The organism is Rothia terrae, from assembly GCF_012396615.1.
Classification (GTDB): domain Bacteria; phylum Actinomycetota; class Actinomycetes; order Actinomycetales; family Micrococcaceae; genus Rothia; species Rothia terrae.
Window position 1 is genome coordinate 115,343 of sequence record NZ_JAAXPV010000002.1, and the last position, 57,671, is coordinate 173,013.

Here is a 57,671-nt window from a genome sequence, read left to right on the forward strand (position 1 = left end):
GATGACGTTCACCCCAACACTTATACCGGTCCGACGGGCATTACAGGGGTGCTTGCGGTGATGGGTACCCAATACAGTATTCCCGCAACCAGCCTGTGGGTTTCTATCCCCCACTATGTTGGTCAGCCGCCGCATCCTAAAGCAACTTTAGCTCTCTTGAAAAAACTTGAGACTCTAGTGGGTATCGCTATCCCCCTCAAACCGCTAGAAGAAGAGGTGGATGCGTGGGATCGTGGCGCTGCCGAGTTGCTAGAGGATGAGCGAGAGCTCGCCCAGTATGTCGCACAGTTAGAAAGCACCTACGACATGGAGAATGATCCGCAAACCTCGGGTGATGATATTGCCGCCGAGTTTGAGCAGTTCCTCAAGCGTCGCGAGCAATAACCTTGGCTACTGATAAAGGCCCCCGCGAAAACTCACCGGAGTTTTCGCGGGGGCCTTTATTTCTGCACACGTATTGTGTGCAGTTTTTGTGTTTTAGAGCTTCACGCCAAATCGAGCATCCAGTAGATCAGCTACCAGGGAGCCACCACCGGCATGGCCCTGTTGCGCCCACTGTTCAATGCGGTCAAGAGCAACCGGAGTATTCAAATCATCTGCCAGTAACTGACGAACGTCCTCAATGAGCTCGCGTGCAGCACCGTCATCTTCGCCGGCTGCGGCTGTGACAGCCTGGGAAATAGCGCCAAAACGTGACTGAGCCTGAGCAAGCAACTCATTGGTCCAGAACCAGTCGGTACGGTAGTGATTGCTCATAATCGCCAAGCGAATAACGCCCGGGTGAACCCCCGCAGCGCGAAGCTTGGATACCAAAACGAGATTGCCCAAAGACTTCGATATCTTCTCACCGTCAAGACCTACCATGCCGGTATGAGCAAAGTGCTGCGCCATGGGCACCCGATTGACGGCGTAGGCATGAGCTGCACCCATCTCATGGTGCGGGAACTGCAGGTCAGAGCCGCCGCCCTGAACGGTGAAAGGTGCGGGCAAGAACTGCTGTGAAATCATGGTGCACTCAATATGCCATCCTGGACGACCGCGTCCCAAAGACTTTCCATCCCATGCAGGCTCGCCCTCGCGTTCAACACGCCACAGGAGCGGGTCCAAGGCATCCTTCTTACCGGGACGCTGCGGGTCTCCACCGCGCTCGGCAAACACGGGAAGCATCTGCTCACGGTCAAGATTCGAGACATCACCCAGGTGCCAGCCTCGCTCGTCGCCTTCGCCCAAACGCTGAGCAGCTTCCACATCAAAATAGACATCGCCATCGGGGGCAACTACACCGTTCTCATCGGTAAAGCCCGGTACACGGTAAGCAATCCCCTGCTCAATCCAACGCTCAACCGTAGGAACGATCCATTCGATGGATTCGACAGCACCCACATAATGATCGGGAGCGATAACGTTCAACGCCTCCATGTCACCAAAGAACAACTCAGTCTGGTCCTTTGCCAGCTCGCGCCAGTCAACGCCAGTAGCGTTCGCGCGTTCCAACAAAGGATCGTCAACATCGGTGACATTCTGAACATAGGCAACATCCATACCGGCATCACGCCACGCACGGTTCAACACGTCAAAAGCCACATACGTGGATGCGTGCCCCATATGAGTCGCATCGTAAGGAGTAATACCGCACACGTACAAGCTCGCCTGATCCTCAAAGGGCAACTCGACCTTCAGCTGTGCAGCTGTATCAAAAATATGCGGAACCGGTGCTTTGCCCGGCAACTTAGCAATCTCAGGGCTCTTCCAGGATTCCATTACTACCTCTTCCAAAATTTCTTTTCTGCATAAAACAATACCCGTTCACCGGTTGCGGTGAACGGGTATGAAAGCAGTTGGCTTAATTACGCTACAAGAATTCCTAGACCGAGCAAGATGTATACAAGAACACCTACCGCGATGCGATACCAGACGAAAATGCCGTAGCTGTTCGAAGAAACATACTTCAAGAACCAGCCAATCATCAGGTAACCGGAGACAAACGCTACAAGCGTTGCCACAACAGTTGAGCCTAAACCGTAGTATCCGGTAAAACCCTCAGCCAAACTATCGGAAAGCTTAAACAGGCCGGATGCGAACACTGCAGGAATTGCCAGCAAGAACGAATAACGCGCGGCAGCTTCACGGGTGTACCCCATCAGCAAACCGGCAGTAATAGTGCCACCCGAGCGAGAAACGCCGGGAATCAATGCCAACGCCTGAGCAAAACCAAAAATCAGACCGTGCTTCACGTTCAAATCTTTAAGCTCACGCTGTTCTTTACCCATACGATCGGCAATACCCAAGAAAATCGCGAACACAATCAACATGGTCGCAACAATCCACAGGCTGCGGAAGGTCGTATCAATGTAGTCCTGCAAGAGCAAACCCAAAATACCAATGGGCAAAGAACCTACGATGATGAACCAGCCCATACGAGCATCCGGGTCCTTCTTATCGACCTTGCCAGTCAATGAGCCGAACCACTTACCGATAATGCGCACAATATCGCGCCAGAAAAACAACAAAACAGCCGTCTCAGTACCCAGCTGAGTAATCGCAGTAAAAGCCGCGCCGGGATCTTCAGAAACCGGCAAGAACTGCCCCACAATTCGCAGGTGACCGGATGAAGAAACCGGCAAAAACTCAGTCAGACCCTGAACAAGGCCCAAAATAATAGCTTGAATCCATTCCACGCATCAAACTGTACCGGTTAAAAAACGAACACAGCAGTACTTTCATACTGCTGTGTCTGTTCTAACAGCTAAACCACACTAGCTTGTGGGCTTAAGCGCGGGGATCCTCATCGTCATCCTCATCAAAGAATTCGATGTCATCTTCGTCGTATTCTTCGCTGTCATCGAAATCGTCGTAGTCTTCGTCATTATCATCTTCAATGAAGACCTCCAAAGGAGTAACCTCTTCATAGGATTCAAAGAGGGAGTCCTCATAACGTTCAAAAGCATTAGCGATGGCAACATACGCGTTATCAATCGCGGTATCGTGCTCGCCACGACGGTTAGCAATAGCTGTAAGGTGTTCTTCTAACGCTGAAGTCAATACTGATAGCGCTGCGCGAGGATCATTACTCATGTATAAGACGTTATCACTAAACGCTTGAACGCGAACTATATCGGAGGGAATTTTGAGAGAAACACAGATTAGTGCACCGATTGTTCACTCGACGTTCAACACGGACCGCTATGAATACCTGATTATCACCGTTGAACCCGGCGATTCCATCAAGGCTGCCCGCCAGCGTCTGGGAGAACATGCCGAGTACGGCAAGTGGGAACTTTCTCGAACCGTTATTCTGTATGGCGGACGCCGACGCTACTGGTTGCGCCGACGCATCATGAAGGTCGTTAAGACCACGCAATTTATCTAAAAGATTTTCTTGTCTTCGCTAGCTCAATGCAAGCTGCGAAGAAAAACTAAGCGGTGGCGTCCTGATAGAGGACGCCACCGCTTACTTATTTGAATCGATGGCTACTTGTCGCCGTAACCAGCTGATTCCAAAGTCTTCTGAATTTCGCCAGCTGACTTGCGCAGACGCTCGATTTCTTCGTCGCTCATGGGAACATCGAGCACGCGCACAACACCCTCGCGGTTGACGACTGAAGGGAGCGATACTGCAGCTTCACCTTCGATACCGTACTTACCGCGAATCTGGGTGGCAACGTTGAGTACAGCATCCTGACCTTTCAAGATTGCCTCAGCGATGCGTGCACCCGAAATACCGATTGCGTAGTTAGTGGAACCCTTGCCCTCGATGATCTTGTAAGCTGCGCGCATAGCCTGAGTTGCAAGCTCATTCTTGACCTCATCGGTGAAGACGCGCTCACCGTCTTCGCTGGTCCACTCATCCAGCGGAACCATACCGATGTTAGCTGCTGACCATACGGGGAATTCTGAGTCGCCGTGCTCGCCGATAACGTTGGCGTGAACGTTCTTGATAGAAACGCCTGCCTTGTTTGCGATCAGCCAGCGCAGTCGTGATGAGTCCAAAACGGTGCCGGATGCGAAGCAACGTTCGGTGGGCAGACCGGTAATCTTCTGAGCTACAACAGCCAGAACGTCGCAGGGGTTGGTGACAATCATCAAGATTGCGTTCGGTGCAACTTCCATAACCTGGGGAAGCATTGCTTCAAAGATTTTGACGTTAGCGCCAACGAGCTCAAGGCGGGGCTGCCCGGGCTTCTGGCGAGCACCTGCGGTAACAATAACCAAATCGCAGTCACGCAGGATTTCGATATCCCCACCGCCTGAAACCTTAGCTTCTGAGGCAAACATCGAACCGTGTGCGATATCGAGGCCTTCTGCTTCTGCACGTTCTGCAGCGATATCGTAAATCACGATTTCATCGGCAACGCCGCGCAGCATGGATGCGTATGCGGTTGCTGAGCCGACGCCGCCTGCACCGATGACGCCGAGTTTGGTGGATTTTGCAGTAGCCATGAGGAAAGTTCCTTTCGAGCTTGTGAGCTTGATGTGGTTTGTGATTACCAGTATGACACACTAAATGTGGTTTTATGTTGGGTTTATATGACTTTAAGTGTCTGAAATTCGCCCTTTTTACACCTTGCCGCCGAAAAACCCTCATAAACACAAATAATTCAGAAATGACCTTTTGTTGAAGGTCACATGAAAGCTCGCTCACCCACTCCCCTGCAACCCCGCACCAATCATTGAAGTCAACCGAAGAATCCCAGGCTCAATGTAAACAATAATCCCCGGATGCCGAAGCATCCGGGGATTATTCTGTGCGCGGAGGGGGACTTGAACCCCCACCCTCTAATACGAGGACTAGCACCTCAAGCTAGCGCGTCTGCCTATTCCGCCACCCGCGCAGGTGATAAATCAGAGCTGGGAAGCTCTGTAAGCAACAGATAATAATCTACACGCATCACAAGATGAGACGCAAATCCAGAGGTTGCATTTTCTTATTATCTACCTCACATTTTGAGTTTTCGACCAAAATTTAGGTTCCTAAATTCCAGAAAATAACGAAATTTTTCCACATTATAGGATTTTTAAGCTTCTGGAATCTATCGGGCCGCCCACCCATAAAAAATTTTATCAATGCGCCAACCGAAGGTAATCAGTTTAACTTGTCAGTTATATAGGCTAAATACCCTATTTCATTACGTGAGTACGCACTAACAGCAGGTAGACTCACCCTAAACCTCGCTATACGATGATGACGTGAATAACGAAAACTTGAGCCGCGACGAAGCGGCACACCGCTCAGAACTACTATCCGTTGACACCTACGACGTACACGTTGACCTCACCAACGCGGCAGATACATCGTTTGCGTCCTACCCCACCGCAACCACCGTGCGTTTCACCGCCCGTGCGGCTGAAGAAACCTTCATTGACTACATTCACCAGTCAATCGACTCCATCAAACTCAATGGCGGCCATATCAATACCGCAGAAGCCATTGACGGCTCACGCATCCGCTTTACCCCGGTAGAAGGCGAAAACATACTGACCATTCATGGCCGCTCCTACTTCTCCCGATCTGGAGAAGGTCTGCACCGTTACACCGACCCAACCGATGACAAAACTTACCTGTACACACAGTACGAACCCGCAGATTGCCGACGGGTCTTCCCCAACTTTGAACAGCCAGACCTTAAAGCTGTCTTTAATTTCCGCATTACCGCGCCTGCCCACTGGGTAGTCAGCTCAAACGCTGAACTAGATCGAACACTTGAAGACCCAGCAGATTCCAGCATTTCAAAGCGAGTTTTCAAGCCCACAGCACGCATCTCTACTTACATCACCACCATCCTTGCTGGTGAGTACTTTGTAGCATCAGATACCTACGTACCGACCTCAACCGTGAACTCCGGTAAGATTCCGCTGGTTGCCTACTGCCGAGCCTCATTGGCAGAGTACTTCGATGCGGAGAACATTTTCACTGTCACCAAGCAGGGACTTGATTTCTTCCAAGATCTTTTCGACTATGCCTACCCCTTCAAGAAGTACGAGCAAGCTTTTGTTCCCGAGTACAATCTGGGCGCGATGGAAAACCCCGGCATGGTGACTTTCACCGAAAGCTATATCTACATTTCCGGAGCAACCCAAGCTGATCTTGAATCTCGTGCCAACGTTATTTGCCACGAGATGTCGCATATGTGGTTTGGCGACTTAGTCACCATGAAATGGTGGGACGATTTGTGGCTCAAAGAATCATTTGCAGATTTCATGGGTACTTTGGGTTCTATTCAAGCCAACGGGTTTGAGGATGCGTGGACTACGTTTGCTAACCGTCGCAACTCGTGGGCCTACTACCAGGATCAGCTACCCACGACTCACCCGATTGTGGCAGATATCCCCCACCTCGAAGCAGCTAAGCAGAACTTTGACGGTATTACTTATGCCAAGGGCGCCTCAGCCCTCAAACAGCTCGTCGCGTACGTTGGTTTTGAAACCTTCATCGACGCTGCTCGCGCTTACTTCAAGAAACACGAATACGGGAACACTACCCTCGATGACTTCTTGAGCGTTCTCGATGAAAAATCTGATCGCGATGTCAAAACGTGGGCTCAGGCATGGTTGCAGACAAGCGGGCTATCATCATTGAGTACTGAACGTATTTTTGCCGAAGATGGCACGCTACAAGAACTTCGCATCCATCAGGAACTACCAGCTGGTGTTCCTACTGGACTTGGACGTCCACATCAGCTGATGCTTGAAACCTTTATTGCATCTGACGACGAAGAACCTCAGCTGACCTCCACAGGAAAGTTTTCTCTAGAAATTCCCGCTGGTGATTCGCAAAGCGTCGCTATTGACTTAGACGCAGAGGCTCGAGAGCAGGTCGCGGCGGCAGATCTTCTTCTTCTCAATTCTGGCGACCAAACCTACGCGAAGGTTTACCTTAGCGATGAAGACGGTCTGCAGACAGCCCTAAAGTCAGTATCAACCATCGATGATGCGCTTGCTCGCGGTTTGTTGTGGGGTAGCCTGTGGAATCAAGTTCGGGATGGAAAATTAGCGGCAGCAACGTTCATACGTGCTGTCGAGTTCAACCTGACTCGTGAACCGTCAGCAACTCTACTGGCAGCGTTGACCTCACAAGCACAGTCGGCTATTTCGCTCTATACCGCTCCTGCGGAGCAAGCATCGCTCTGGGATTCTTTGTATTCTGCGCTCTCAGATGCGCTTGAATCAGCGGAGTCTTCCAGTGACGCTCAGCTGATTTTGATGCGGTCTACCCTGGCTGTCGCTGCGCACTCCCCACTGGGCATTGAATTTGCTCGCGAGGTTTCACGCGGCGCCATCGAAGACCTCAAGGACGCTGATATCGAAGGTTTGCAGGGGCTGAAATACACCCAGACACTGGGCTGGTCAGCTCTCATCGCTCTCGCAGCTCATTCGGAAGTTGACGACCTCGCTCTTGAGACCGCTCGCGCTTATCAGTCATCAGCAACGTCTGAGCGCGGGTTTGCCTATGCATCGGCGGCTTTCCCCAATGCTCAAGCGAAGCAGGCAGCATTTACTGCTGTAACAACTGACCAAGAACTGTCGAACGAGATCTTGACTGCAACCGCTAACGGTTTCAAACTCGGTGAAGAAAAACTTCATGTCGAGTTCTACCCGCAGTACTTCGAGCAGCTACTTGACACCTGGAACGACCGCTCAATTGGTATGGCAACACGCGTCGTCACCGGCCTTTACCCTGCGGCAGTTCTTCGTGAAAACAAAGCTATCGAAGAGCACCCGGCCGTAGCAATGGGCGAAAAATGGTTAGAAGAAAATCCGGATGCTCCCAGCGCACTGCGCCGAGAAATCATTGAAAATGTTGCTGATGCTCGTCGTGCGCTCACAGCGCAGCAGGCATCATCACGCTAAATAGGTGAGTAGGCACAGATTAAGACAACCTGTGCAAGTGATTTAAGTAATCTGATGAATGCCGGTTTTAGGGGCAAAAATTACCTCTAAAGTCGGCATTTCATGAGAAGCTATACAAGTAGATTTTGTACGTTGCAAGGAGTTGAACATTGGCCGAATTTGCACTGGGCGATCGTGGATCAGTCACTATCATCACCAATGATTTTTACGATGCTGAGATTTTGCAGGTCTTTGAAGAACTCCAAATTGACCGGGAGCGTATTTGGAACGGTCCGGCGCGTCTAGTGCCTGAGCCCGATAACGCGTACGCCCCGAATACTATTGCGGTTTACATCGACGATTTAAAGGTCGGACGCCTGAGCGCTGAACACTCAGCACAGTACTGGAAGCCGATCACGCGCGTCGTCTCTAGCGGTTACGATGCTATGGCGCATCTGCAGCTCTCGGCGGTTTTGCGCAAGTTGCAGGGCGAACATACTATCGAGAGCACCGGCATCCTTTCCTTGAGCGCTCCGGGTTCTTTGTTCCCGCTCAATCAGGCACCTGTTCATGCTACTTTGTTGCCGCAGGGTGCTTCAATGAAAGTACTGGATGAAAACGACCATTCAGCGTACTTGCATACTATTTTGCCGCCCAGTGGCGAAGGACGCGTGATTCTTACTCTCGAAGCCAACCAGATTAAGCTGGCGGATGGCTCCGTGGTTGATTCCATTGATGTTCTTCACGATCGCAAAGTGGTTGGACGCTTGAGTACTCAGATCTCAGAGCAGCTAGCACCCGTTATCAAGTACGCCTTTGAACATGAAAAACTCACCAGTGCGTGGGGCACAATCCGAGGCAACGCTTTCGAGGTATCGCTGACTGTTCAGGCTGCTCGCCCTTCAGAGCTCAGCGATGAGTGGTATCGCACCCTGCCCAATAACGTTCCTGAGCTCATTGAAGAAGCAGACTCTTACGTAGTGCCTGATGCCTATGTTCCCACCGAGGGCGAATCTCAGCAGAACGCGAGCACGAAATCGCGTCGTCGTGGATTCGGAGCGACTGTTGCCCCTGCTGCGGCCGTTGCCTCTATTCCTTCTCGTTCCAAGAAACAGAGTGAAAAAGCGCCTCAGGAGGGCACCGGTTCATCTTCAAAGCTTGCGGCATTGTTGGGTGTCTTAGGTGGTCTGATTTTGACCTTCGGCATTGTTCTCGTGTTCGTTAAGCCCCCGCTGCTGGGCATTTTGGCCATTGTTCTTGGTGCTTCGCTCGCTTTTATGGGTCTATACTTCGGCCGGTACAACGAGGAACCCGAATACGACATCGTTGACAGCTAATTCTGCTGACAACTCTTTGAACTCAAAAATTAAAACGGGTGCCCGGGAGATGATCTCCCGGGCACCCGTTTATTTACCTTAGATGCGGATGGCTTTAGTCCGCGCCGTGAGTGGCCACGTAGTTGTCCATGGTCTCGTTCTTCAAAGCATTTGAAAGCTCCTGGTTAGCGTTCAAATCAACGACCACAATGGACTGTCCGTCTGAGGACCAACCGGTGCCTGCGTTCGGCAAGGTCATCATCTTCAGCCCAAAGTTCGGGTTAGAAATCATGGGCGATGCGATAGATACGATTGAACCGGCATCCAACCCCTCGTCCACAGTCAGGTACGGAGCCATGGTGGTCACCATATTTTTGAATTCTGTTGCGTTGTTTAGTACCCCGCGTGATTTCAAGGTGTCAAAGACGCCGCGGATAAAAGCGCGCTGGTTGCGCACACGCTGGTAGTCGCCGTCTGAGAACTGGTAGCGCTGACGTACAAAGGTAAGAGCTTCCTCACCATCCATCTTCTGCGGACCTGCAGTATAGGTGTAACCGTCGCCTTCGAAGGAAAGCGGCACGTTTACGGTCACGCCATCCATGGAATCTACCAGACCCTTGAAGCCCTCAAAATCAACCTCTGCAATGTGGTCGATGCGGGTATCCAGCAACTGTTCAATGGCGCTAACCTGCAGGGCCACTCCCCCGTGATCAAGAGCAGCGTTAATCTTCGCGGGACCGTAACCCGGGATGTTGACCCAGGTATCACGCATAATCGAAATCAGGTAGGCGTTCGATCCGTCTTCAGGAACATGCAGGAGCATCAAAGAGTCAGCACGCTGGCCTTTTACCGTTGCAGATTCAGCAGTACCTGCACGTGAGTCTGAGCCCATGAGCAAGATGTTGGTAGCTCCAGTTTCGGCAGGACGCTCGTGGTTCTTAGGCTGGCTTCCATCTGAGCTTTCCTCATCAGCATCCAAAATACCGTTACCGTTTTTATCGATATCAGACGAAAGATCTTTGCCACTGTCGTTAGTGATTGTGACGTCTTTATTCGCCTGACCGTCTTCGGCCATATTTTTCTTGAAAGTATCGAGCTGGTCAGTTGGAATCGAGCCATCTTCATTAGGGAAAGCTGATTCTGAATTCTCAATCTTTTGAGTGTTGTTGTTCCATGCGCTACCGATGCTATAGACATACGCGCCAACACCTACAGCTGCTACCAGTAAAAGCGCAAGAATCACTAGCAGGATATTGCGTCCTGTTTTCTTCTTGCGCGGGGCTGGAGTCTGAACCGACATACTTTATCCCGTCATCTTGCGTACTGTCACCGGAATAGGTGACAATAAATTTATTTTGATTCTACTCAAGGTTAATAAAAAACACCCCGAAACTTTTCTAAAAAGTTCCGGGGTGTTCGAAATAACAGGGCTAAAAAGATTAAGCCTTGCCGAAGTTCTTGAAGCGAGCGTTGAAGCGCTCTACACGGCCAGCGGAGTCCATGATGCGCTGCTTACCGGTGTAGAACGGGTGTGAAGCTGATGAGATTTCAACTTCTACCAGCGGGTACTCGTTGCCGTCTTCCCACTTTTCAGTCTTTTCTGAAGTGCGAGTTGACTGGGTGAGGAAAGCCTCGCCTGATGCGAGGTCGCGGAAAATTACGGGATGGTAATCCGGGTGGATTTCAGCCTTCATAGTGTTACCTTCTTTACTTGCCTGGATTTTGCCAGACACGGTACTTACGTAATGGGATCCGATGCTGTTGGGTAACAGATCTTATCGCTGTTTGCACAGCCAATTCACTAGCTTAGCATTCATCTAGTTTTTCGGGCGCTGTTGGGTGATGAATCTGCAGGCCTGTCGTGTCTGCTTAATCACTGGGCACTGCACCGGCGATTTTACTGCTGCTGTTGCGGACGAGTCTCCCAGAACGCGACAGCACTGGCGGCTGCCACATTAAGAGAATCAACCCCGTGTGACATGGGAATCATGACGGTGTGCTGCGTTGTTGCCAAAGTTTTAGGAGATAGCCCGTGCCCTTCAGTCCCCAGAATCAACGCTAGTTTTTCATCCTTGCGAGCGCTCAGTTCCGAGAGGGTGAGTGAGTCGTCTTTGAGTGCGAGTGCAGCTGTTGTGAATCCTTGTTCGTGGAGTTCCTCGAGGGCGTCTGGCCAGGAGTCCACGCGTGCCCAGGGTACTTGAAAGACTGTGCCCATGGAGACGCGGATTGATCGTCGGTAGAGGGGGTCTGCGCATCGTGGTGTTACGAGGACGACGTCTACGTCTAGTGCTGCAGCTGACCTGAAGATTGCTCCGACGTTGGTGTGGTCCACGATGTCTTCGAGGATGGCTATACGCTGTGCGTTTCGGGTGAGGTCGTCTAATGGTGTGGGGGTTGGGCGGTGCATTGCGGCGAGCGCGCCGCGGTGTAGGTGGAAGCCGGTGATTGCTTCTAGGTCTTCTTCGGTGCCTACGTAGGCGGGGGTGTCTGGGTGTTGTTGGAGGACGTCGAGTAAGTCCTCTGCCCATTTTTCGCTCATCATGAAGGAGTGTGGTAGGTGTCCGGCGGTGAGTGCCCGTCGGATGACTTTTGAGGATTCTGCGATGTAGATGCCCCATTCGCTTTCTTTGGTGATGCGTAGTTTGACGTCGGTGAGTGATGTGAAGAATCGGGTGTCTGTTGGTGTGGCGTTTTTGAGTGGGTGAACGTTGGGTAGGGCGTGGACGCGTTCGGAGCGTTGACGTAGGTCTTCTTGGGTGAGTTGTTTTTTAGCCAAGGAATCCTCTGGTGTGGTATGTGGTGGGTGTGGTGAGGGGTTGTGGGGTTTTCTCACCGTTATTGCAATTGTGCCCGCTTCGCGGTGGAGGCGGGCACGTTGTGTTTGAGTGGTGGTGTAGAGCTGGTGGCGTGGGCTGGCTCAGCCTCGTGCGCTCTCGTTTTTTAGCGGGCGAATGCGCTGTATCGGCCGTTGTCGGTGATGGTGAGGGCTAGGTCCATCCCGTAGGTTTTTTGTAGGTTTTCCTCGGTGATGGTTTTGTCGATTTCGCCTGCTGCTACGATTTTTCCGTCGCGTAGCATGAGTGCGTGAGTGAAGCCTGCGGGGACTTCTTCGAGGTGGTGGGTGACGAGGATGGTTGCCGGGGCGAAGGAGTCTTGTGCTAGTTCGGTGAGGCGGGCTACGAGGTCTTCGCGTCCTGCGATGTCCATGCCAGCGCCGGGTTCGTCGAGGAGGAGGAGTTCGGGGTCGGTCATGAGGGCGCGTGCGATAAGGGTGCGTTTGCGTTCGCCGTCTGAGAGGGTTCCGAAGGGGCGGTCGGCAAGGTCTGCTACGCCCCAGTCTGCGAGTAGCTGGGTTGCTTGGTCTTCGTCCATGGTGTCGTATTCTTCGTTCCAGCGTCCTTGGATGCCGTAGGCGGCAGTGACAACGACATCGCGTACGGTTTCGTCAGCGGGAATCTGGTTAGCGAGGGTTGCTGATGAGACGCCGATGCGGGGGCGTAGTTCGAAGACGTCAACGGCTCCGAGGATTTCATCTAGAATATCGACTTCGCCGCGGGTGGGGTGTAGGCGAGCGCCGGCGATGGACAGAAGGGTTGATTTGCCTGCGCCGTTGGGGCCGAGAATGACCCAGCGTTCGCCTTCTTGAACTGACCAGTTAATGCTGTCAAGTAGATTTTTGGTTCCGCGGGTTACGGTAACGTTTGCAAGTTCTAGTACTGAGCTCATAGGTGCAAGTGTAGTGCTTTTTGTGGGGGCCTTCCTCTTTGTGCGGTGTTTGTTGCGCGTTGTGATTGTCATAGAGTGAACATTTGTGGGCGTGGTGAGGTAGCGCACCGTAAGATGGGGTCATGACGAGTGTAAAAATTGTTGCTGTAAGTATTGATAATGCTCTTTCGCGGGCTTCTGAGGAGGAGCTGTACGCTGGGTTGACCTCTATTGAGGGTCTTGAGATTGAGTCGGCGATTATGTTGGCTTCGGCTGAGTCTCATGCGCCGGGTGAGGTTGATGGTCCTGAGTATTTTGCCTATGTTGCCGAGGGTAAGTACAAGAAGGGTTCGATTGCTGATTTGCGTTCTGCTGTAGCGGTTCGTGAGGATGTTCTGCTTGCGGGTTATGAGGTGAACGTTGTTGATCCTAAGCTCAGTGAGGACGATAAGAAGCTTTTGGTGTTGGATGTTGATTCGACGCTGATTCAGCAAGAGGTTATTGATGAGTTGGCGGCGCGTGCGGGGCGCGGTGAGCAGGTTGCTTCGGTGACGGAGCAGGCGATGCTCGGTGAGATTGAGTTTGAGCATTCGTTGCGTACACGTGTTGGTGTTTTGGAGGGCTTGTCTGAGTCGACCCTTGATGAGGTCGCCGCTGGTATCACTCTTAATCCCGGCGCTACCCTCTTAGTGAAAACTTTCTTGGATGCTGGGCACGCAGTTGCCGCGGTGTCGGGAGGCTTTGTGCAGTTGCTTCGTCCTGTAGCGCAGAAGCTTGAATTATCTCATGCTCGCGCGAACGTCCTTGAAGTTATTGACGGTGTAGTTACCGGTGAATTGTTGGGCGATATTATCGACGGCGATGCTAAGTGTCACGCTTTGCATGAGTGGGCGAAGGAAGAAGGCGTGAAGAATGCCCATGTTATCGCTGTGGGTGATGGTGCTAATGACATCCTCATGGTCGAAGCAGCGGGACTGGGTATCGGTTATAACTCTAAGAGCGCTCTGGCTGAGGTAGCGGATGCTCGCATCGAAACCGCTCGCCTGGACGCGATCCGCCACTTTGTGGGGCTGTAACAAAATACTTGAGTAGCAAAAGAGCGGGGTAGGGCCATTGATAGGCTCTGCTCCGTTCTTAATGCCATAAAAGCGCACGAGTAGCTGCGCTTCTGCTAGCAGATGCTATCTGCGAAAAGTATCCCACCTGCACCGTTGAATTCTGGCCGGTAGAACTTGAAATCTGGCCGGTACAACTTGATGAGGATTTGTTGCTCTCCCCTGCCGGCGCCCAACAATACAAACTGGTTGACTAGGATCTCAGGATGCAAAAATCTCCGCCTCTAAATATTAGAGGCGGAGATTTTTATAGAGTCTCAAACTCGGTTGAGAACGTTTAGTCGATGAAGCCCTTAGCACCACCGATCAGCTCAATGTGGCCGGTTTCAACATCGGCAGTGACCATCTTGGCAACTTCGTGCGCGAACTCGTTGACGGTGTACAGCTTGCCTGCTGCCTCGCGTCGTTCGTCCAAAGCACCAGGGCGTAGACGGTTGAGCAGGGTTGCGGTAACGGTGCCTTCAATCATATCGGCTGAAACAACAACGAGTGAGATGCCCTTTTCTTTCAGTGCAGGAATCTCAGCCAGCAAAGCTTCTTCGCCAGCTTTCTTTGACTCTGCAACCGGCTTGTATTCGGGCATGGTTTCAACGTCGTGGATGAAGTGAGCCTGGTGGCTGGTGACGAAGACGATGCGTCCGCCCTCGCTCATGCGCTCAGCTGCAGCACGCGCAAAGTTCAGCTGCGCGTCGCGGTTCAAACGCATCGCATAATCTTCACCCATATTGGTCTCCATGCCGCCCGATGCGTTAAGAATCAGGTAGTCCAGCGAACCGTAAGTATCGATAGCGGTGCTGATGAGGTTCTGAACATCCTCGGGGTTGGTTACATCGCCCCCCACAGCAGTTGCCTTGCCACCTGCCTCTTCAATAGCAGCAACAACCTTGTTAGCGCGAGGCGCCTTTGAACGGTAGTTCACGATGATGTTCGCGCCTGATTCAGCCAGAATCTGTGCGGTATCAGCGCCTACACCGCGCGATGAACCGGTAATGATGATGGTTTTGCCTGAAAGCTCAGTCATTAGTCTCTATCTCTTCTTTCGTAAAAAATGTGGTGCTAGCGGGGCTCAGCTTAGTGGCCCATACCGAGGCCGCCGTCAACCGGAATAACAGCACCTGAAATGTAGGACGCTTCATCGGAGGCAATCCAGCGGACAACCTGCGCCACTTCTTCGGGCTGCGCAAAACGCTTAGCAGGGATCGAATTTACGTACTGCTTCTTGGTTTCCTGAGGCAGAACATCGGTCATCTCGGTTTGAATAAAACCGGGAGCGATCACGTTTGCGGTGATGTTACGTGAGCCCAACTCACGGGTAATGGAACGAGCCATACCAACCAGAGCAGCCTTAGAGGATGAGTAGTTAACCTGACCCATGCCGCCATACAAACCAACAACCGATGAAATCAGGATGACGCGTCCGCGCTTGAGCTTGAGCATACCCTTAGTAGCTCGTTTAACCACGCGGAAAGCGCCGGTCAAGTTGGTGTCGATAACGGAGGTGAAATCTTCTTCACTCATGCGCATGAGCAAGGTGTCTTTGGTGATACCCGCATTAGCAACCAAAACCTCTACAGGACCAAATTCAGCTTCAATCTCTTTGAACGCAGCATCGATGGACGCGGTATCGGTAACGTCAGCTTTAACCGAGAAGAACTCTGCCGGTGGCTCACCCGAACGGTAGGTAATGCAAACATTGTGACCAGCATTCTTGAATTCAGTTGCAATAGCGTAACCAATGCCGCGGTTGCCACCGGTGACCAAAACAGTCTTGGGAGAAGTCATTAAACAGGTTCCTGACGTTGTCGTGTCTCTTATTTCATTAGCAATCTTACGCTGTGGGCGCGTATGCTAGCGGGCTAAAATTTAGAATTTTTCCTGAAAATTTTCAAATAATCGCGTCAGACTTAGACCCGCCGGTCAGGCTAATTCTGACAACTCGTCTCACTGAACCTCATACGCTAATGTTGAAGGCGGTGAGGAGTGAGAAACCATGTCATCTCGTAAAGTGTGGACAGCCGAAGATTTAGCCGAAGCCGGCTACGGCCCCACTGACGCTCGCGACGTATATTCAATTACAGACGCCAGCGAAAAACACTCGAATTCAGTGGATAAACGCGCTCGCGAATACGCTTTTCGCATGTTCTTGCGCATCGTCTGCATTATTGCAGCAGTCTTTGTCGACGGTTGGCTACGGTGGGTCTTCGTAGCCCTAGCCGGCATCCTACCGTGGGTAGCTGTCGTTGTTGCTAACGGTAACGACAGGCAGCAGTCCAATGATTTCATGGCCTACCTCACCGAAGAGCAGCAACTAGCGCTCACCTCCAATGCTCACGAAAAGCAAGCTCAAGACAGCTCGGGCGAATCAGCTACTCAAGATACACACCCTGATGCTCACCGCAATAGCAACCCGGACGAGCCGGTCATCATCGACGGTGAAGTAGTCACAGACTCCCCCACAACACTCAAGGACGCCTCATGAATATCTTCGACGCGCTCAATACATCTCAACCCGATAAGACACCCGCCCCTATGTGCTCCCGTAAAGGGTGCACAGCCGATGCTACCTGGCAGGTACTGTGGAATAACCCCAAAATCCACACACCAGAACGTCGCAAAATCTGGCTCGCCTGCAACGAGCACCGCACCTACCTCGAAGACTTTCTGCGCTCACGAGACTTCCTCAAAGACACCCAGCCCTTCACCCAAGAAGCGTAGAATAACTCGAGAAGCATAGAATAAAAGCGCCGCGAGTGACGACCTCCCTCGCATCCGCCACCCAACTCATAGACCAAAGGTATCTTTGTGCATCGCTACCGCTTTCTTCTCACCGGAAAATGGATTGGCGCATTCTTATTGTGCGTAGTTTTCTCGATCATCTGCGTGCAACTAGCAGGGTGGCAGATGGGACGCAAAGAAGCTGTTGACCACCGCAACCAACTGATTGCGCAAAACTTTCACGCTGATCCCATTGATTACACAGAGCATCGGGGAATCTTCTCAAATTTCGACGGCGAGCTTCAGTGGCAGCCGGTAAAACTGTCAGGTGAATACCACCCTGATCAGCAGATCCTAGCTCGCAACCGCCCCTATAACGGTAACAACGGTTTCGAAGTGCTTGTTCCTTTTACAACCGATGAGGGCGATAATATTCTTATCTCCCGCGGTTGGGTTCCCGCTGGCTTTGGCGATGCGTCCTCCACCGCAACTGAAATCGGGGCGCCTCCCTCAGGACACACCACCGTTGTTGCGCGCTACCACAACGGCGAACAAGACACCGGCCGCGATGCACCGGCCGGGCAGATTGCATCCATCGACTTACCCGAATTATCAGAGATGACGGGGATCCCCGTGGGTGAGGCAGCCTATGGACTTCTAGTAAGCGAAGATCCCGAAGTACCCAATACTCCTATTGAAAAGGACGAACCGGAGCAAGATAACGGCCCTAACCTGTCGTATTCCATGCAGTGGTACTCCTTCGCTGTGCTGATTTACGTGGTGTACGGGTGGTCAGCCCGCCAGAAAGTTCGCAACGATGAATTGGACGCTCAGCTCGCCGCAGAACTTGATCAGTACTACCAGCAGTTTTACGACGAGAACGGCAACTACATTGGCGAGGAAGATGAGGAAATCATCATTCGCAAAATGCAGATGGTTGACGACATGCCCTCTCACCTGAAGTCAATCATGCGTCCGAAACCTCAAAAGAAGAAAAAGTTTAGAACCGATGAGGAAGAAGAAGATGCCCTCTTAGACTCCCTCGGTCAGTAGCACCTGAACCGCAGGTTATGTGCTGGGTACAACCGAAATAGCACAATTAGAACATATGTTCTAATTGTGCTATTTTTATGCCCTGACTACATTATTTACTTCTTAAGGGGCACAGCATCTTATGATGGGTTATTCGCACTCTGTTACTGCGGCCGGCGCGTGGCTAGCCCTAACCGAGCTGGGCATCACCCCTCACCAAGATACCGGGACGCTTGTGGTCACCACTCTTGCCTGCGCAGGGGCAGGAATGTTCCCCGACGCCGACCATCGCAAAGGCACCATTGCACATTCCATCCCGCCTTTCTCTAATATCATCACCGCTTTGATAGCCACCCTCAGCGGCGGGCACCGGAAAGGTACTCACTCCATCCTCGGAGTTTTAGCTTTTTGGGCTCTTGCCTACTTCTCTCAGACCTTGACACACAATGGGATCCCCTGGGTCTCCCTTGCGCTTACAGCTTTTGCCGGCGGACTTGCGCTACGCGTCTTCAAAGCACCAGGTGGCTGGCTAGGCGCCATTGGCCTGGGCTACCTCGCCTGGCAAACAGACAGCCTCTCACTAGTACCCTGGGCAATATTCTGCGGATGCGTCATGCACATTATCGGCGACATGATGACCACCCGCGGCGTTAACATCCTTTGGCCTATCACCATCAAGCCCCCGGTTGGAACTAAAATCTGGCGCAAAAGCGGCTACTTCTCACTGCCCGTACTTGGCGATGCAGGATCAGCGAGGGAAAACATTCTCACCTCCGCAGTCACCGTCTACATCCTGTGGTTTGCGCTCGCCTATTTTGCCGTGATCCACACATTCCCCAGCCAATGGCTATCAAACCTGTGGCATTAGGATTTATACCTACACATCAAAAAGCTCCGGGCGAGACTGGCTAGCAGTCTCACCCCGGAGCTTTTCACGTATATCAGCACGTTCCCCAACGTGCAAAGAATTAGTTGTCTTCAGCCTCGGGCCAGAAAACATCAACCTCAGCATCTTCTGAGGTGATTGCGGGGTACATTGAGTGCTCGCCTACTACCATTTGTCTTACATCCTTTCACGGGTGACTCAACGTCTTTGTGAATCTCCCTTGATGGGTTTGCCGTAACCACATCTTGCGTGGTGTACGTTTTTTTCTAACATCTTTCGCAAGTTCCTCAACGTGAGGATTTCTTGCTATGTAAAAATAGTAAATCCTTGAAAAACCACATTTCAAGGGTATTTTGAAACCCACACAAGCCCAAAATGTGGGTTTTGTTGATTTATCAACCCGATTCCCACATTTTAGTGACTGACATAACGTCATAATTTGAGACGCAATCTGCCTGTTTGTTGCTTCCCACATAAACCAAAAATGGCACGAAAAAGGCGATTACCGCATCCGCGATAACCGCCTTCTGCCTATACGCTAGGCCAAAGTAATAAGATCCTGATAGTCCTTGCTCCACAGATCCTCTACAGCATCAGGCAACAGAAGCACACGCTCAGGACTCAAAGCCTCAACAGCACCCTCATCGTGAGAAACCATCACAATAGCGCCCTTATAGCTCGCTAGCGCATTGAGAATTTCTTCTCGAGAGGCCGGGTCAAGGTTGTTAGTGGGCTCATCCAGCAACAGAACATTCGCCGAAGACGCCACCAAGGTAGCCAGCGATAAACGAGTTTTCTCGCCACCGGAGAGCACACCGGCAGGCTTATCAACATCATCCCCGGAGAACAAGAACGAACCCAAAATAGTGCGCACACGGGTATCGTCAAGATCAGGGGCAGCTGACTTCATGTTCTCAAAAACAGTGCGATCGTGATCAAGAATTTCGTGTTCCTGCGCGAAGTAACCAACCTTTGCACCGTGACCATAAGTAACCTCGCCGGTATCGGGCTGAGTAGTCTTAGCGAGCATCCGCAACAAAGTGGTCTTACCGGCACCGTTGAGACCCAGCACAACCACGCGCGAGCCACGGTCAATAGCAAGATCGACATCCGTGAAAATTTCGAGTGAGCCGTAGGACTTCGACAGCTCCTGGGCAGTCAACGGGGTCTTACCGCAGGGCGCTGGATCAGGAAAGCGAATAGCTGCAACCTTATCGACCTGACGCTCCTCTTCAAGACCACGCATCAGCTTTTCAGCGCGCTTAATCATCTGCTGAGCAGCAGCTGCTTTCGTAGCCTTTGCACGCATTTTCTCAGCCTGAGCCATAAGAGCATCAGCCTTTTTCTCGGCATTAGCGCGCTCGCGTTTGCGACGCGCAGCATCCTGCTCACGTTGGGTCAGGTAGTTCTTCCACCCCATGTTGTAAATATCAATAACCGCACGGTTAGCATCCAGGTAAAAAACCTTATTGACAACGAGTTCCATCAGCTCGACATCGTGGCTAATAACCAGTAGACCGCCCTGGAAGTTCTTGAGGAAGTCACGCAACCACATGACAGAATCAGCATCCAAGTGGTTGGTGGGCTCATCAAGCAGCATTATATCGGCATCTGAAAACAGGATGCGAGCGAGCTCTACGCGTCGACGCTGACCACCGGAAAGCGTTGACAGTGGCTGGTTGAGGATGCGCTCGGGAAGGTCCAAGTTATGCGTAATGGTTGCGGCCTCCGACTCCGCAGCGTACCCACCCCCGGCGATAAACTCAGCCTCAAGACGGTCATAGCGGCGCATACCTTTTTCGTGCTCTTTGATATCTTCGCTCGCCATCATTTCTTGCGCTTGGCGCATTTTGCGAGCAACACCGTCCAGGCCGCGGGCAGAAAAAATGCGGTCTTTGGCCAGCTGGGTCATGTCTTCAACTTTAGGATCCTGCGGAAGGTAGCCGATTTTTCCCGAACGGGTGACGTTACCGTCAGCGGGAAGGGTTTGGCCAGCAAGCACCTTAGTCATGGTGGTTTTACCCGCACCGTTTCGCCCCACTAGACCAATTTTATCGCCTTTATCAATACGAAAATTGACCTCGTCCATGAGCAGGCGGGCGCCTGCGCGTAGTTCAAGGTTGTTGACAGTAATCACTGATGATGTTCCTTATTCGTAGGGTGTGATGGTGGCGAGCGCGGGTTGTGCGAGGAGCGCCAACTTACTAGTTTAGCGGTCGGGCGGGTTCTTATGCAGGGTGTGCGGTGAGGTGTGAGGGTGAATCGCAAGACACTAAGGGTCGTTGGGTTGGTTTGGGGGTGGTGTGGTGAGAGGCATTGGGCGGGGGGTATTGGCGCTGATTTTGAACAGCGTTCAATTCTGTTTATAGTGTTGCTCATGACGACTCATTCTTCGATTTCTCGTGCTTCTTCTGGCAACATCGGTGTTGATATTGCGTTGGTGGCGGTTTTTGCCGCTTTGATTGCAGCCATGGCGTTGCTTCCTGCTATTCCGGTGGGGCCGCTGGGTGTTCCTATTACCTTGCAGAATTTAGCGGTTTATATTGTGGCGCTGGTTCTTGGTGCTAGGCGTGCGCCTTTAGCTGTTTTGTTATACCTTGTGGTGGGCCTGTTGGGTTTGCCGATTTTTGCTCGCGGTGGTGCCGGTGTTGGTGTTCTTGCTGGCCCGTCTGCCGGGTATTTGTTGGGTTACATTCCGGCTGCACTGTGCACTGGTTTAGTCGCTTACTCGGTTGTCCGTAAGCGTCGCGTCGGGTTTTCAGCTGTGGTGGGCATGTTCCTTGCGACCTGTGTAGGTCTGATCATTATTACTGGTTGCGGTATTGTCGGTATGATGCTCAACGCTCATCTTTCATTCGGTGCTGCCGTGGGTGCAGCTGCTATTTATCTGCCGGGTGACCTGATTAAGGGTGTTATCGCTTCGCTGGTGGCCGTTGCTGTGCACCGCGCTTTCCCGCGTCTGTCTCTAAGCTAGGGTCATGAAGTTTTTCTTGCGTGGTGCTAGTGACTCTCCCGTGTCCGGCTCTTTTGTTAAGGATGCGGGTGTGAGCTTGCGCGCGGTGAATCTGAGCTACCCCACCCCCGATGGGCAGGTGGATATCTTGCGTGATGTGACCGTTGACTTTTTCGCAAGGTCCACCGCTATTTTGGGGCTGAACGGCAGCGGTAAATCGTCGCTCCTTAAATTGGTCAACGGAATCAACACAATCCGATCTGGCTCGGTACAGGTTGGCGGTCTTGAGGTTCAAGAGCACACCGCCCGTGTTCGTTCTCATGTGGGGTTGCTCTTTTCTAACCCGCTGACGCAGCTGATTATGCCTACCGCTGTTGAGGATGTGGAGCTTTCTCTTCAGCGTACAGGGTTAAGCCGAGAGAGGCGCCGAGCTACAGCTCTTGAACTGTTGAGCACCCGCGGGGTGGGGCATCGTGCTGAGCACAGTATTTATGACCTTTCTGGTGGCGAGCAGCAACTGGTTGCCTTGACCTCTGTGCTTGCGGTAGAACCTGAAATTTTATTGCTCGATGAGCCGACCACCCTCTTGGATCTTCGCAATAAGCTTCGCCTGTATGCCCTGCTTGAGACACTGCCGCAACAGCTGATTATCAGTACTCACGATCTTGATTTGGCAGCGCGATGCGAGCGCGCGGTAGTCATTCATAACGGCCGAGTCTACGCTGAGGGTGCCTCGCGTAGTGTCATCGCGCAGTACGAGAACTGGTGCGCGAGAGAGTTTCCGACGCAGTCACCGCTTGCTTCTGACCAAGGCGTCGCATGACGGGCGTTGATCTCTTTGGCACGTACTCGCATCGCGATACTCTTATTCATCGCGCGCCGCTGTGGTATAAGGGTATTGCGCTGATCCTTATTAGCTTTGCCCTCGTTGCCTCTAAGAGCTGGGTAATAGGTGGTGTAGCGCTGAGTGCGATGATCCTAGTAGGTCTCATCGGCGGCATTACGCCCAAGCAGTGGTTGCAGACACTTTTTGGCCTCAAATGGCTGGTTATTATTTTGGCAGCCTATTATGTCTTGTTCGGCAGCATCGCCCAGGGAGCTGATGTACTGCTTACTCTGATGTCCATGGTGGCGTTTTCCAAAGTTCTGCTGACTACCACCCCGTTACCGCGCATCATTGATGGGTTTGTGAGACTTTGTGCCCCGCTGAAAATTTTCGGTGTCAAACCCGAACGCATCGCTATGGCAATCGCGGTGATGGTTCGTTCAATCCCCGTCATTATGAATGAGCACACCATGATTTCGCATGCGCTCATCTCGCGCGGGGTCAAAGTGGCACCGCATCGTACCTTTACCCCGCTCATTATCTCTACAGTGGCATACGCCCATGAAACCGGTGAAGCGCTCGCGGCCCGAGGCCTCATGGATACAGAAGTCTCACCGCCAGCATCTGAACACAAGAACTAAAGGACGCAAAGCCCCGGGCAAATTTTTGTGACATTTACCGTCATTACCACTGAGTTAACACCGCTTTCACAACCTGCACCAAGTATGCTGATTTCATGGCATTCACAGACGATTCAAGACTTGATACTTCAGGTATCCGACGTTCCGGCGGCGGCGGACGCGGCGTAGCAGTTGGCGGCGGCATTGGTGGCGTCCTCATCATGCTCGTTGCAGGGCTTCTCTTTGGCCAGGACGGCATTAACGCTGTCAATCAGATGAACGGTGGCGGTTACAGCTACGAACAGGTTGATGGTGTGGCAGAAGACCAGCTGGCTCAAGAATGTCAGACTGGTGCAGATGCGAACTCCAACTCTGATTGCAACATGGTGGGTACTAAGAACTCGCTGGATGCATTCTGGCAGGATTATCTGATTGAGAACACGGGGATTCAGTACTCAGCGCCGGCGCTTGATCTATTTCAAGGTAGTACTGTTTCAACCGGATGCGGCAATGCATCTGAATTAACCGGTCCTTTCTACTGCCCCGTTGATAAAACTGCTTATGTAAAGACCACGTTCTTTGACCTCATGCAGACTCAGCTCGGCGCCCAGGGTGGTCAGAGCGCGGAACAATATGTTCTTGCGCATGAGTACGGTCACCACATTCAGAACCAGCTGGGTAATCTGAAGTACTCACAGTACGATCCTCAGGGAGCGGATTCAGGTGCTGTGCGCGTTGAACTTCAGGCTGACTGCTATGCAGGTTTGTGGGCTCGTAATGCTCAGGAAGATTCTAACTCTCCAGTGCAAGTTAAGCCCATGACTGAGGATGAGCTCAACCGCGTCATTGACGCCGCTGACAAGATTGGTGATGACCACATCCAGATGACCTCACAGGGGCACACCGATTCATCAACCTATACTCACGGCACCAGCGCCCAGCGCGTGGCATGGTACATGGCGGGTTACAACTCGGGCGATATGCAAAAGTGCGACACCTTTGCTGCTTCTGATCTGAATAATCCGTAAACCACGTTTTCATAACGGCTCTTTGGGCGGAGTCGGTTGTGCATCACTCTTAGAGAAAATGATGCGCCGCCGGCTCCGTTTTTGCATGCAGAGGTAGATAATTGCATTTATGCAAAATTCTTCTTACCTGCATAAGAGGGAGTGGATGCTGGTAGCTCTTGCCCTAGTGTCCATTGTGGGGCAGGTCTTTTTAGACCTGAAGGTTCCCGACTATATGCAAAGAATCACGATGCGAGTAGCTACCCCCGGCACAGTAGCGTCAGACCTCACCGGCGATGGCGCGCTGATGCTCAGCGCTGCTCTGGGATCACTCGTGCTGGCAGTTATCACTGGCTTTTGCACCGCCATTGTGGGAACATCACTGGCAAAAAATCTACGCCAGAAAGTCTTTTCAAAAACTTTTGAGCTCTCCAGCGCCCAGGTGAATAATATCGGCACTGATTCTTTGATTACCCGCTCCACTAACGATGTCATGCAGATTCAGATGTTCGTGGTGATGGGTTTTCAGATGCTCATCAAATCACCGATCATGGCGATTTGGGCGTCCTCAAAAATCGCCACGCAATCAATGGCTTGGACTGTCCCCACAGCCATCGCTGTTGTCGCCACAATTATCACGCTTGCGGTTGTGATTGCACTGGTTATGCCGCGCATGGTGCGCATGCAAAAAATTACGGACGGGCTCAACCGCGTCACCCGCGAACACATCAGTGGTCTTCGCGTGATTCGCGCTTACACGTCGCAAAGTTTTCACCGCAATCGCTTTGAAGACGTCAACGCGGATCTGCGCAACACCACCTTGTTTGTCAACACCGGTTTCGCCTTCCTCATGCCCATGCTGACCGTCATCATGAACGCCCTGTCGCTGGCTATCTATGGAGTGGGCGCGCATCTGATTAACGACGCCGGCTCCCCGGGCGACAAAGTTACCCTCTTCGGTCAGATGGTTGCATTTAGCTCCTACGCCCTGCAGGTAGTTTCAGCCTTCATGATGCTCGCAGCAGTATTCATCTTCGCCCCGCGCGCTTGGGTCTCCTACACGCGCGTCCGCGAAGTTTTAGGTACCGAGCCCGATATTGCGGACGCTGACGCATCGCAGGTGCCCGCATCCTCGAGCGTCCTGCCAACAGGTTCAGCTACAGCGCCCTCTTCAGCTACCCAAACCCCTGCCATCGAGTTCGATAACGTCAGTTTCAGATACCCCGGTGCTGATAACGATGCGCTGCACGGTATCTCGTTCACCGTCCATCGCGGTGAAACACTTGCAATTATTGGCTCCACCGGTTCAGGTAAGTCATCCCTGATTAGTCTGATTCCGCGATTCTCGGATGTGCGTAAAGGCTCAGTGAAGATCAACGGCACAGACGTTCGGCACATGACTCAAAGCGAACTTCGCAACGGCATCGCTTATGTCCCGCAAAAATCTACGCTCTTCTCAGGCACGGTGGCCTCCACTATCGCCTTTTCACACGCTGAACACGACAACGCCCCACAGCTGGTTGTCAGCGCATCTAAGACAGCCGAAGCAGCAGAATTCATCGAACGCGCCGACAAAGCCTATGCTGCCCCGGTCGCATCCGGTGGCTCAAACTTCTCCGGTGGTCAGAAGCAACGACTGTCCATCGCACGAGCCGTCGCATACCAGGCGCCCCTTATGATTTTTGATGATTCTTTCTCGGCGCTCGACTACAAAACCGACTCGCTAGTGCGCTCGCATCTGCATGATGCTGGCGCCGACACAACACTCGTTATCGTGGCTCAACGAATCGGCACCGTCAAAAACGCTGACAAAATCTTGGTTCTCGATAAAGGCCGCGCAGTAGGATTTGGAACTCACCGCGAGTTGCTAGCCTCTAACCCCGTTTACCAAGAGATTGCCCGCTCACAGCTTTCAGAGGAGGAACTGGCATGAGCACCACACTCACTCACGATGCTACGATCGAATCTGCCCGTACAGGTCTTGCCCATAGTGAGCAGGCACGGCAAGAATCTCTTATTCACGCTGCCGCACAATCTGGCAAAGGACGCGGCCACCGCGGCGGGCCCCCTCACGGAGTCGCCGGCGGCGCCAAGATCGCCGTAGGACCGGTACTTCGCCGCCTACTTGCCTACGCGCGTCCCGTTCTTCCAATGATGATCACCGGCTTGATTTTTGCCATCGGTGGCGTGATCCTCACCGTCATCATGCCGGATTTCTTGGCAAAAATTACCGATGAAATCCAAGCCGGATTTATGACCGGCATTAACTTCGATAGGGTGCGGTCGCTAACTTTGACCGCAGGGATTCTGATCGCAATCTCATTCTTGTGCAGCGCTATCGAAGGTGTGCTCATGGCCCGCTCCACAGCGTGGGTGTCACGGTCTTTACGGAGCGACCTAGATAAAACCATCGACACCTTACCGCTGTCGTATTTTGATACCAACACCACAGGCAACACGCTCTCGCGCGTCACCAACGACGTTGATACCCTGCAGCAAACCCTCAGTAATTCCATTGCTTCGATGGCCACTGGCCTGGTAACTCTGGTTGGTGCGGCAGTCATGATGTTTGTAACCAGCTGGCAACTCGCTCTTGCCGCAATACTCTCATCTCTATTGGGCATCGTGGGTTCCGGCCTTATTATGGCGCGAAGCCAGAAGTACTTCGTTGCCCAGCAACAGAACCTCGGCGCGCTCAACGGTCATATCGAAGAGTCATTGAACGGGCACACCGTTATTCGCGCTTTCAACGCTCAGGGCACTGTGAATACTGAGTTCAGCGAGCGCAATGAGGCTCTCTACGCTAGCGCGTGGAAAGCTCAGTTTCTGTCGGGGCTGATGTTCCCTCTCATGAACTTTATTGGCAACCTAGGCTATGTTGTGGTGTGCGTGGTCGGTGCGATGCTGGTGGTCGGTGGCGATATCACCATCGGTGTTGTTGTTGCGTTCATTATGTATGTGCGCATCTTTACGAACCCGCTGGGTCAGATTGCTCAGGCATCAACGAGTTTCCAGTCAGCGGCAGCGGCGGGCACTCGCGTCTTCGAATTGATGGGTGAGACTCGTATGAAGGATGAGACAGATGTGGCCCCGCTGGCACAGCAGGTTGTGCGCGGTGAGGTTGAGTTCCGCAACGTTGCTTTTGGGTATGAGCCGGGCAAAGAGATTATTCACGATTTCTCGGCACATGTTCCTGCCGGTTCTAAGGTTGCCATCGTGGGTCCCACTGGCGCAGGTAAAACCACCCTCGTTAATTTGCTCATGCGTTTTTATGAGGTCAACAGCGGGTCAATTCTTATTGATGGTGTTGACATCGCTTCGATTCCGCGTGAGGATGTCGAGCGGCAGTTCGCCATGGTTCTACAGGATACCTGGCTGTTCGAGGGTACTGTGCGTGAGAATCTTGCCTACGCGCATCCTGATGTTTCTCAAGCAGAAATTGAGCGCGTGGTGGAACTCGTTGGTTTGGATGAGCTGATTTCACAGCTACCTAACGGTTATGGTTCCGTGCTTTCAGACTCATCGGCAATTTCGGCTGGCCAGAAACAGCTCTTAACTATTGCACGTGCGATGCTGGCAGATCGCCCGCTGTTGATTTTAGACGAGGCAACCTCGTCTGTGGACACCCGCACCGAGCTGTTGATTCAGCAAGCTCTAGGCGAGCTGGCGTCGGGGCGTACATCGTTTGTGATTGCGCATCGTCTTTCAACTATCAAGGACGCTGACATCATATTTGTTATGAAAGACGGCGATATTGTAGAAACTGGAACGCACACCGAACTACTGCGTGCAGGCGGTTTCTACGCTGATCTGTATAACAGCCAGTTTGAGAGCTAGGCTTCTTGGGCGGATATGCGAAAGAGGTACTCATTATCGCGAGGTCAATCAGATGTGTATTGACAACAGCGACCGATGAGTACCTCTTGTTTTTATTGAGGGTGCTCGCTCTCTAAGCCATCCATCCGCGTGCAAGTAGTTCATAAAGACGCTTGGGATCCTCTGAGTGCTGCGCCACCCAGGCTAAGCCGAGGGTTGCCAGGTAGAGATCGCGGCCGGTGACCCCGTCTTTGATGGCACCTTCTGCTTTCGCTTCTTGCAGTAGGTCATCGAGTTGAGCGATCACGTCGTAGCACTTCATGCCCAGCGGAGACTGGGCTTCTTCTACAGCACGACGCATGGGGTCAGTGAGTCCCTCATAAGTAGTGAACCAGTTAGCAAGAGATTCTAGCCAGGCAGTGAGCTTATAAAGGCTGGTTTCTTGGGCTGTTGCGTGAAGGCTGGTGCGCCGAGCCCGCGTTCTTCGAGGACGGCGGCACGAGCGCGGATGCGTGGCGTCAGCAGCCTGGCTCCCCCGCCTACTGCACCAGCCTGAGCGCAGAAGAACTTAAGCGCGCTTTGGCGCAGGCTGAATCGCAGTTTTTGGCTCAGCGTCGCGAGCTCATTCTGGAAATCATTGCAGACCGCGCAGCGCAAAATCCCGAGGCTATGACCGTTGAGTATGTAACCGCGATGAATCGTCTGGTGACGGCGGGTGCCTTCTAAACCTATTCACAAGGCCAAGGGGCACTAATTGTTTTCGCCGTACACGGTCAAGAATCAGTGCCCTTTGCCCTCGCTAGACCTCTTGAGATACCAAGCGTACTGTTTATAATGGTGCGCATGACTCAAAATCTTCCCCAAAATCCCCTGTTTTGAGTTCCAAGATTTCCCGCCGAACCATTGTGGCGGGCACAGCTTGGAGCCTCCCTGTTATCTACACGACCTCCCCCGTGCCGGCATACGCCGCATCGATTGAGGAAGAACCTCAACAGCTTGAAGGCAACGCCAACGTCGTGTAGTTGTCGTCCGATTTGCTGATGACACCACCGGCGATGGGGCAACAGGTCTCAACCAGCCGATGCTCAACGACAAGAACACCTATTGGGAATCGCTCAAACAAGAATTTGCACCCACCGGCTTCCCTTATGTGTCAACCAACTCCATGCCGCTGAGCACCTACATCGACACTGTTTCTAACGGCCAGTGGCCAATTGTGACCTCTTACGTACAGGATCCGGACGAAACCGCAACAACCATCGAGTACATCACCCTGCCGTATTCTCTTGCCGATTACCCCGATAGCTCAGATTTCACGCTCGTACGTGACACCATGCTTGCCATGCGCGAGCGCAACCCCGACACCACTCACTGGGACCTCAACAACGATGGCCTGATTGATAATCTCTCAATTCTTGTCCAGTTGCCCGGAGGCAAAAACGGGTACAACTCCGGTTCTTTCTTGGTCCCTCACCGTGCCACTGGCACCACCGGGGTGACTATCAATGGTTTGGACGTTGACCACCACCTGATTCTGCCGGCGACGCAGATGAGCTCTGGCGGTTTCACCATTGGTTCTTCCAATGACACTATTAAGCACGGGTACCTGCATACGATAGGTATCTGGGACCTTTACCGCGGTGGCGAGGTCGGCAATACGCAAGGCGGCGTACCGGTCGGCATTTGGTCCATTATGGGACAGGCTAACCGCGCATGGCCTCTTGCGCAGGAGCGTGAGGATCTTGGCTGGGTCACCATTCCCACCGTGGATATCGCATCCGCGCAATCTCAGCAGATCACCCTGCACAAGCCGTACAGCGCAGACGGTGACCAGGCAATTCGCATTGCTTCACCGTTTAACGACAGCGAATCTTTTGTCATTGAGTACCGTCAGCAGACCCCAAAATATCAGGGGAATATTGATGCTCACCTCCCTGATTCTGGTGCAATCATTTACCGCGTGAACGACGCCGTCAACAATACCCATGACGGCAAATCTAACGTTTCACTAGACGGTCAGGTTCACGATTACATCTACGTTTTCCGTCAGGATTCTGAGACCGCCACCAGCGGGCTAGTGCCGTCAACCGCTGTACTCAGCCCCGACCGCGTCACCGATTACGGCTCAGCCAACTTGGCGAATACTACCAACGCTATTGTGGGTGCGCAGGGACGCAATACCGGCATCGTGGTGAAAGTTGTCTCAGAGACAGCTGATTCTATTACTCTTGAGATTTCTCAGGCCGACACTGCTTCTGTGAGCATCTGGACGCCGGTCGGTGCCGGGTCGCAAAGTGCAGTGAACGCGTCGGGATCATTGGCGGCCTCCTCTTCTTCCATCGCTCGTAGCTCAGCAACCGGTGGTAGCGGACGATTTACCACGAATGTTGAGACATCAACCGGTGATGCGTGGACTGGCGCGGCGTCGCCATTCTCAGGAGACTTTGGTGACGTACAGCTGGCTTATCTAGGCGACACCCTTTACGCTACCGCGCCCAATTATGGCACCGGCTCACTTGAGATCAAAAAGTTCGAAGGCGGTACGTGGAGCAACGTTTCTACTCTGTCAGGACTCGGCAACACACCCGTGTACTTCGGGTCCTCAAACGGCACACTCTATGTAGCAGGTGCCACCGGTAATGGATCACAAGCTAAGGTCTATTCCTCAACCGGCGGTAACTTCACTCAGGTAGGCGGGACAGTCAGCGGTCAATACCTCAGCAATTTTGCGCTCGCCAACGTCAACGGTACCGTGCAGCTGGCGGTCAGCGATATCTTCGGCGGCAACCACAAGGTCTACACTTTGCAAGGTAGTAGCTGGAATGCGTCCACCATCGATAGCGGGGCAATGAAGACCATGTCCCTCATTAGCGTAGGCTCTAGTTCCTACGAATTACTCCTGGACGCATCAGGCACCCTGCAACTGCGCCAGCTCTCCTCCACCGACCAAGTGCAGTCAACCGCAGACCTCACCGGCGTACCGGCCAAGCCGTCGCTGGCGTCCTTGGCTATCTCAGCAGACAAAGCGTTCATCGTCACCGAAAGCAACGGCACCCTTGCCGTCTACTCCGCATCGTTGAGCGACCTCAACACGTGGACGCAACTGGGTGAGAACGTCACCACCTCAGGAACTAACCCTGAGATTGAGGTAGTTGGATCCACGGTCTATGTCCTGTACAAAGACACTGCAGCGCAGACTATCAACGTCTACCAGCACGATGTAGCCTAAACGGCAAGACTGCTCACAGACACAAGCGCCCGAGTACTGTACCCGGGCGCTTGTGTATTAACCGAATGTAGCGACTATGCAAAGGAAAGGAAAGCCAAAATATTGAAGAGGTTTGTAAAGTCAATAAACATGCCACCAACAATCGGCAGAATAAAGAAGGCCAGACGCGACGGCTTGTACTTAGACACCACCGAATCCATATTCGCCATACCGTTGGGGGTTGCGCCCATACCAAAGCCGCAGTGCCCCGCGGTCAGGATAGCCGCATCGTAATCGGCACCCATAAAACGGAAGGTCACAAAGTTAGCCCACAGCCACATGAGAACTACCTGAGCTGCCAGCAGAACAATCAGCGGGCCAGCAACATCAGCAAGCTGCCACAGCTGAATGTTCATCAGCGCCATCGCCAAGAAAATATTCAGACCAACGTTACCCACCACGTCAATTTCTTCGGGAGGAACCAGCTCTTCAGCGCCCTTTGATGAACGGCGATCACTAATGTAACGAACGATAATCGCCACCACAATCGAGCCCATATAGCTTGGGAAGGCAGCCTGATCGGTGAACTGTCCAATCAGTGCGTTAACGCCGTCGGTGAGGAAGCTACCGAGGAACATCGCGAACAGAATCAGAATAAAAGCACGCAGGATGCGATCGCTATTGAGATCCCGCTTGCGAACAGCAATCAGTGACTCATCGACGCTAACCTTAGAGCCTGACGATGCTTTATTCATGAGATCGTGTTTAACGATGAGGCGGTTAGCCACCGGGCCGCCCATCAGCGAACCGGCAATCAGACCAAAAGTCGCCGCCGTGTACGCAACAGTTTCAGCCCCCTTCACGCCGGACTGCTCAACCAGCGGAGCGATACCGCCCGAGACGCCGTGGCCACCGGTCATCGGAGTAGAGCCAGTCATCAAAGCGAGCGCCGGATCAAGGTGCACCACGGGAGCCAAACCAAACGCCACAATGTTCTGCACAATACACAGCAAAGTCGCCAGAATCAGGAACAAGCCAACCTTAGAACCAGCAGCTTTCAGAACTTTCAAGGACGCACCGTAGCCAACGGTGGTAAAGAACATCACCATGAAGAAACTCTGCAACGTCACATCAAACTTGATGTTCAGCAGACCGGTCTGGTTAAGAACAAGATTAATCAGGGCAAAAAGAAACCCACCAATAACCGGGGATGGAATAGCAAAGCGCTGAAAGAAATGGACGCGGTTCTTCAACCACATACCAATAACCAACAGAACAACCGACCATCCAGCGGTTTGAACCATTGAAAGTTCGAACGTCATAGGTGTCTCCAGGCGATGTGTGAGATTCAAAGAAAAGGGCAACTTCACGGGCGGAATGACGTCTGCCGCGAAGAGATACCCGAATCTAAAATGTAGTGACCATTAAACGACCGGTCAACTTATCAGTTATGACGGTGTAACCCAACGGCATTCAGTTTGACTTTGAAGAAAATTTGGGGTTGGGCGTGGTACGCTTCGGTCCCGTGCTGTCCACCCAAAACTTACTCCCATAGTGCGAACGTACTGACGCTAGTGTCAGTACAAACGCACTTGGGGAGTAACTTTTCACTGAAGTGAACATTTCCGCACTATGTGAAATCGACTTTCTGACTTCCGGTGTATTCTGAAGCCATGGCAGACCCCATCACGCTCTTTTCTTTCGGCACGCTACTAGATGCGAAAGTTCAACACCAAGTCTTTGGTGGCCAGCTCAAAGCCAGCCCTGCCACTTTATCTGGCGTCCGGATCATTGATATTCCTATCAATGATCCGGACGTGATTGCGGTCAGTGGCATCTCAGTTCATCGCGGTCTCAAACGTTCTATCGAGAGCACTGTTACCGGTGGCATTCTAGCCTTATCATCTGAACAACTCGCTCAGGCTGATGCCTACGAAGTGAGCGATTACGTTCGGCGCCGCGTCCAACTAACTTCCGGCGATTTGGCGTGGGCATACCTTGACTCACATCCGATCAAAGCCGCCGAGCGGATCGGTGTTATCGGAGACAGCATTGCCTATGGGCGCTCCGACATTACCGGTGGCTGGGCGCAGCATCTTAAAGTTGCGCATTGCGGTAGCGATGAGAAGCGGCATCGTTTGTGGAATTTCGCTATTCCCGGTGAGAAACTAACCAACTTAGAAAGCTATATCTTGCCAGAGCTTGTTACCCGATCGGTCGACACAGTTCTCATTGGCGCTGGAATTAATGATGTGATTGCAGGCATTTCAGCTAATGCCATTCTGACTGCTCTTGAAAGTCTTTGCGAGAAGCTCGAGGACGCTGGTTGCCGCCCAGTGACCTTTACTCCTCTATGGTTAGATGCCGAGAAAACAGTGCGTATATTTGGCGCTGACGTTGATTTAGTAAATGTTTGCAACTACCGTGTAGCTTTGCTTGACTGGGGTAAACGCACACATCGCGATGTCGTTGACCTCTACCCTGCGCTGGAGAACCGTTCAGAAATACTCACAGACGGAATCTACCCGGATGCGCGTGGGCACGAGATAATTTTCCGATCCCTCTATCGAAGCTAGAATACGCGTCCCAAAACCTGCTATGTAAAAACTTACTTCCATAGTGCGAACGTACTGACGCTAGTGTCAGTACAAACGCACTTGGGGAGTAACTTTTCACCTTAAACGCTACGAGAGGTCAGTTATCGTTCAAAAATCCTTAAGATCCTGAACGATAACTGACCCCTCGCGGGCACTAGTTACAAACTAGATGTTGAAGCCTAGCGCGCGCATCTGGTCGCGACCGTCTTCAGTAATGCGCTCCGGACCCCACGGCGGCATCCAAACCCAGTTCACGTGCCACTCATCAATCATCATTTCCAGGTTCTGTGCAACCTGTTCCTCGATGACGTCCTGCAGCGGGCAAGCAGCGGTGGTGAGGGTCATGTCCAGAATCAGAGCGTTATCATCATTCCAGCGCATGCCGTAGAGGAGACCGAGATCAACAATGTTGACGCCCAACTCGGGGTCAATCACGTTCATCAGTGCTTCTTCAATTTCTTCCTGCGACGGGCGTCCGCCGGCAGGAGCTTCAGTTGCTTCAGTCATGAATCTTTACTTTCCGACGTATGAAACGTAGCCTTCTTCTTCAAGGCGATCAGCCAGCTCGGGACCGCCCTGATCAACCATCTTGCCGTCAACGAAAACGTGCACGAATTCAGGCTTGATGTACTTGAGGATGCGGGTGTAGTGAGTAATCAGCAGAACGCCCATGTCGTTCTTCTCGTGTGCACGGTTAACGCCAGCCGATACAATCTTAAGCGCGTCAACGTCCAGGCCTGAGTCGGTCTCATCGAGGATGCCGAACTTGGGCTTGAGCAGCTCGAGCTGCAGAATCTCGTGGCGCTTCTTCTCGCCGCCTGAGAAGCCTTCGTTCACGTTACGTGAGATGAAGTCGGGGTCAATCTGCAGGTCGCTCATTGCGGCCTTGACGTCCTTGGTCCAGGTGCGCAGTGCGGGTGCTTCGCCGTCGACAGCGGTCTTAGCTGAACGCAGGAAGTTTGACATGGTCACGCCGGGGATTTCCACGGGGTACTGCATTGCCAAGAACAGGCCTGCGCGAGCACGCTCGTCCACTGACATTTCGGTGACGTCTTCACCGTCGAGCAGGATTTCACCTGAGTCAACAACGTACTTGGGGTGGCCAGCAATGGTGGATGCCAGGGTTGACTTACCTGAACCGTTGGGGCCCATGATGGCGTGGATTTCACCTGAGTTGATGGTCAGGTTAACACCCTTGAGGATCTGCTTGGTGTTTTCATCATCGAGGATCACTGAGACGTGAAGATCCTTGATTTCAAGAGTTGACATGAAAGATGCCTTTCTAAAACTTTTTACCCGCGATGGCACGCGGTCAAACTTTTCGTTTCGAGCTTTCGGGCAAGAACTGCTGCGGCTTAGTTGTTACCGAGTGCCAGTTCTGCTTCGAGTGCGTCGGTGAGTTCTGCTTCGAGGTCTTCGATGCGGATCTGCTGAATGATTTCGTTCAAGAAGCCGCGAACTACCAGGCGACGAGCTTCGGGCTGTGACAGGCCGCGTGCTTGCAGGTACCACAGGTGCTCGGGGTCGAGCTGGCCGGTGGTGGATGCGTGTCCTGCGCCTGCGATCAGACCGGTCTCGATTTCGAGGTTAGGTACTGAGTCAGCGCGAGGGCCGTCTTCCAGTAGCAGGTTGCGGTTGAGCTCGTAGGTGTCGGTGCCGTCCGCGTCCTTGCCGATGAGAACGTCGCCTACCCATACGGAGTGCGCACCCTTGCCCTGCAGCGCACCCTTGTAGGTGACGCGTGACTTGCAGTTGGGAATGGAGTGGTCAACGAACAGGCGGTTTTCGATGTGCTGTTTAGCATCGACGAAGTACAGGCCGTACATTTCGGTTTCAGCGCCGGGGGCTGCGAATTTAGTGGACGGGGTAACGCGCACCAGATCGCCGCCGAGTGAGATGTTCACGTGCTTGAACTTTGAGTCGCGACCCAGGGTTGCGTACTGTGCGGACGCGTGGATTGCGGTGTCTTCCCACTGTTGCACGGTAATAACGTGAAGCTCGGATGAGTCACCGACCAGGAACTCTACGTTCTGTGAAAGAACAGCGTCACCGGTGTGGCGCAGTACAACAACAGCTTTCGAGAAGGGCTTGGTTTCGATGAGGATGTGCTGTGCGCCCAGCTTCTCGCCCTTGCCGTTGATGGAGATGTCGATGCGTTCGGTGAGCTCTTGCTCTTTTTCAACGGTGACAACGGTTGCTTCTGAGAAGTTTGACCATGCATTAGCTGCGACGATGTCCTCGGGAATACCCGCGGTGCCGATGCGTGCATCATCGCGTGAGACGGTCTCAACGGTGACGCCGGCGGGTGCCTTGACGTCAACCGCAGGTGCCTCGCCGATCAGTTTCTCGGTGTGCAAACCACCCAAGCGCTTGAGCGGGGTGAAGCGCCAGTCTTCTTCGCGACCGGTTAGCTTCTCAAAGTCCTCAACCTTGTAAGAGGTGGGACGTCCAGCGCGTGAGGGGTCGCCCTTTACGCCGCCGTCGGTGTTGTGGCCAGCGGGCTTAATGGTGTCATCGCTGACGTGCTCGGTTGCAAGCTTTTCGCCTTCCTGGTCCATGCCGGGAATAGCGGGGTCCTGATGGCCCAGAGTCTTGTTTTCTGACATTTAGCCTACTGATCCTTCCATCTGAAGTTCGATAAGGCGGTTAAGTTCCAGAGCGTATTCCATGGGAAGCTCACGGGCGATGGGCTCTACGAAGCCGCGAACAATCATCGCCATTGCGTCTTCTTCGGTGAGGCCGCGCTGCATGAGGTAGAAGAGCTGCTCTTCTGAGACTCGTGAAACGGTTGCCTCGTGGCCCATGGTGACGTCGTCTTCGCGGACGTCTACATAGGGGTAAGTATCGGAGCGTGAGATGGTATCGACCAGCAAAGCGTCGCACACAACGTTTGATTTGGAGTGCGCTGCGCCTTCACGAACCTGCACCAGCCCGCGGTATGCGGAGCGTCCACCGTTACGAGCAACAGACTTCGAAACGATTGATGATGAGGTGTGTGGTGCGATGTGAACCATCTTTGAACCAGTGTCCTGGTGTTGGCCTTCGCCTGCAAATGCGATGGACAGGGTCTCGCCTTTAGCGTGCTCGCCTGCCATGTAAACAGCCGGGTACTTCTGGGTGACCTTTGAACCGATGTTGCCGTCGATCCACTCCATGGTTGCGCCTTCGTGCGCAATCGCGCGCTTGGTTACCAGGTTGTAGACGTTGTTCGACCAGTTCTGGATGGTGGTGTAGCGGACGCGAGCGTTCTTCTTGACCACGATTTCAACAACTGCTGAGTGCAGTGAGTCCGACTTGTAGATCGGAGCGGTGCAACCCTCGATGTAGTGAACGTAAGAACCTTCGTCAGCAATAATTAGGGTGCGCTCGAACTGGCCCATGTTCTCGGTGTTAATGCGGAAGTACGCCTGCAGCGGGATTTCCACGTGAACTCCCGGCGGAACGTATACGAAGGAGCCACCTGACCACACAGCGGTGTTCAGGGCAGCGAACTTGTTATCGCCAGCGGGAATAACGGAACCGAAGTACTCTTCGAAGAATTCGGGGTGTTCCTTGAGAGCGGTGTCGGTATCGAGGAAGATCACGCCCTGCTCTTCAAGATCTTCACGAATCTGGTGGTAAACAACCTCAGACTCGTACTGCGCTGCAACACCTGCAACCAAGCGGCTACGCTCAGCTTCGGGAATGCCCAACTTTTCATAGGTGTTGCGAATGTCATCGGGAAGGTCTTCCCAGGTCTTAGCCTGACCTTCAGTGGAACGCACAAAGTACTTGATGTTATCGAAATCGATTTCACTCAAGTCAGGGCCCCAGGTGGGCATGGGCTTGCGATCAAAGAACTTCAGCGCTTTGGTGCGAAGATTGAGCATCCATTCGGGCTCGCTCTTCTTTTCTGAAATGTCGCGTACAACGTCTTCGCTCAGACCGCGCTTAGCAGCCTGTCCAGCTTCGTCAGAGTCATACCAGCCGTACTCGTAAGTGCCAATGCCTTCGAGCTCGGGGTTAGCCTCCAGAATTTCTGAAATGACGGTGTTGTTCGCGTTGCGCTCAACCTGTTCAGTCATTACGGCCTTTCTTGGTGGGTTGTCTTCACTGGTGGTGTGAAAATTCTAGCGAGTGTAAAACGTTTGGGTGGAAGGTTTTATTCCGATGTTTCTACACTTCGAAGTAGCGGTACGTGGGTAGTGCATACGTGCGCTCCGCCTGCCATGGTTGATAGGCGGCGCACGTCCACTCCGAGGAGGTCCGCTATTATTTCGGTTTCCTTGTCACAGAAAACCTGAAAATCTTCTGCCAGATCACGCACGGGGCAGTGAGCTTGGCACAGCTGGATGGATGCCAGCAAGTGTTCGGGTAGTTTTTGACGTCGCGGCGGAGCCATGCTGTTTGCTGAGGCCACAAAACCGTCTTTGGTCATGGCTTCTGCGAGCGCTTCTGCTCGTGCGGCGATGTCTGTTCCGGCAGCTTCGACGATGGGGCGGTATCGACGCTCCATGTCGTCTGCTCGTTCTTGTGCGAAGGACGCCAGTGCCGCGTCTCCTACTTTTTCTTGCAGGATTTTGAGGGCATTGCGAGCGATGTGCAGGTAGTCGTTACCTAAACGCGTGTGGCCTTGAGGTGCTACGACGTAGCGGCGGGCGGGGCGTCCCGCGCCGGCACCGTGCTTTTTGAGCAGGGTAACTTCAATCAGCGCGTCGGCCTCAAGTACATCAAGATGCCTGCGCACAGCTGCCGGGGTGAGGTTGAGGTGTTCGCCCAGTGCGGCCGCAGAAACAGGGCCGTGCGAGAGTACTCCTTGAAGGACTCGATCGCGGGTTCGTTCCTCTGTTTCTGTATTGCGTTTGCCGGCTGAGTTTGTTTTGTCTGCTTGCTTCACGGAATACACAACTAAAGTATGCCCTAATTCATTACCGGCTCTCTAGTTAGGGCTACCTATTAAGTCATGAATTTTCTTACAGCAAAAATAAACTTCGCGAAGTTGACCTCTCACAGAGCCTCCTGCCGCACTTGTTTTCATGTTTCTCACAGGTGGGCAAGAACCATTTTTTGAAGTGGCTGTCATAAGATGGAAAGGTGTCAGTTCAAAACCAACGTATAGCGCGCGAGAGCGGGAGAAAACCCGCACTTTCCATTGATGGTCTTATCAAAGAATTCAAGCCTTCTCGATCTTTCCGAGAAGCTAATCCGCACCTTCTTACAGACCGCGGCACCGTGCAGGCTGTTCGCGGTATTTCTTTGGACGTTTATCCCGGTGAAGTCGTGGTGCTTTTAGGCGCGAACGGTGCCGGTAAAACCACTACCTTAAGTTGCGCACAGGGTCTGCAGCCGGCTGATGGCGGCACCCTACAGTTGCTGGGTGAAAATCCGTGGGGTGCATCTCCGGAACTTCGCGCACAGGTGGGCATCATGTTGCAAGATGGCGGCCTGCCTCAGGCAATTCACCCCATTGAGCTACTCAAGCACATTGCCAAAATGTACAAGAACCCCGCCTCTGTAGATGATCTGGTGCAGCGACTTGGCATTAATGAGTTCAACGGGACAACCATTCGCAGGCTTTCCGGCGGTCAAAAACAGCGCGTTGCCTTGGCAGCCGCCCTGGTTGGCAATCCCAAGGTTCTCTTTCTCGATGAGCCCTCAGCAGGTCTTGACCCGCAGTCCCGTACCGTTGTTTTTGATATTATCCGCGAACAGCGCGAGCGCGGCGTTGCCATCGTTCTCACCACTCACCTTCTTGATGATGCTCAGCGTTTGGCTGACTACGTATACATCGTCAAGCGCGGTGAAAACGTCACCGAAGGAACTGTTGCCCAGCTTCTTCAAGAGACGAACGAACAAGCGCACACTGTTTCTTTTACCGCCGCATCCGCGATCTCTCTGCAAGATTTCCCGGCGCATCTGCGCGATTCTGTCACCCTTACACAGGACGCCCCCGGTCAGTATTCATTGACTGGCGAGCTGACTCCCGAGCATTTGAACGCACTGACCACCCTCTTTGTTTCTCAAGGCATCATGCCCAGCTCATTCACGCTGGCATCGCGCACTCTAGAAGATGTCTTCCTCGATATTTCAGGACGTGATATTCGATGAGCAACTTCGCAGCAAGCCCGTCTTCTCGCATCATTGCCCAGGGCGTGTATGAGACCAAAGCAATGCTGAAAAATGGCGAGCAGCTCATGCTTCTCATTGCTTTTCCGCTGATGGCTCTGGTGGCTTTGCGCTATACAGGCATCCTAGATAGCTGGGCTCATGCACACAATGTTGAGCGTTTCGACGTAGCCGTTCCTGGTGTTCTGGCGCTGTGCGTTATGTCTACTGCGCTTTCCGGTCAAGGTATCGCAACCGGTTTTGATCGACGTTACGGCGTTCTGCGTTTTCTATCCACCACCCCGTTAGGACGCGGAGGCCTGATGGCAGGCAAGGTCCTTGCCGTCGTGATGGTCATGATAGTGCAGTTTGTGATTATTCTGGTGACCGCACTGCTTTTAGGGTGGTCTCCTAATATCACAGGGCTCTTCATGAGCATTCCCACCCTGCTACTGGGTGCTGCAGCTTTTACGTCGCTCGGTTTACTGATTGCAGGAACGGTACGCGCCGAAGCTACCCTAGCTATCGTTAACATGGCGTGGGTCATTCTTGCAGGCGTTGGCGGCGTGCTGATTCCCAGCTCCTACCTGCCTGCCTTCCTCGAATGGATTCCTAATGTGTTGCCCTCCGGCGCACTGGGTGAAGCTCTCCGCGCAGAACTCATGCTCACCCGCTTCGAACTTCTGCCGCACATCATTTTGCTTCTCTGGACGCTTGTGGTCGGCGCTATCGCGCTGAAAAAATTCAAGTGGTCCGCATAAAAAGTTTTCCTCTACTCGCTACTCAAGGTCTTGACTATGGCTTCTATCGCATACCATCTTCAACAACAATCCACACGATTCGCAGACCGCTACATTCCTGAGCGCTACACCCCCTGGGTGAAAGCAAGTGCCTGGGGTATGCTCATCGCCAACATGGGCATTGTGGCAACTGGTGGCATCGTTCGTCTGACTGGCTCGGGGTTGGGTTGCGATAATTGGCCCCGTTGTAACGCTGAGTCCTGGACGACTACCCCCGAGATGGGCATCCATGGCGCGGTGGAATTTGGTAATCGCCTGTTGACCTTTGTGCTGATGGCTTTCACCATTGCAGCATTTTTGGCGATTGTGCGCCTTGTTTTCCCAGGCATTACGCGCAAGGGATTTGCCGAGATGTTCTTTTCACAGAAAAAAGTCATTAAGGGCTTGCGCACCTCAGAAAACCGATACGCAGACCTTTTCAACCTTGCTCTTCTTCTACTATGGGGCATTCCCCTGCAGGCGGTTGTTGGTGGCGTCTCGGTGTGGCTCAAGCTCAATCCCTGGATGATCACCGCGCACTACGTTCTATCAGCCATCATGATTGCACTGGCAGCCATCTTCCTCAACCGCATCTACCGCTATTTTGTGCCCGATGTTGCAGCAAGTGAGGACATTGCCGGCCCGGTACCCAACGGAGCCAACATCATGCATCAGCTGGGTTGGGTAGGCACTTTTATTGCAAGCGTTATTATCTTTGTCGGAACAGTAGTCACAGGAACCGGCCCGCACGCTGGCGACCCCATGACCCACCGTCATCCTTTCGACGCGCTCGTTGTCACCCGCACCCACAGCATCTCAGCTTGGTCTTTCTGCGCAGGAATTATCATCCTGTACGTGCTGGCTAAAAAATACAGCTGGCCGAATATGATCAAGCGCTCACTGAATATCACCGTTATTGTGCTGTTGGTACAGGCGGCTATTGGTTACTACCAGTACTTCAACGGGCTCCCCATTGTCGTTGTTGAACTGCATCTCATTGGCTCGGCGCTCTTCACCTGGGTGGCAGCGTCCCTCATTGAACGCATGCTGACTCTCTCCAAGACCTCCAGCCGCGAACTGGCACTCAACCGCGTAGACCGCGTCCAGACAGAAGACACATTGCGATAAACCTCGAACACATCATCTCAAAGGGCGGGCTCACCGATAACGATAAGCCCGCCCTTTGGGTATATAAAAACAAGATTGCTAGAGGATAATCGGCAGCCCTTACAGCTCTCCTCGTCGCGCCGACTAAGACGACTTAAGGAAAGTTTCGTGATTGCATAAGAGAAGGTCGGATGCGGGCGCTCAGCAAGGCGCCGCCCGCGGCTGATTGCGAAGTTCGTAAGCATCGGTGCCTGCCACCAGCAACAGTTTCCCACCGGCTGTCTATTCAAGGCACAGAAGCCTAATACCAAAAGAGCCCCCGCGGTGTGCGGGGGCTCTTTTTGAAATGAGAACTATAAGAAGTTAGTGCTTACTTCTTGAGTTCGTCAGGAAGGTTGCAAACTACCTTGTTTTCACCTTCAGCAGCGGTCTGCTCGTCCTGAACTACGCCGTCAACGGTAATCTTGCAACCGAGGTTGGCTGCGCTACCATCCTTGTCGGTTACTGCCATTGAGTAGCCGTCCTTGACGTTGATGTCGTTAACGGTGGTGGTCCAGGAGTCAGTGAACGCGTTGTCAGCTGCTTCAGCGCCACCGGGGTGGTGGTTAACAGCTGCGTCACCGGTGGTGGTAGCTGAAAGCTCAACGTTTACCTTGTCATCATCCTTGTTACCGCCGAGTGCTGCGCAACCACCGATGATAAGGAGCAAGAGAAGGAGGAGAGCCAGCAACCAGGGCCAAATCTTCTTCTTTTTCTTGGGAGCGTATGAGCCGTGCTCTTCGGGGTGAGTGTTCTCAGTGCGGTGAACGTGCTCAGTGCGTTCGGTGCGGCTCACGTGCTCAGTGGTGCGGTTCTTTACGTTTTCAACGCGTTCTGATGCGTTGTGACCTGCAACTGAGTCGGCGTGCTTGTTGTTCTTCAATGAGTCCGCAGTCTTGTCGATGCGCTCATTGTTGTTAGGAGTAGTCATGTTTTCCCTATTCATGTCCATCAGTTCGAGGAATAGTCATTCCCCTTATCTTTCAAGAGTAAAGGTTTATTTGTTAGGAAGGCTAACATTTCAAATTATTAAGTATCATTATTAGAAAATTTAGTACAGATGCGTACTTAATGGTATATAATGGCTAAATATTAATTTAATAGAACATATATTCTAATTAATTAGAATATATGTTCTATTATAAGAGCATGAAAGCAATACTCCTCGCGCGCTTAGATGCTACAGCTCAGGCGCCCTACCCTTACCCAGAGACCAGCGTGCCAGCTGGCTTCCCCTCGCCAGCCCAGGACTACCGCGCAGTTTCTATCGATCTCAACGACATTCTCATTAAAGACAAAGCCGCCACCTACATACTGCGCGTGAGCGGACACTCCATGGTGGATGCCGGCATCAGCGACGGCGATGAAATTATCGTGGATCGCTCTCTGCGGCCTCGCCCGGGAAACATTGTGGTTGCCGCTCTCAACGGCGAATTCACCGTCAAAAGATTTCACATTGATCAAGCCGGAGTCGGTTGGCTTTACCCTGAAAACCCGCAATACTCCCCTCTTCAGATTAACGAGGAGTCTGATTTCACCATCTTCGGGGTAGTGACGAGGTGCCTGCATCATGTCTAGTAACCTCATCTTTCACGTTGATATCAACTCGTGCTACGCATCGTGCGAGAAAATTCTTGATCCTTCTCTTGCCCGCAAGCCCGCGGTTGTGCTTTCCAACAATGACGGCTGCATTATCGCCTTAGACGCTCACGCCAAAGCATTAGGATTTTCGATGGGCCAACCGTGGTTCGAGGTCAAACAACGAGCACACGAGCAAGGGGTCATTGCGCGTTCATCGAACTATGAACTGTACGGAGACATCTCAGACCGCGTGATGCGGGTTCTACAGGAGTACGCCGGTGACTTTGAGCAATACAGCATCGATGAGGCTTTTCTCAGCGCCCCCGTCTCGCCAGCAGAGGCTCAGAGTCTTGCGCGCACTATCAAAGATGATTTAGCGCGCAGAGTGGGAGTTCCTGTCTGCGTGGGGGTGGCACGCACGAAGACTCTTGCCAAGCTTTCCAATAAAGCAGCTAAGAAGATTCCAGCTCTGAGCGGGGTCTGCGTATGGGATGCATTGCCTACCGAGCGGAGGGAGGCTCTCCTCACGACGCTACCGGTCAGTGAGCTATGGGGCGTTGGCTCTCGCTCCGCACGCCGGCTGACGTTACAGGGAATTTGCAGCATCAAAGATCTCGCATTGGCTCCACCCACCCTCATTCGGGAAAGGTTTAACGTTGTTCTGATGCGCACGGCTCTAGAAGTACGCGGAATACCCGCTATCGAATGGGAAGAAAACCGCATCATGAAAGATCAGCTCATCTACTCCCGCTCATTCTCGGATCCCATTACAACAGAAGAGCAGATGTGTCAGGTTCTCAGCGTGTACGCCCAACGAGCCGCACAAAGACTCGTGAAGCATCAGCAAACTGCGCGCTATATCAGCGCTTTTTGCTCGACTTCTTACTTTGCCCAAGGTGTTCAATCGCATCCGGCTGTGCGCGTTAAGCTCGATACCGCTACAGCTGATCCCGTGGTGATTACCCGCGCAAGCCACAGACTTCTTACCCGAGCAGATTTTGGGGTGGCTCGCTACGTACGCGCCGGAATTATCCTTACCGACTTGCACCCAGCGGCCTATGAACCGCTTCTAGAACCTTTCATCTCTCCCCACGATAAAAGACAAATCGCCCGGCTTTTACATACCGTGCAAGAACAGTGTGGGGAACATTCTGTAGGTCTGGGGTATGCGGGGTTGTCTCACAAACCATCGTGGGAGATGAAAAGAGAGATGCTCTCCCCCAGGGGAACCACCCACTGGAACGAGCTCGCCACCGCTAAAATCCGGTGAAGACCTCCCCCTGTCCGACTCCCCCTTGCCCAAAACTTAAAAACAAAAAGTCCCTTATCGAGCTGTCGATAAGGGACTTTTGACTATACGAAACTTAGATCAAAGCACCTGACATAACAGGTCCACCCACAAACGGGTCTACAGCCAGCGCAATAAAGAGCACCGTCAAGTAGGTGATAGAACCGTGGAAAACGGTCATAGCGGTGCGGCTTGTTGCCTTCTCTTGAGCTGCCAAACTATGCAACTTATGGCAGTTATATAAGAACCAGCCACCGGCAATCACAGCAGACAAGGTGTACACCCAACCTGCCCCGCCCACCGGAACCAATAGGAGCGAGCAGATAACCATCGCCCAGCCGTAGAGTACTACCTGAACAGAAACGCTCTTAGCAGTAGCGATAGCACCCAGCATGGGAATACCAGCGGCCTTGTAGTCCTCGGCGTACTTCATCGATAACGGCCAGTAGTGCGGCGGCGTCCACAAGAAGATGACGGTGAAAAGAACAACAGCTGCCCAACTCAACGAATTAGTGACAGCTGCCCACGCAATAAACACGGGCATGCATCCGGCAAGACCGCCCCACACAATGTTCTGAGAGGTGCGACGCTTGAGAAAGATCGAGTAGAAAACCACGTAGAGGAAAATCGCAACAACGCCCAGCAGAGCTGATAGCGGGTTCACCAGCAACCAAAGGTACACAATGGAAACCACAGCGAGAACCCACGCGAAAATCAAGGCTTCTTTATCGGATAGCTCACCGGTGACAAGAGGACGCTTTTCGGTACGCTTCATCTTTCGGTCGCTTTCGCGATCGATATAACAGTTAAAAGCTCCCGATGCGCCAGCCGCCATAGCCCCACCCACGAGGGTATTGAGAATGAGCCAAAGATTAGGGAAGCCGCCTGCAGCGAAAATCATTGTGGGTGCAGTCGTTACAAGCAAGAGCTCAATCACCTGAGGTTTGGTGAGATGAATGTACGCTCGAATCTTTCGAGACAGAGGTAGTTTCTGCCCCGAAACCGCTGCGGGTTCGCGAGTAACGGGATTTTCCGCCACTACGCTGTTCATACCGTGACCCTTCACGAAGATAAGCTCCCTAGAGGTCGTGTGCTTTTCTCAAGCACCTTTCTTCCCTGCGTCTCTGCGCTATAGCAGAGGCCGCATCCTGGGAGAAAGGTGTGCTCGGTGGTTTCTGACGCCGCGTATCAAACTGATTTTAGGGCGCACAAAGTCCAAGCGAGAATATGGTCTTTATCTAATACTAGTGGTCGAACCCCTTATTTTCCTAATAAAACGTGCAAAATCACGTCCTCCGCTCTTAATGCAGAACCCTCTCAAAAATTCCTTTTTAAGTAGTCAGTGAACATGACCGGAAAATGAGAAGAAAACGCCTAGTAATTCCCCGAAGACGGCTCACAGTCGATAGACTCGATAGAGAAGAAAGACGTTCTCACTGTGCGCTACGACTTCACACCGGAACGTTGCTAAAAAATAATGAAAGGGGAATTTCGTGCCAAATCTCGATGCGAAATTTGAATGGACCGATATGGATCAGCGAGCTGTTGATTACGCTCGTGTTATCGCCGTGGACGCGGTTGAGAAGGTCGGTTCAGGTCACCCGGGTACCGCGATGAGCTTGGCTCCTGTTGCCTACACTCTGTTCCAGAAAGTGATGCGCCATGACCCCACCGATGACCGCTGGATGGGCCGCGACCGCTTTATCCTTTCCCCTGGTCACACTTCTTTGACCCTGTACCTTCAGCTTTTCTTGAACGGTTACGGTCTTGAGATGAAGGACCTTGAGGCTCTTCGCACCTATGATTCCTTGACTCCTGGTCACCCCGAGTACGGTCACACCAAGGGTGTTGAAATTACTACCGGTCCGTTGGGTCAGGGCTTGGCGTCTGCTGTTGGTTTCGCTTACGCCCAGCGTTACATGCGCGGTCTGTTTGACCCCGAAGCTCCCGAGGGCACTTCACCTTTTGACCACACTATCTTCACTATCGCCTCCGAAGGTGATATTCAGGAGGGTGTTACTTCTGAGGCTAGCTCGCTGGCTGGTCACCAGCAGCTGGGTAATTTGGTCGTAATCTTCGACCGTAACCACATTTCAATCGAAGACGACACCGACGTAGCTTTCACCGAAGATGTTATGAAGCGCTATGAGTCGTACGGCTGGGATACTGCTCGTGTTGACTGGACTGTAACCGGTGAGTACGACGAGAACATTGAAGATCTCTACAATGCGATCGTTGCGGCTAAGAAGAACACCGACAAGCCTTCTATCATCGAGTTGCGCACCCGCATCGGCTTCCCCGCACCCACCAAGCAGAACACCGGCGGTATTCACGGTTCAAAGCTGGGTGCAGAAGAAGTTGCAGCGACTAAGGAATACTTCGGTTTTGATACCGAGAAGTCATTCTTTATCGAGCCCGAGATTTTGGACTACACCCGCGAGGTTGTAGGACGCATGGCCGAAGAGCGCGCCGAATGGCAGAAGTCATTCGATAAGTGGGCTGAAGCTAATCCCGAGCACGCAAAGCTGTATGAGCGTCTGCGCGAGGGCAAACTGCCCGAAGGTTATAAGGACGCTTTCCCCACTTTCGGCATTGACGATTCAATGGCAACCCGCGCGGCATCAGGAAAGGTTATCAACGCTATTGCAGATACCTTCCCCGAGCTGTGGGGCGGTTCTGCAGACTTGGCTGGTTCAAACAACACCACCATTGAATCGGCAAAATCATTCAACGTGGAGCAGCACACCACCGGCAAGTACACTGCTGATCCTTACGGTCGCGTCCTGCACTTCGGTATCCGCGAGCACGCAGCTGCTGCCATCGTCAACGGTATTGTGCTGAGCTCACCCACCCGCGCCTTCATGGGTACCTTCTTGCAGTTCACTGACTACCAGCGTCCTGCCATTCGTTTGGCAGCTCTGATGGGCGTTCCGTCTATCTTCGTGTGGACCCACGACTCTATCGGCCTGGGCGAAGACGGCCCCACCCACCAGCCTGTCGAGCACTTGGCTGCTCTGCGCGCTATCCCCAACCTCAACGTGGTTCGTCCTGCAGATGCTAATGAGACCTCTGTAGCATGGCGCAAGATTCTGGAAACCCAGGATTCACCCTCAGGTCTGGTACTCTCACGCCAGGGCCTGCCCGAGATGCCCCGTGAAGATCTGCACGCAGACTTCGACGGCGAAAAGTACGCCTCAGCTGAAGGTGTTGCTCGCGGCGGTTACATCCTTGCAGATAGCGAAGGCACCCCTGATGTTCTGCTGATTGCAACCGGTTCAGATGTACAGCATGCTGTTGAGGCACGTAAGCAGCTGGCAGAAGAAGGCATCGCGGCACGCGTTATCTCAATGCCCTCACGCGAGTGGTTCGCTGCAGAATCTGAGGAATACCGCGAATCAGTTATCCCCTCAGAAGTTAAGGCACGCGTGACTGTAGAAGCAGGCGTGGCAATGCCCTGGTACGACATCTTGGGTAGCGCAGGACGCCCGGTATCACTGGAACACTACGGCGCCTCAGCTTCTGCCGAAGAGCTCTTTGAACGTTACGGCTTCACCGCAGAAAACGTTGTAGCAAAGGCTAAGGAATCAATCGAAGCAGCGAAGTAACGCTGTTCATCAGGTGGTGGGTGCTCGCATCCACCACCTGGTTTATACTTCACTGATATTTATCCCACCGTGTAGCGTTTTGAAGCTCGCAAGCTACATCACAGCGTTGCACCCCTTTAGAGAGATACAGAAGGAGAAATAGCTCGTGGCTACTCCCACTCAGAAAATTTCAGATGCAGGCGTTTCAATTTGGCTCGATGACCTATCACGCGAGCGCCTGAACAACGGCTCCCTTGAAAAGCTCATTGAAGAGAAAAACGTGGTTGGTGTGACCACTAACCCCAGCATCTTCGCTGCCGCACTGTCGAAGGGCGAGGCGTACGCAGCACAGTTCAAAGAACTCGCCGGTACTGACCTTGAAGAAGCTGTTTTTGCGGCTACCACCGATGACGTTCGTGCAGCGTGTGATCTTTTCATTTCAATTTACAAGTCATCACAGGGTGTAGATGGTCGCGTATCAATCGAGGTTGATCCTCGTTTGGCTCGCAACGCCGATGAGACCGCTGTGATGGCGAAGAAGCTTGCTGAGACCGTCAATCGTGACAACGTCATGATTAAGATTCCTGCAACTGTTGAGGGTATGGCTCCCATTACCAAGACCTTGGCTGAAGGAATCTCAGTCAACGTTACTTTGATTTTCTCGTTGGAGCGTTACCGCGAGGTTATCAATGCCTACATGATTGGTCTTGAGCAGGCTCTGGAAAACGGTAAGGATCTGTCAAAGATTCACTCCGTTGCATCATTCTTTGTCTCGCGTGTAGACAGCGAAATTGATGCTCGTTTGGATGCCCTTGGCACTGAAGAGGCTAAGGCGCTCAAGGGTAAGGCAGCGTTGGCTAACGCTCGTTTGGCGTACCAGGTGTACGAAGAGGAATTCTCTTCAGAGCGCTGGGAGCGTCTTGAAGCAGCGGGCGCTCACAAGCAGCGTCCTCTTTGGGCATCAACCGGTGTGAAGGATCCTGCGTACCCCGATACCCTGTACACCACCGAACTCGTAGCGCCTAACACTGTGAACACCATGCCCGAGGCAACTCTCGATGCTTTGGCTGCCCACGGTGAGGTTACCGGTGACACCGTTACCGGCACCTACGAAGAGTCAGAGGAAATTCTCAACAAGATTGAGCAGCTCGGCATCTCATACAACGAGGTTGTAGAGAAGCTTGAGAACGAAGGCCTTGAGAAGTTCGACGCATCCTGGGAAGAACTTCTGGCAACCGTTCGCACTGCGCTTGAGGCGTAAGTACAACGGTTAGAGCATCATACCGGGCAACCGGTTATGCAAGAGACATCTGTTTACAGATTAGTGTGAGGTAGCACGGCAATAACGCTGTGTTACCTCACCACCGTATGTGAAGGAATATACTGTGCCCAACAGTGCAGAAAAGAATCCGCTCAGAGACCCCAGAGACCGCCGCCTTACCCGAGTCGCCGGCCCTTCTGCTCTGGTCTTTTTCGGAGTGACGGGCGACTTGGCGAAGAAAAAGCTATTGCCTGCCGTTTATGATTTGGTCAACCGTGGCTTGCTTCCCCCAAGTTTTGCGCTGATAGGTTTTGGACGCCGCGATTGGAGCGATGATGATTTCCGTCAGCAGGTGCGAGAATCAGTTGAGGCTCATGCGCGTACCTCCTTCCGTGAGGACGTGTGGAACCAGTTCCAAGAAGGCATTCGTTTTGTGCAAGGTGCTTTTGATAATGACGATGCTTTTGAGCGTTTGAAAGCTACTTTGGCTGAGCTGGATGAGACTCGCGGCACCCGCGGGAACCATGCGTTCTATCTGTCCATTCCGCCCAAGGCTTTTGAGCAGGTTTTGCAGAAGCTTGCTGATCATGACATGGCTGAGTCTCAGGATTCTCCCGGTTGGCGACGCGTCGTTATTGAAAAGCCTTTCGGGCATGACCTTGAGTCGGCGCGAGAGTTGAACTCGATTGTTGAGAAGGTTTTCCCCGTTGATTCGGTCTTCCGTATTGACCACTATCTGGGTAAAGAAACCGTTCAGAATATTTTGGCAATGCGTTTTGCTAACAAGATGTTCGAGCCGCTGTGGAACTGCAACCACGTAGATCATGTGCAGATTACGATGGCTGAAGATATCGGCATCGGAACTCGCGCAGGGTACTACGATGGCGTGGGCGCGGCTCGTGACGTTATCCAAAATCACTTGCTTCAGCTTCTGGCGCTCACCGCAATGGAAGAGCCCATTAGCTTCAACGCCAACCATCTGCGCGCTGAAAAAGAAAAGGTTCTAGAGGCAGTGACTCTGCCTGAGAACCTCGAAGAGGCATACGCTATTGGCCAGTATGAGGGCGGTTATCAGGGCGGCGAAGAGGTCAAGGGCTTCTTCGACGAAAAGGACATTCCCGCGGATTCTCGCACTGAGACTTTTGCGGCGTTGAAGGTGAACATCAACACCCGTCGCTGGTCGGGGGTTCCCTTCTACTTGCGTGCGGGTAAGCGTCTAGGACGCCGCGTCACCGAAATCGCTGTCATTTTCAAGAAATCTCCCAATCTGCTCTTTGGCGGTGCTGCCGACAACACCGGTCAGAACGCTATCGTGATTCGTGTTCAGCCTAACGAAGGCATGACGCTACGTTTTGCTTCGAAGGTTCCAGGCACTCAGATGGAAATTCGTGACGTCAACATGGACTTTGGTTACGGTCATTCCTTCGCCGAAGAATCCCCTGAAGCCTACGAACGCCTGATTCTGGACGTCTTGTTGGGCGAACCGCCGCTGTTCCCGCGTCACGAAGAAGTCGAGCTGTCGTGGAAGATTCTTGATCCCTTCGAAGAATACTGGGAAAAGAACAAGGTAAAGCCCGAAGGTTATAAGCCGGGTTCGTGGGGTCCTGCATCGGCACACGAGATGCTCGAACGTGATAACCGTGCTTGGAGGCGTCCATAATGTTATTTGAACTCAAAAACACTACGGCTTCTGCCATTGATAAGAAGCTCAATCAGGTCCTTGAAGACTCGGGTAACACCACGACTTCTCGAGTTCTGACTCTCGTCATCCTTGCCGAGCAGGGGCACTCAAAGTTGGCTGTGGAAGCTGCACAGCAGGCGTCGCACGAGCACCCCTCGCGCATTATTGTGCATATTGCGCATGAGGCTGATGCGGAAGACCGTCTGGACGCTGAAATTTCAGTGGGCGGTGAGGCCGGTGCCTCTGAGGTCATCATTTTGCGCGGCTACGGTAAAGCGTCCCGGGCCACGGAATCTTTGATTTCTGCTCTGCTTTTGCCTGACTCCCCCATCGTTGCGTGGTGGCCGCACTCCGTTCCTGAGAACGCCTCCGAGCATTCCATCGGCAAGATAGCGCAGCGTCGCATCACTGATTCAGCGCGTGCTCAAGACCCTATGATGGTTTTGCGTCAGCTGGCTAAGACTTACACGGCCGGTGACACCGATCTTGCGTGGATTCGTCTGACTCTTTGGCGCATTCAGCTGGCTGCTGTTCTTGATCAGCTCCCCGCGGCTAAGGTTAAGCGCGTGAGCGTGGCTGGCTCATCGAAGTCACCCTCGGTAGTTCTGCTCGGTGCATGGCTTGGCTACAAACTCGGAGCTGGGGTTCATCTGACGACAAAGGGCGCAGACCGCGGTCTCTACCGCGTGGCTTTGGAACGCGAAGACGGCAAAGTTATGCTTTACCGCCCCGGACGAAGCATTGTTACCCTGACGTCTCCGATTGGCCCGGACCAGCAAATTTCGTTGCCGGTTCGTTCACTTGCTGAATGCTTAGCAGAAGAGCTACGCCGTCTTGATCCCGATAAGGTCTACGGCGAAGTGCTTACTCAAGCTATCCCTGCAGTGGAGATGGTTGTAGATATGAACGCTGCAGAAGTTATTGACGAAGTTGAAGATTTTACGGAGGAATACGATGCCTAACCCACAGGTTATCGAACACGCAGATAAGAGCGAGTTGGCTGCTTCTACCGGCTCTCGCATTCTCGCCGTTATCAACGATGCAATTGAAAACAACGGAATCGCACACCTTTCACTGACAGGCGGCACCATGGGTATCGCCGTGTGGTCAGCAATCGCTGAGTCTGGTCAGGCTCGCACCATTGACTGGTCAAAGGTTCACTTCTGGTGGTCCGACGAACGGTTTGTAGAAACCGGCCATGCAGATCGCAACGAGAAGCAGGCTAAGGATGCCTTGCTTGACTCGCTTGAAATCCCGGCTGAAAATCTGCATATCATGGGCGCATCAGACGTTTTCGAATCGGTTGATAAAGCTGCAGAGGCATACACCGCCGAACTCAAGAAGTTTGCACCAGAAGGCCAGGTCTCTCCTGCGTTCGACCTTGGTTTGCTAGGTCTTGGCCCCGATGGGCACATCGCATCGCTCTTTCCCGACCGTGAAGAGATTCATCTGAGCACTTTTGATTCTCTGGCTGTCCGCAACTCGCCTAAACCGCCGCCCACCCGCGTCAGCATGAGCTTGCCCGTCATCAACCGCGCTCGCAAGATTTGGTTCTTGATTGCAGGTAGCGATAAACAGGATGCGACCGCGCGACTTCGTCAGGCTGCTGAACTCAGCGATGATCAGCTCACCGCAGAGATTCTGACAGCAACTCCTGGTGCCGGTGCTAGAGGCACTGAAGAGACCCTCATCTTGGCAACCCAGGACGCTCTTTAATAACTCTAAAGCCCCGGTATAGTGAGCACGCGCAAACGCTCATTACCGGGGCTTTTTCTATCGTCTACTGCCTCTTCAACCTACTCTCATCTTTGATGAGTATGACTAGCGCTAGAACATACAAAAGCACCTGCACGAAAAGAATCGTGCAGGTGCTTTTGTATAAAAAGACTTACAGCATAGTTGCAGGGTCTGCAAAGCGCAGAACCAAACCGTAACCAATCACAGAGAAAACCCAAATCAAGATCACCGTGATAGTCAGACGGATCAGGTTCTTAGATGCCATACCCGAAGAGTTCAAGGAGGTGGTCATACCGCCACCGAACATATCGGAGAGACCGCCACCTTTACCGCGGTTCAGCAAGACCAGTAGCACGGTCAAGACGCTGCTAATCGCGATGAGAACCATCAAAACGATTTTAAGAATCTCCACGGAGAACCCTTCTTTTACATCAATAGTAGATAACGATTTAACTCGTACCTTTATACGGTACACGTATTTATCAAGAGCGTCCAAACATTTGGTTCGCTTTAAGCACAGTTGGCGGCAACCTCACAGGTCGCCGCCAACTGGTTCACCGTGGCTAAGACTTACTTGGAGTCAAAGCGTGCGATGTTTGCAAATTCTTCTGCATCGAGTGATGCGCCGCCAACGAGTACGCCGTCAACGTCAGCTTCACCCAGAATTTCAGGAGCTGATGCTGCCTTGACCGAGCCACCGTAGAGAACGCGAACCTTCTCAGCAACGTCTGCTGAGTACAGCTTCTCGATCTCAGCGCGGATTGCTGCTGACATTTCCTGAGCGTCAGCGCTAGTTGCTACCTTGCCGGTACCAATAGCCCAGACGGGCTCGTAAGCTACGACGAGGGTTTCAGCCTGTTCAGATGAAAGACCTTCGATAGAACCGCGCAGCTGCTCGAGAGTGAAGTCAACGTGAGTGCCAGCTTCACGAATCTCAAGACCTTCACCAACGCACAGAACGGGAGTCAGACCGTGACGGTAAGCAGCCTGCACCTTGTCAGCGCAAATTGCGTCGGTTTCACCGTGAATGGTGCGACGCTCTGAGTGACCAACGAGAACATAGGTTGCACCGAGCTTGTTCAGGAACGCACCTGAAATATCGCCGGTGTATGCGCCGGAATCCTTGTCAGAAAGGTCCTGGCCACCGTAAACGATGTTCAGCTTGTCGCCTTCAACGAGGGTCTGTACTGAACGGATGTCGGTGAAGGGAGGAAATACGGCAACTTCAGCGTTGTCGTAGTTGAAGTTCGCATCATCAAGAGTCCATGCGAGCTTCTGCAGCAGGCTAACGCCTTCTGCGTGGTCCATGTTCATCTTCCAGTTGCCTGCGATGAGCGGCTTGCGAGTCATAAGTACTCCTTGAAAAATTGTTGGGGTGCGCGTCTGAAAGAAATCAACGACGCGCGCTGGCACTGGCCAGCTACAGATGGTGAACGGTACGCACCAAAACTAGTGCGCATCCGCACTAAAAGTTTTTCGATGATGCGTGGTGAGCCTTGAACGCCCACCACGCATCGGTGAGAAAAACTTATGCGCCGAGAACCTCGATACCCGGAAGGGTTTTGCCCTCGATGTATTCGAGTGAGGCACCGCCGCCGGTTGAGATGTGGCCGAACTGGTCATCTGAGTAACCGAGCTTGCGAACAGCTGCTGCTGAGTCGCCACCGCCGATGATGGAGAAAGCATCTGATGCAACGATTGCCTCAGCTACTGCCTTAGTACCGTGTGCGGTGTTTTCGAATTCAGCAACGCCAACGGGGCCGTTCCAGAAGATGGTCTTAGCGTCCTTGAGCTTTTCAGCAAAGAGTTCGCGGGTCTTGGGGCCAATGTCCAGACCGTCTGCCTTTTCACCGAGCTCGCCGCCTTCGATATCGTCTATGGGACGGATCTCGAAGTTAGCGTCGTTGGAGAAGTCATCGCCGCAGACAACATCTACAGCGGTAACGATTTCGGTGCCCTTCTCGGGAGCTTCTTTGAGGTAACGCTTGACGGTGTCAATCTGATCCTTCTCGAGGATTGACTGGCCGACCTTCCAGCCGTTAGCTGCTGCGAAGGTGTAGCCCATGCCGCCACCAATCAAAATGGTGTCAGCCTTACCGATGAGGTTTTCGATAACTGCGAGCTTATCTGACACCTTAGCGCCGCCCATAATCACTACGAAAGGACGTTCGGGATCGTTCAGGGTCTTCTTGAGCACGTCAACTTCAGTCTTGACGAGGTCACCCAGGTAAGCGGGCAGACGCTTAGCTACATCGTAAACCGATGCGTGCTTGCGGTGGACAGCACCGAATGCGTCATTGACGTAAGCGCCGTTCTCGCCAGTCAAAGCAACCAGCTCATCTGCAAATTCGCCGCGCTCAGCGTCGTCCTTAGAGGTTTCGCGTGCATCGTAGCGAACGTTTTCAACAACCAGAACTTCGCCGTTCTGAAGAGCTGCAGCCTTAGCCTGAGCGTCTTCACCCACAACGTCGGTTGCAGTGACAACTGAGAAGTCAGCAAGCTCAGTAAGACGCTTTGCTGCGGGAGCGATAGAGAACTGGGGGTCAACCTGACCCTTGGGGCGGCCAAGGTGAGCAGTGACAATAACGCGTGCGCCAGCCTTAGCAAGCTTAGTCAACACGGGAAGAGATGCCTTAACGCGGCCATCATCAGTGACGGTGTTACCGTCGAGGGGCACATTGAGATCTGAACGCACGAGAACGTAGCGACCTTCAACACCTTCTGACAAGAGTTCTTCAAGAGCGCGTGCCATATGGATCAACTCCAATTAGTTTAAAAATCTATAAAGAGAGGGTATGAAAATGCCCCCACCCATATAGCGGTGGGCGGGGGCATTATTGAGTTAGCTTAGAGAGCTGCTGCTACCTTGTTGGTGAACAGAACCAAGCGTGATACGTAACCGAATTCGTTGTCGTACCATGCAACAACCTTAACCTGGTTGCCGATAACCTTGGTCAAAGGTGCATCGAAGATGGTTGAAACAGCTTCACCCTCAATGTCCTTGGACACGATGGGATCGGTTGAGTACTTGATGAGGCCCTTGAACTCACCCTCAGCAGCCTTCTGCATTGCTTCGTTGACTTCTTCAACGGTAACTTCGCGCTTTGCTTCGAAGGTGAGGTCGGTCAGTGAACCGGTGGGGGTGGGAACGCGAACAGCGAAGCCGTCCAGCTTGCCCTTGAGCTCGGGAAGAACCAAGCCGACTGCTGCTGCTGCACCGGTTGAGGTGGGAACCATGTTCAGAGCTGCTGCACGTGCGCGGCGCAGGTCTGAGTGAGGTGCGTCGAGCAGGCGCTGGTCTGAGGTGTAAGCGTGAATGGTGGTCATCAGACCCTTTTCGATGCCGAATGCATCGTTGAGGACCTTAGCCATGGGAGCGAGGCAGTTGGTGGTGCATGATGCGTTTGAAACGATGTGCATTGACTCGTTGTCGTAGGTGTCATCGTTTACGCCAACAACGAAGGTGCCGTCGATGTTCTTACCGGGTGCTGAGATGATAACCTTCTTAGCACCTGCATCGCGGTGTGCCTGAGCCTTGGTACCGTCGGTGAAGAAACCGGTTGACTCGATAACGATATCGATGTCGAGATCCTTCCAGGGCAGGTTAGCGGGATCGCGCTCAGCGAGAACCTTGATTGCCTTGCCATCAACGGTGATTGACTCTTCGTCGAATGAAACCTCTGAATCGAGGGTGCCCATTACTGAGTCGTACTTGAGAAGGTGAGCAAGGGTCTTGTTGTCGGTGAGGTCGTTGATTGCAACAATCTCAAAGCCTTCTGCGTGAGCCTGAGCTGCGCGGAAGAATGAACGACCAATGCGGCCGAAGCCGTTAATAGCTACGCGTACAGTCACTGGAATCTAACTCCTCGATATATCAGTGAATTTTGCTAGGACGGAAACCGCTTGCTACGCAAGGGCTCCCGCATCCGAACCCTGCCAGATAAGTTATCTGACGTGAGCCCGTATGTGGTGGGCTATCCGTCCGGTTCACACACTACTATACCCCACTTTGTGTGAGTTTGGGTGGTTTTTTGAGGTTTTTCTAGCCCAGTTGACCATTTTCTTTGAGGATTACGTGCGGTTTTCAGTGGGTTTCACCAGAATTCAAAGGAATTTAACCCAAAAATTGAAAAAGTTTGCGAAGTGCTCCACTAAAGCCCACATTTTCCCACATTTTCCAACTGTGGGTTTTGAGTGCTCACTTCCCACAAGCACACAGCAACACCACAGCATAAAAACTCTGCCTCGGCTAGAAGCCAAGACAGAGTCAAAAAAATATTAATGGTGCGACGCGCTAGCCTCGGTGCCGGGAATACCCAGCTCGGCAGCGCGCTTATCTGCCATTGCTAGAAGACGACGGATGCGTCCGGCAATCGCGTCCTTGGTCATGGGAGGATCAGCCAAACGTCCGAGCTCATCGAGGGATGCTTGCTTGTGCGCAGCACGCAACTCCCCCGCATAGCGCAAATGATCAGGAACTTGATCTCCCAAAATCTCAAGGGCACGTTCCACACGCGCTCCTGCAGCAACAGCAGCCTGAGCTGAGCGACGCAGGTTTGCATCATCAAAATTAGCCAGACGGTTAGCGGTTGCACGCACCTCTTTACGCTGACGGCGTTCCCGCCAGTTCTCTAAGGCGTGATGAGCGCCCATACGCTCCAACAAATTGCTGATAGTTTCGCCGTCGCGCACCACAACGCGGTCAACACCGCGAACTTCACGAGCCTTCGCCATCACATCAAGACGGCGGGCAGCACCCACCAAAGCCAGAGCAGCTTCGGGGCCGGGGCAGGTAAATTCAAGTGCAGAGGAGCGACCGGGCTCAGTCAACGAGCCATGCGCTAAGAAAGCGCCGCGCATCACGGCCTCGGCATCTGCCAACGAACCATTCACAACGGCAGGAGGAA

General features: G+C 52.8%; 54 protein-coding genes and 1 tRNA gene (2 of these 55 running past the window's edge). 29 read left to right on the top strand and 26 right to left on the bottom strand.

The genetic code is table 11. The features are described 5' to 3' along the window. Positions 1-384, top strand: partial view of a PAC2 family protein gene (locus tag HF984_RS01670; RefSeq protein ID WP_168613949.1) — the final stretch only. The gene continues 492 nt to the left of window position 1, outside the view; the window shows 384 of its 876 coding nt (coding positions 493-876); its start codon lies beyond the left edge, outside the window; the stop codon is at positions 382-384. A gap of 93 nt (positions 385-477) precedes the next feature. On the opposite strand, the gene mshC is transcribed toward HF984_RS01670, so the two are convergent. The 3 genes from mshC to HF984_RS01685 all read right to left on the bottom strand — a co-directional run bounded on the left by mshC (position 478) and on the right by HF984_RS01685 (position 3,075). Continuing rightward, positions 478-1,761 (bottom strand): cysteine--1-D-myo-inosityl 2-amino-2-deoxy-alpha-D-glucopyranoside ligase, encoded by a 1,284-nt coding sequence (gene mshC / locus HF984_RS01675; protein ID WP_168613950.1) that lies wholly within the window; start codon positions 1,759-1,761, stop codon positions 478-480. An 86-nt stretch (positions 1,762-1,847) separates the two neighbouring features. Further along, a complete protein-coding gene (locus HF984_RS01680) occupies positions 1,848-2,678 on the bottom strand; it encodes an undecaprenyl-diphosphate phosphatase (protein ID WP_168613951.1) in 831 nt (276 codons plus the stop codon). Between the two features lie 91 nt (positions 2,679-2,769). Further along, on the bottom strand, positions 2,770-3,075 hold the full coding sequence (locus HF984_RS01685) for a hypothetical protein (RefSeq protein WP_168613952.1): 306 nt from the start codon (positions 3,073-3,075) through the stop codon (positions 2,770-2,772). A 52-nt stretch (positions 3,076-3,127) separates the two neighbouring features. On the opposite strand from HF984_RS01685, the gene HF984_RS01690 reads away from it, so the two are divergent. Then, the gene (locus tag HF984_RS01690) at positions 3,128-3,370 is read left to right on the top strand and encodes a DUF5703 family protein (RefSeq protein WP_168613953.1); all 243 of its coding nucleotides are present in this window, start codon (positions 3,128-3,130) and stop codon (positions 3,368-3,370) included. A 101-nt stretch (positions 3,371-3,471) separates the two neighbouring features. Here HF984_RS01690 and HF984_RS01695 read toward each other — a convergent pair whose 3' ends face one another. Beyond that, entirely contained in the window at positions 3,472-4,440 is a 969-nt protein-coding gene (locus tag HF984_RS01695) for an L-lactate dehydrogenase (protein WP_168613954.1), read from the bottom strand. 306 nt (positions 4,441-4,746) lie between these two features. Next, positions 4,747-4,832: transfer RNA gene (locus HF984_RS01700), tRNA-Leu, on the bottom strand. Positions 4,833-5,187: 355 nt separating this feature from the next. Between HF984_RS01700 and pepN the strand changes: the two genes are divergently transcribed. Together pepN and HF984_RS01710 are read left to right on the top strand one after the other, a co-directional pair. Next, positions 5,188-7,848: an aminopeptidase N gene (pepN, locus tag HF984_RS01705; protein WP_168613955.1), complete on the top strand. Its 2,661-nt coding sequence runs from the start codon at positions 5,188-5,190 to the stop codon at positions 7,846-7,848. Between the two features lie 149 nt (positions 7,849-7,997). Beyond that, positions 7,998-9,164: a hypothetical protein gene (locus HF984_RS01710; RefSeq protein WP_168613956.1), complete on the top strand. Its 1,167-nt coding sequence runs from the start codon at positions 7,998-8,000 to the stop codon at positions 9,162-9,164. Between the two features lie 94 nt (positions 9,165-9,258). Here the strand turns inward: HF984_RS01710 and HF984_RS01715 are convergent, their stop codons facing one another. From HF984_RS01715 to HF984_RS01730, 4 genes are all read right to left on the bottom strand, one after another. After that, positions 9,259-10,443: an LCP family protein gene (locus HF984_RS01715; RefSeq protein ID WP_168613957.1), complete on the bottom strand. Its 1,185-nt coding sequence runs from the start codon at positions 10,441-10,443 to the stop codon at positions 9,259-9,261. 139 nt (positions 10,444-10,582) lie between these two features. Continuing rightward, a complete protein-coding gene (locus HF984_RS01720; protein ID WP_168613958.1) occupies positions 10,583-10,837 on the bottom strand; it encodes a type B 50S ribosomal protein L31 in 255 nt (84 codons plus the stop codon). Between the two features lie 203 nt (positions 10,838-11,040). Beyond that, positions 11,041-11,919, bottom strand: coding sequence for a TrmH family RNA methyltransferase (locus tag HF984_RS01725; protein WP_168613959.1), 879 nt, complete (start codon positions 11,917-11,919; stop codon positions 11,041-11,043). Positions 11,920-12,083: 164 nt separating this feature from the next. Beyond that, positions 12,084-12,869: an ABC transporter ATP-binding protein gene (locus tag HF984_RS01730; protein ID WP_168613960.1), complete on the bottom strand. Its 786-nt coding sequence runs from the start codon at positions 12,867-12,869 to the stop codon at positions 12,084-12,086. 122 nt (positions 12,870-12,991) lie between these two features. Between HF984_RS01730 and serB the strand changes: the two genes are divergently transcribed. Then, entirely contained in the window at positions 12,992-13,924 is a 933-nt protein-coding gene (serB, locus tag HF984_RS01735) for a phosphoserine phosphatase SerB (RefSeq protein ID WP_168613961.1), read from the top strand. A gap of 316 nt (positions 13,925-14,240) precedes the next feature. Here the strand turns inward: serB and HF984_RS01740 are convergent, their stop codons facing one another. Beyond that, positions 14,241-14,984 carry an SDR family oxidoreductase gene (locus HF984_RS01740; protein WP_168613962.1) on the bottom strand — a complete coding sequence of 248 codons (744 nt, stop codon included), beginning with the start codon at positions 14,982-14,984 and terminating at the stop codon, positions 14,241-14,243. Positions 14,985-15,034: 50 nt separating this feature from the next. After that, entirely contained in the window at positions 15,035-15,745 is a 711-nt protein-coding gene (locus HF984_RS01745) for a beta-ketoacyl-ACP reductase (RefSeq protein ID WP_168613963.1), read from the bottom strand. 208 nt (positions 15,746-15,953) lie between these two features. Here HF984_RS01745 and HF984_RS01750 point away from each other — a divergent pair, with 208 nt between their 5' ends. The 4 genes from HF984_RS01750 (at position 15,954) to HF984_RS01765 (ending at position 18,578) form a co-directional block, all read left to right on the top strand. Next, the gene (locus tag HF984_RS01750; protein ID WP_168613964.1) at positions 15,954-16,442 is read left to right on the top strand and encodes a DUF3099 domain-containing protein; all 489 of its coding nucleotides are present in this window, start codon (positions 15,954-15,956) and stop codon (positions 16,440-16,442) included. Beyond that, positions 16,439-16,678, top strand: a complete 240-nt coding sequence (locus HF984_RS01755) for an acetone carboxylase (protein ID WP_168613965.1) — start codon at positions 16,439-16,441, stop codon at positions 16,676-16,678. The genes HF984_RS01750 and HF984_RS01755 overlap by 4 nt, the downstream gene beginning before the upstream one ends. 87 nt (positions 16,679-16,765) lie before the next feature. Next, entirely contained in the window at positions 16,766-17,731 is a 966-nt protein-coding gene (locus tag HF984_RS01760; RefSeq protein ID WP_168613966.1) for an SURF1 family cytochrome oxidase biogenesis protein, read from the top strand. A 121-nt stretch (positions 17,732-17,852) separates the two neighbouring features. After that, a complete protein-coding gene (locus tag HF984_RS01765; protein ID WP_168613967.1) occupies positions 17,853-18,578 on the top strand; it encodes a metal-dependent hydrolase in 726 nt (241 codons plus the stop codon). 556 nt (positions 18,579-19,134) lie between these two features. Here HF984_RS01765 and abc-f read toward each other — a convergent pair. After that, complete coding sequence (gene abc-f, locus HF984_RS01770; RefSeq protein ID WP_168613968.1) at positions 19,135-20,733, bottom strand: ribosomal protection-like ABC-F family protein; 1,599 nt, start codon at positions 20,731-20,733, stop codon at positions 19,135-19,137. Positions 20,734-20,973: 240 nt separating this feature from the next. Between abc-f and HF984_RS01775 the strand changes: the two genes are divergently transcribed. From HF984_RS01775 to HF984_RS01800, 6 genes are all read left to right on the top strand, one after another. Continuing rightward, complete coding sequence (locus HF984_RS01775; RefSeq protein ID WP_168613969.1) at positions 20,974-21,570, top strand: biotin transporter BioY; 597 nt, start codon at positions 20,974-20,976, stop codon at positions 21,568-21,570. Positions 21,571-21,640: 70 nt separating this feature from the next. After that, the gene (locus tag HF984_RS01780) at positions 21,641-22,372 is read left to right on the top strand and encodes an energy-coupling factor ABC transporter ATP-binding protein (protein ID WP_343947485.1); all 732 of its coding nucleotides are present in this window, start codon (positions 21,641-21,643) and stop codon (positions 22,370-22,372) included. Further along, positions 22,369-23,016, top strand: a complete 648-nt coding sequence (locus HF984_RS01785; protein WP_168613971.1) for an energy-coupling factor transporter transmembrane component T family protein — start codon at positions 22,369-22,371, stop codon at positions 23,014-23,016. Before HF984_RS01780 ends, HF984_RS01785 begins: the two co-directional genes overlap by 4 nt. Positions 23,017-23,111: 95 nt before the next feature. After that, complete coding sequence (gene ypfJ, locus HF984_RS01790) at positions 23,112-24,023, top strand: KPN_02809 family neutral zinc metallopeptidase (RefSeq protein ID WP_168613972.1); 912 nt, start codon at positions 23,112-23,114, stop codon at positions 24,021-24,023. 109 nt (positions 24,024-24,132) lie between these two features. Beyond that, positions 24,133-25,935 carry an ABC transporter ATP-binding protein gene (locus HF984_RS01795; RefSeq protein WP_168613973.1) on the top strand — a complete coding sequence of 601 codons (1,803 nt, stop codon included), beginning with the start codon at positions 24,133-24,135 and terminating at the stop codon, positions 25,933-25,935. Beyond that, positions 25,932-27,839 carry an ABC transporter ATP-binding protein gene (locus HF984_RS01800; protein ID WP_168613974.1) on the top strand — a complete coding sequence of 636 codons (1,908 nt, stop codon included), beginning with the start codon at positions 25,932-25,934 and terminating at the stop codon, positions 27,837-27,839. Before HF984_RS01795 ends, HF984_RS01800 begins: the two co-directional genes overlap by 4 nt. A gap of 112 nt (positions 27,840-27,951) precedes the next feature. On the opposite strand, the gene HF984_RS11800 is transcribed toward HF984_RS01800, so the two are convergent. After that, entirely contained in the window at positions 27,952-28,380 is a 429-nt protein-coding gene (locus HF984_RS11800) for an SbtR family transcriptional regulator (protein WP_343947519.1), read from the bottom strand. Here HF984_RS11800 and HF984_RS01810 point away from each other — a divergent pair. The 3 genes from HF984_RS01810 to HF984_RS01820 all read left to right on the top strand — a co-directional run bounded on the left by HF984_RS01810 (position 28,269) and on the right by HF984_RS01820 (position 31,047). Continuing rightward, a complete protein-coding gene (locus HF984_RS01810; protein WP_168613976.1) occupies positions 28,269-28,544 on the top strand; it encodes a hypothetical protein in 276 nt (91 codons plus the stop codon). The genes HF984_RS11800 and HF984_RS01810 overlap by 112 nt on opposite strands. Positions 28,545-28,693: 149 nt before the next feature. After that, positions 28,694-28,840: a hypothetical protein gene (locus HF984_RS01815; protein WP_168613977.1), complete on the top strand. Its 147-nt coding sequence runs from the start codon at positions 28,694-28,696 to the stop codon at positions 28,838-28,840. A gap of 59 nt (positions 28,841-28,899) precedes the next feature. After that, a complete protein-coding gene (locus tag HF984_RS01820) occupies positions 28,900-31,047 on the top strand; it encodes a metallopeptidase domain-containing protein (protein WP_168613978.1) in 2,148 nt (715 codons plus the stop codon). A gap of 74 nt (positions 31,048-31,121) precedes the next feature. Here HF984_RS01820 and HF984_RS01825 read toward each other — a convergent pair whose 3' ends face one another. Beyond that, positions 31,122-32,348, bottom strand: coding sequence for a sodium/glutamate symporter (locus tag HF984_RS01825; protein WP_168613979.1), 1,227 nt, complete (start codon positions 32,346-32,348; stop codon positions 31,122-31,124). Between the two features lie 351 nt (positions 32,349-32,699). Here HF984_RS01825 and HF984_RS01830 point away from each other — a divergent pair, with 351 nt between their 5' ends. Then, positions 32,700-33,602, top strand: a complete 903-nt coding sequence (locus HF984_RS01830) for a GDSL-type esterase/lipase family protein (RefSeq protein ID WP_168613980.1) — start codon at positions 32,700-32,702, stop codon at positions 33,600-33,602. A gap of 186 nt (positions 33,603-33,788) precedes the next feature. Here HF984_RS01830 and HF984_RS01835 read toward each other — a convergent pair whose 3' ends face one another. From HF984_RS01835 to HF984_RS01855, 5 genes are all read right to left on the bottom strand, one after another. Beyond that, a complete protein-coding gene (locus HF984_RS01835) occupies positions 33,789-34,130 on the bottom strand; it encodes a metal-sulfur cluster assembly factor (protein ID WP_168613981.1) in 342 nt (113 codons plus the stop codon). A gap of 6 nt (positions 34,131-34,136) precedes the next feature. Next, positions 34,137-34,892, bottom strand: a complete 756-nt coding sequence (sufC, locus tag HF984_RS01840) for a Fe-S cluster assembly ATPase SufC (RefSeq protein WP_168613982.1) — start codon at positions 34,890-34,892, stop codon at positions 34,137-34,139. Between the two features lie 86 nt (positions 34,893-34,978). Then, positions 34,979-36,229, bottom strand: a complete 1,251-nt coding sequence (sufD, locus tag HF984_RS01845) for a Fe-S cluster assembly protein SufD (protein ID WP_168613983.1) — start codon at positions 36,227-36,229, stop codon at positions 34,979-34,981. Next, entirely contained in the window at positions 36,230-37,687 is a 1,458-nt protein-coding gene (sufB, locus tag HF984_RS01850; protein WP_168613984.1) for a Fe-S cluster assembly protein SufB, read from the bottom strand. It lies immediately after the preceding gene. Between the two features lie 77 nt (positions 37,688-37,764). Beyond that, a complete protein-coding gene (locus HF984_RS01855) occupies positions 37,765-38,499 on the bottom strand; it encodes a helix-turn-helix transcriptional regulator (RefSeq protein ID WP_343947486.1) in 735 nt (244 codons plus the stop codon). A 197-nt stretch (positions 38,500-38,696) separates the two neighbouring features. Here HF984_RS01855 and HF984_RS01860 point away from each other — a divergent pair, with 197 nt between their 5' ends. The 3 genes from HF984_RS01860 to HF984_RS01870 are packed head-to-tail and all read left to right on the top strand — an operon-like array spanning position 38,697 to position 41,614. Then, on the top strand, positions 38,697-39,710 hold the full coding sequence (locus HF984_RS01860; protein ID WP_168613986.1) for an ATP-binding cassette domain-containing protein: 1,014 nt from the start codon (positions 38,697-38,699) through the stop codon (positions 39,708-39,710). Further along, positions 39,707-40,468 carry an ABC transporter permease gene (locus HF984_RS01865; protein WP_168613987.1) on the top strand — a complete coding sequence of 254 codons (762 nt, stop codon included), beginning with the start codon at positions 39,707-39,709 and terminating at the stop codon, positions 40,466-40,468. The genes HF984_RS01860 and HF984_RS01865 overlap by 4 nt, the downstream gene beginning before the upstream one ends. Positions 40,469-40,504: 36 nt before the next feature. Continuing rightward, positions 40,505-41,614, top strand: a complete 1,110-nt coding sequence (locus tag HF984_RS01870; protein WP_168613988.1) for a COX15/CtaA family protein — start codon at positions 40,505-40,507, stop codon at positions 41,612-41,614. Positions 41,615-41,963: 349 nt separating this feature from the next. Here the strand turns inward: HF984_RS01870 and HF984_RS01875 are convergent, their stop codons facing one another. After that, complete coding sequence (locus HF984_RS01875) at positions 41,964-42,563, bottom strand: hypothetical protein (RefSeq protein WP_168613989.1); 600 nt, start codon at positions 42,561-42,563, stop codon at positions 41,964-41,966. A gap of 218 nt (positions 42,564-42,781) precedes the next feature. On the opposite strand from HF984_RS01875, the gene HF984_RS01880 reads away from it, so the two are divergent. Next, positions 42,782-43,210: a LexA family protein gene (locus HF984_RS01880; protein ID WP_168613990.1), complete on the top strand. Its 429-nt coding sequence runs from the start codon at positions 42,782-42,784 to the stop codon at positions 43,208-43,210. After that, entirely contained in the window at positions 43,203-44,483 is a 1,281-nt protein-coding gene (locus tag HF984_RS01885; protein WP_168613991.1) for a Y-family DNA polymerase, read from the top strand. The genes HF984_RS01880 and HF984_RS01885 overlap by 8 nt, the downstream gene beginning before the upstream one ends. Positions 44,484-44,577: 94 nt before the next feature. Here the strand turns inward: HF984_RS01885 and HF984_RS01890 are convergent, their stop codons facing one another. Further along, entirely contained in the window at positions 44,578-45,552 is a 975-nt protein-coding gene (locus tag HF984_RS01890; protein ID WP_168614065.1) for a heme o synthase, read from the bottom strand. A 478-nt stretch (positions 45,553-46,030) separates the two neighbouring features. Here HF984_RS01890 and tkt point away from each other — a divergent pair, with 478 nt between their 5' ends. The 5 genes from tkt to pgl all read left to right on the top strand — a co-directional run bounded on the left by tkt (position 46,031) and on the right by pgl (position 52,743). Beyond that, entirely contained in the window at positions 46,031-48,106 is a 2,076-nt protein-coding gene (gene tkt, locus HF984_RS01895; RefSeq protein ID WP_210729516.1) for a transketolase, read from the top strand. A gap of 145 nt (positions 48,107-48,251) precedes the next feature. Continuing rightward, positions 48,252-49,346 carry a transaldolase gene (gene tal / locus HF984_RS01900; protein ID WP_168613993.1) on the top strand — a complete coding sequence of 365 codons (1,095 nt, stop codon included), beginning with the start codon at positions 48,252-48,254 and terminating at the stop codon, positions 49,344-49,346. 124 nt (positions 49,347-49,470) lie between these two features. Continuing rightward, positions 49,471-51,006: a glucose-6-phosphate dehydrogenase gene (gene zwf, locus HF984_RS01905; protein ID WP_168613994.1), complete on the top strand. Its 1,536-nt coding sequence runs from the start codon at positions 49,471-49,473 to the stop codon at positions 51,004-51,006. After that, entirely contained in the window at positions 51,006-51,989 is a 984-nt protein-coding gene (locus HF984_RS01910) for a glucose-6-phosphate dehydrogenase assembly protein OpcA (protein ID WP_168613995.1), read from the top strand. The genes zwf and HF984_RS01910 overlap by 1 nt, the downstream gene beginning before the upstream one ends. Beyond that, positions 51,982-52,743 carry a 6-phosphogluconolactonase gene (gene pgl / locus HF984_RS01915; protein WP_168613996.1) on the top strand — a complete coding sequence of 254 codons (762 nt, stop codon included), beginning with the start codon at positions 51,982-51,984 and terminating at the stop codon, positions 52,741-52,743. The genes HF984_RS01910 and pgl overlap by 8 nt, the downstream gene beginning before the upstream one ends. 172 nt (positions 52,744-52,915) lie before the next feature. Here the strand turns inward: pgl and secG are convergent, their stop codons facing one another. From secG to whiA, 5 genes are all read right to left on the bottom strand, one after another. Continuing rightward, positions 52,916-53,176 carry a preprotein translocase subunit SecG gene (secG, locus tag HF984_RS01920; RefSeq protein WP_168613997.1) on the bottom strand — a complete coding sequence of 87 codons (261 nt, stop codon included), beginning with the start codon at positions 53,174-53,176 and terminating at the stop codon, positions 52,916-52,918. Positions 53,177-53,334: 158 nt separating this feature from the next. Then, entirely contained in the window at positions 53,335-54,114 is a 780-nt protein-coding gene (gene tpiA, locus HF984_RS01925; protein WP_168613998.1) for a triose-phosphate isomerase, read from the bottom strand. A 178-nt stretch (positions 54,115-54,292) separates the two neighbouring features. Beyond that, positions 54,293-55,516 (bottom strand): phosphoglycerate kinase, encoded by a 1,224-nt coding sequence (locus HF984_RS01930; RefSeq protein ID WP_168613999.1) that lies wholly within the window; start codon positions 55,514-55,516, stop codon positions 54,293-54,295. Between the two features lie 95 nt (positions 55,517-55,611). Next, a complete protein-coding gene (gene gap / locus HF984_RS01935) occupies positions 55,612-56,616 on the bottom strand; it encodes a type I glyceraldehyde-3-phosphate dehydrogenase (RefSeq protein WP_168614000.1) in 1,005 nt (334 codons plus the stop codon). 426 nt (positions 56,617-57,042) lie between these two features. Beyond that, positions 57,043-57,671, bottom strand: the 3' portion of a protein-coding gene (gene whiA / locus HF984_RS01940; RefSeq protein WP_168614001.1) for a DNA-binding protein WhiA. The gene runs 340 nt beyond the window's last position; only the last 629 of its 969 coding nucleotides appear in the window; its start codon lies beyond the right edge, outside the window; its stop codon occupies positions 57,043-57,045.

Bases quoted from the DNA above. Each gene is read 5' to 3' on its own strand.
- mshC (WP_168613950.1), bottom strand. From the start codon at position 1,761: ATGGAATCCTGGAAGAGCCCTGAGATTGCTAAGTTGCCGGGCAAAGCA.
- HF984_RS01685 (WP_168613952.1), bottom strand. From the start codon at position 3,075: ATGAGTAATGATCCTCGCGCAGCGCTATCAGTATTGACTTCAGCGTTA.
- HF984_RS01695 (WP_168613954.1), bottom strand. From the start codon at position 4,440: ATGGCTACTGCAAAATCCACCAAACTCGGCGTCATCGGTGCAGGCGGC.
- HF984_RS01715 (WP_168613957.1), bottom strand. From the start codon at position 10,443: ATGTCGGTTCAGACTCCAGCCCCGCGCAAGAAGAAAACAGGACGCAAT.
- HF984_RS01720 (WP_168613958.1), bottom strand. From the start codon at position 10,837: ATGAAGGCTGAAATCCACCCGGATTACCATCCCGTAATTTTCCGCGAC.
- HF984_RS01730 (WP_168613960.1), bottom strand. From the start codon at position 12,869: ATGAGCTCAGTACTAGAACTTGCAAACGTTACCGTAACCCGCGGAACC.
- serB (WP_168613961.1), top strand. From the start codon at position 12,992: ATGACGAGTGTAAAAATTGTTGCTGTAAGTATTGATAATGCTCTTTCG.
- HF984_RS01740 (WP_168613962.1), bottom strand. From the start codon at position 14,984: ATGACTGAGCTTTCAGGCAAAACCATCATCATTACCGGTTCATCGCGC.
- HF984_RS01745 (WP_168613963.1), bottom strand. From the start codon at position 15,745: ATGACTTCTCCCAAGACTGTTTTGGTCACCGGTGGCAACCGCGGCATT.
- HF984_RS01750 (WP_168613964.1), top strand. From the start codon at position 15,954: ATGTCATCTCGTAAAGTGTGGACAGCCGAAGATTTAGCCGAAGCCGGC.
- HF984_RS01755 (WP_168613965.1), top strand. From the start codon at position 16,439: ATGAATATCTTCGACGCGCTCAATACATCTCAACCCGATAAGACACCC.
- HF984_RS01765 (WP_168613967.1), top strand. From the start codon at position 17,853: ATGATGGGTTATTCGCACTCTGTTACTGCGGCCGGCGCGTGGCTAGCC.
- HF984_RS01775 (WP_168613969.1), top strand. From the start codon at position 20,974: ATGACGACTCATTCTTCGATTTCTCGTGCTTCTTCTGGCAACATCGGT.
- HF984_RS01785 (WP_168613971.1), top strand. From the start codon at position 22,369: ATGACGGGCGTTGATCTCTTTGGCACGTACTCGCATCGCGATACTCTT.
- ypfJ (WP_168613972.1), top strand. From the start codon at position 23,112: ATGGCATTCACAGACGATTCAAGACTTGATACTTCAGGTATCCGACGT.
- HF984_RS01795 (WP_168613973.1), top strand. From the start codon at position 24,133: ATGCAAAATTCTTCTTACCTGCATAAGAGGGAGTGGATGCTGGTAGCT.
- HF984_RS01800 (WP_168613974.1), top strand. From the start codon at position 25,932: ATGAGCACCACACTCACTCACGATGCTACGATCGAATCTGCCCGTACA.
- HF984_RS01820 (WP_168613978.1), top strand. From the start codon at position 28,900: ATGCTCAACGACAAGAACACCTATTGGGAATCGCTCAAACAAGAATTT.
- HF984_RS01825 (WP_168613979.1), bottom strand. From the start codon at position 32,348: ATGACGTTCGAACTTTCAATGGTTCAAACCGCTGGATGGTCGGTTGTT.
- HF984_RS01830 (WP_168613980.1), top strand. From the start codon at position 32,700: ATGGCAGACCCCATCACGCTCTTTTCTTTCGGCACGCTACTAGATGCG.
- HF984_RS01835 (WP_168613981.1), bottom strand. From the start codon at position 34,130: ATGACTGAAGCAACTGAAGCTCCTGCCGGCGGACGCCCGTCGCAGGAA.
- sufC (WP_168613982.1), bottom strand. From the start codon at position 34,892: ATGTCAACTCTTGAAATCAAGGATCTTCACGTCTCAGTGATCCTCGAT.
- sufD (WP_168613983.1), bottom strand. From the start codon at position 36,229: ATGTCAGAAAACAAGACTCTGGGCCATCAGGACCCCGCTATTCCCGGC.
- sufB (WP_168613984.1), bottom strand. From the start codon at position 37,687: ATGACTGAACAGGTTGAGCGCAACGCGAACAACACCGTCATTTCAGAA.
- HF984_RS01865 (WP_168613987.1), top strand. From the start codon at position 39,707: ATGAGCAACTTCGCAGCAAGCCCGTCTTCTCGCATCATTGCCCAGGGC.
- HF984_RS01870 (WP_168613988.1), top strand. From the start codon at position 40,505: ATGGCTTCTATCGCATACCATCTTCAACAACAATCCACACGATTCGCA.
- HF984_RS01875 (WP_168613989.1), bottom strand. From the start codon at position 42,563: ATGACTACTCCTAACAACAATGAGCGCATCGACAAGACTGCGGACTCA.
- HF984_RS01880 (WP_168613990.1), top strand. From the start codon at position 42,782: ATGAAAGCAATACTCCTCGCGCGCTTAGATGCTACAGCTCAGGCGCCC.
- HF984_RS01885 (WP_168613991.1), top strand. From the start codon at position 43,203: ATGTCTAGTAACCTCATCTTTCACGTTGATATCAACTCGTGCTACGCA.
- HF984_RS01890 (WP_168614065.1), bottom strand. From the start codon at position 45,552: ATGAACAGCGTAGTGGCGGAAAATCCCGTTACTCGCGAACCCGCAGCG.
- tkt (WP_210729516.1), top strand. From the start codon at position 46,031: ATGGATCAGCGAGCTGTTGATTACGCTCGTGTTATCGCCGTGGACGCG.
- HF984_RS01910 (WP_168613995.1), top strand. From the start codon at position 51,006: ATGTTATTTGAACTCAAAAACACTACGGCTTCTGCCATTGATAAGAAG.
- pgl (WP_168613996.1), top strand. From the start codon at position 51,982: ATGCCTAACCCACAGGTTATCGAACACGCAGATAAGAGCGAGTTGGCT.
- tpiA (WP_168613998.1), bottom strand. From the start codon at position 54,114: ATGACTCGCAAGCCGCTCATCGCAGGCAACTGGAAGATGAACATGGAC.
- HF984_RS01930 (WP_168613999.1), bottom strand. From the start codon at position 55,516: ATGGCACGCGCTCTTGAAGAACTCTTGTCAGAAGGTGTTGAAGGTCGC.